Origin of the sequence: Marinicella gelatinilytica (assembly GCF_026410405.1) — a bacterium.
Taxonomy (GTDB): Bacteria; Pseudomonadota; Gammaproteobacteria; order Xanthomonadales; family Marinicellaceae; genus Marinicella; species Marinicella gelatinilytica.
Map to the genome: position 1 here is coordinate 115,343 of NZ_JAPMLN010000014.1, position 56,629 is coordinate 171,971.

At 42.5% G+C, this 56,629-nt stretch carries 51 protein-coding genes, 1 pseudogene and 1 riboswitch (1 of these 53 only partly in view); of the genes and pseudogenes, 36 read left to right on the top strand and 16 right to left on the bottom strand.

The features are described from left to right. Positions 1 to 68 carry the 3' portion of a hexameric tyrosine-coordinated heme protein gene (locus OS173_RS10055; protein ID WP_267184152.1) on the top strand. It extends 262 nt beyond the left edge of the window, so the window shows 68 of its 330 coding nt (coding positions 263-330); its start codon lies off the left edge, out of view; its stop codon occupies positions 66 to 68. A gap of 54 nt (positions 69 to 122) precedes the next feature. Here OS173_RS10055 and OS173_RS10060 read toward each other — a convergent pair whose 3' ends face one another. From OS173_RS10060 to OS173_RS10085, 6 genes are read right to left on the bottom strand one after another with little or no spacing between them, the layout of a single operon-like run. Beyond that, a complete protein-coding gene (locus OS173_RS10060) occupies positions 123 to 986 on the bottom strand; it encodes a DUF4097 family beta strand repeat-containing protein (protein ID WP_267184153.1) in 864 nt (287 codons plus the stop codon). A 46-nt stretch (positions 987 to 1,032) separates the two neighbouring features. Then, positions 1,033 to 1,647, bottom strand: a complete 615-nt coding sequence (gene bioD / locus OS173_RS10065) for a dethiobiotin synthase (protein WP_267184154.1) — start codon at positions 1,645 to 1,647, stop codon at positions 1,033 to 1,035. Beyond that, a complete protein-coding gene (gene rsmA / locus OS173_RS10070; RefSeq protein WP_267184155.1) occupies positions 1,634 to 2,392 on the bottom strand; it encodes a 16S rRNA (adenine(1518)-N(6)/adenine(1519)-N(6))-dimethyltransferase RsmA in 759 nt (252 codons plus the stop codon). The genes bioD and rsmA overlap by 14 nt, the downstream gene beginning before the upstream one ends. Beyond that, on the bottom strand, positions 2,382 to 3,305 hold the full coding sequence (gene pdxA, locus OS173_RS10075; protein WP_267184156.1) for a 4-hydroxythreonine-4-phosphate dehydrogenase PdxA: 924 nt from the start codon (positions 3,303 to 3,305) through the stop codon (positions 2,382 to 2,384). The genes rsmA and pdxA overlap by 11 nt, the downstream gene beginning before the upstream one ends. An 11-nt stretch (positions 3,306 to 3,316) precedes the next feature. Continuing rightward, positions 3,317 to 4,573 carry a peptidylprolyl isomerase gene (locus OS173_RS10080; RefSeq protein WP_267184157.1) on the bottom strand — a complete coding sequence of 419 codons (1,257 nt, stop codon included), beginning with the start codon at positions 4,571 to 4,573 and terminating at the stop codon, positions 3,317 to 3,319. Between the two features lie 2 nt (positions 4,574 to 4,575). Beyond that, the gene (locus tag OS173_RS10085) at positions 4,576 to 6,747 is read right to left on the bottom strand and encodes an LPS-assembly protein LptD (RefSeq protein WP_267184158.1); all 2,172 of its coding nucleotides are present in this window, start codon (positions 6,745 to 6,747) and stop codon (positions 4,576 to 4,578) included. A gap of 264 nt (positions 6,748 to 7,011) precedes the next feature. Here OS173_RS10085 and OS173_RS10090 point away from each other — a divergent pair, with 264 nt between their 5' ends. Both OS173_RS10090 and OS173_RS10095 read left to right on the top strand, forming a co-directional pair. Continuing rightward, the gene (locus tag OS173_RS10090; RefSeq protein ID WP_267184159.1) at positions 7,012 to 7,353 is read left to right on the top strand and encodes a YegP family protein; all 342 of its coding nucleotides are present in this window, start codon (positions 7,012 to 7,014) and stop codon (positions 7,351 to 7,353) included. Positions 7,354 to 7,428: 75 nt separating this feature from the next. Then, positions 7,429 to 8,169: a class I SAM-dependent methyltransferase gene (locus OS173_RS10095; RefSeq protein WP_267184160.1), complete on the top strand. Its 741-nt coding sequence runs from the start codon at positions 7,429 to 7,431 to the stop codon at positions 8,167 to 8,169. A gap of 46 nt (positions 8,170 to 8,215) precedes the next feature. On the opposite strand, the gene OS173_RS10100 is transcribed toward OS173_RS10095, so the two are convergent. From OS173_RS10100 to aspS, 3 genes are all read right to left on the bottom strand, one after another. Continuing rightward, positions 8,216 to 9,091, bottom strand: coding sequence for a mechanosensitive ion channel family protein (locus tag OS173_RS10100; protein WP_267184161.1), 876 nt, complete (start codon positions 9,089 to 9,091; stop codon positions 8,216 to 8,218). A gap of 91 nt (positions 9,092 to 9,182) precedes the next feature. Continuing rightward, entirely contained in the window at positions 9,183 to 9,794 is a 612-nt protein-coding gene (locus OS173_RS10105; protein WP_267184162.1) for an esterase/lipase family protein, read from the bottom strand. Continuing rightward, entirely contained in the window at positions 9,787 to 11,562 is a 1,776-nt protein-coding gene (gene aspS / locus OS173_RS10110; RefSeq protein ID WP_267184163.1) for an aspartate--tRNA ligase, read from the bottom strand. Before aspS ends, OS173_RS10105 begins: the two co-directional genes overlap by 8 nt. Positions 11,563 to 11,750: 188 nt before the next feature. On the opposite strand from aspS, the gene OS173_RS10115 reads away from it, so the two are divergent. The 4 genes from OS173_RS10115 to OS173_RS10130 all read left to right on the top strand — a co-directional run bounded on the left by OS173_RS10115 (position 11,751) and on the right by OS173_RS10130 (position 16,293). After that, positions 11,751 to 13,754, top strand: a complete 2,004-nt coding sequence (locus OS173_RS10115) for a serine/threonine-protein kinase (RefSeq protein ID WP_267184164.1) — start codon at positions 11,751 to 11,753, stop codon at positions 13,752 to 13,754. Between the two features lie 108 nt (positions 13,755 to 13,862). Next, positions 13,863 to 14,942, top strand: coding sequence for a tRNA-queuosine alpha-mannosyltransferase domain-containing protein (locus OS173_RS10120; RefSeq protein ID WP_267184165.1), 1,080 nt, complete (start codon positions 13,863 to 13,865; stop codon positions 14,940 to 14,942). Then, on the top strand, positions 14,933 to 15,289 hold the full coding sequence (locus OS173_RS10125) for a VanZ family protein (RefSeq protein ID WP_267184166.1): 357 nt from the start codon (positions 14,933 to 14,935) through the stop codon (positions 15,287 to 15,289). Before OS173_RS10120 ends, OS173_RS10125 begins: the two co-directional genes overlap by 10 nt. 65 nt (positions 15,290 to 15,354) lie before the next feature. Next, a complete protein-coding gene (locus tag OS173_RS10130) occupies positions 15,355 to 16,293 on the top strand; it encodes a glycosyltransferase (protein ID WP_267184167.1) in 939 nt (312 codons plus the stop codon). Between the two features lie 2 nt (positions 16,294 to 16,295). Here OS173_RS10130 and OS173_RS10135 read toward each other — a convergent pair whose 3' ends face one another. After that, positions 16,296 to 17,162, bottom strand: a complete 867-nt coding sequence (locus OS173_RS10135; protein ID WP_267184168.1) for a class I SAM-dependent methyltransferase — start codon at positions 17,160 to 17,162, stop codon at positions 16,296 to 16,298. 162 nt (positions 17,163 to 17,324) lie between these two features. On the opposite strand from OS173_RS10135, the gene OS173_RS10140 reads away from it, so the two are divergent. The 9 genes from OS173_RS10140 (at position 17,325) to OS173_RS10180 (ending at position 28,108) form a co-directional block, all read left to right on the top strand. Further along, the gene (locus OS173_RS10140; RefSeq protein WP_267184204.1) at positions 17,325 to 18,407 is read left to right on the top strand and encodes a class I SAM-dependent methyltransferase; all 1,083 of its coding nucleotides are present in this window, start codon (positions 17,325 to 17,327) and stop codon (positions 18,405 to 18,407) included. Positions 18,408 to 18,494: 87 nt separating this feature from the next. Beyond that, positions 18,495 to 20,618 carry an LTA synthase family protein gene (locus OS173_RS10145; RefSeq protein WP_267184169.1) on the top strand — a complete coding sequence of 708 codons (2,124 nt, stop codon included), beginning with the start codon at positions 18,495 to 18,497 and terminating at the stop codon, positions 20,616 to 20,618. Positions 20,619 to 20,620: 2 nt separating this feature from the next. Next, the gene (locus tag OS173_RS10150) at positions 20,621 to 22,783 is read left to right on the top strand and encodes an LTA synthase family protein (RefSeq protein WP_267184170.1); all 2,163 of its coding nucleotides are present in this window, start codon (positions 20,621 to 20,623) and stop codon (positions 22,781 to 22,783) included. Between the two features lie 117 nt (positions 22,784 to 22,900). Further along, positions 22,901 to 23,137 (top strand): RNA chaperone Hfq, encoded by a 237-nt coding sequence (hfq, locus tag OS173_RS10155; RefSeq protein WP_188365895.1) that lies wholly within the window; start codon positions 22,901 to 22,903, stop codon positions 23,135 to 23,137. 70 nt (positions 23,138 to 23,207) lie between these two features. Continuing rightward, positions 23,208 to 24,551, top strand: coding sequence for a ribosome rescue GTPase HflX (gene hflX / locus OS173_RS10160; protein WP_267184171.1), 1,344 nt, complete (start codon positions 23,208 to 23,210; stop codon positions 24,549 to 24,551). A 14-nt stretch (positions 24,552 to 24,565) separates the two neighbouring features. After that, entirely contained in the window at positions 24,566 to 25,759 is a 1,194-nt protein-coding gene (gene hflK / locus OS173_RS10165; RefSeq protein WP_267184172.1) for an FtsH protease activity modulator HflK, read from the top strand. 2 nt (positions 25,760 to 25,761) lie between these two features. Further along, positions 25,762 to 26,628, top strand: a complete 867-nt coding sequence (gene hflC, locus OS173_RS10170) for a protease modulator HflC (protein ID WP_267184173.1) — start codon at positions 25,762 to 25,764, stop codon at positions 26,626 to 26,628. Continuing rightward, complete coding sequence (locus tag OS173_RS10175) at positions 26,625 to 26,816, top strand: DUF2065 domain-containing protein (RefSeq protein ID WP_267184174.1); 192 nt, start codon at positions 26,625 to 26,627, stop codon at positions 26,814 to 26,816. Before hflC ends, OS173_RS10175 begins: the two co-directional genes overlap by 4 nt. Before the next feature lie 8 nt (positions 26,817 to 26,824). Continuing rightward, positions 26,825 to 28,108, top strand: coding sequence for an adenylosuccinate synthase (locus tag OS173_RS10180; protein ID WP_267184175.1), 1,284 nt, complete (start codon positions 26,825 to 26,827; stop codon positions 28,106 to 28,108). Between the two features lie 3 nt (positions 28,109 to 28,111). Here OS173_RS10180 and def read toward each other — a convergent pair whose 3' ends face one another. Beyond that, positions 28,112 to 28,627, bottom strand: a complete 516-nt coding sequence (gene def, locus OS173_RS10185) for a peptide deformylase (protein WP_267184176.1) — start codon at positions 28,625 to 28,627, stop codon at positions 28,112 to 28,114. A 179-nt stretch (positions 28,628 to 28,806) separates the two neighbouring features. Between def and OS173_RS10190 the strand changes: the two genes are divergently transcribed. The 10 genes from OS173_RS10190 (at position 28,807) to OS173_RS10235 (ending at position 40,046) form a co-directional block, all read left to right on the top strand. Next, a complete protein-coding gene (locus OS173_RS10190; protein WP_267184177.1) occupies positions 28,807 to 30,015 on the top strand; it encodes a LysM peptidoglycan-binding domain-containing protein in 1,209 nt (402 codons plus the stop codon). 2 nt (positions 30,016 to 30,017) lie between these two features. After that, a complete protein-coding gene (gene dprA, locus OS173_RS10195) occupies positions 30,018 to 31,148 on the top strand; it encodes a DNA-processing protein DprA (RefSeq protein WP_267184178.1) in 1,131 nt (376 codons plus the stop codon). A gap of 11 nt (positions 31,149 to 31,159) precedes the next feature. Further along, complete coding sequence (locus tag OS173_RS10200) at positions 31,160 to 31,636, top strand: DUF494 family protein (RefSeq protein WP_267184179.1); 477 nt, start codon at positions 31,160 to 31,162, stop codon at positions 31,634 to 31,636. A 6-nt stretch (positions 31,637 to 31,642) separates the two neighbouring features. Continuing rightward, positions 31,643 to 33,940 carry a DNA topoisomerase I gene (locus OS173_RS10205; protein ID WP_267184180.1) on the top strand — a complete coding sequence of 766 codons (2,298 nt, stop codon included), beginning with the start codon at positions 31,643 to 31,645 and terminating at the stop codon, positions 33,938 to 33,940. Continuing rightward, the gene (locus OS173_RS10210; protein ID WP_267184181.1) at positions 33,937 to 34,494 is read left to right on the top strand and encodes an L-threonylcarbamoyladenylate synthase; all 558 of its coding nucleotides are present in this window, start codon (positions 33,937 to 33,939) and stop codon (positions 34,492 to 34,494) included. Before OS173_RS10205 ends, OS173_RS10210 begins: the two co-directional genes overlap by 4 nt. A gap of 1 nt (position 34,495) precedes the next feature. Then, positions 34,496 to 35,836: a lipid IV(A) 3-deoxy-D-manno-octulosonic acid transferase gene (gene waaA, locus OS173_RS10215; RefSeq protein ID WP_267184182.1), complete on the top strand. Its 1,341-nt coding sequence runs from the start codon at positions 34,496 to 34,498 to the stop codon at positions 35,834 to 35,836. Beyond that, positions 35,833 to 36,318, top strand: coding sequence for a GNAT family N-acetyltransferase (locus OS173_RS10220; protein ID WP_267184183.1), 486 nt, complete (start codon positions 35,833 to 35,835; stop codon positions 36,316 to 36,318). Before waaA ends, OS173_RS10220 begins: the two co-directional genes overlap by 4 nt. Positions 36,319 to 36,403: 85 nt before the next feature. After that, positions 36,404 to 37,777: a leucyl aminopeptidase family protein gene (locus OS173_RS10225; RefSeq protein ID WP_267184184.1), complete on the top strand. Its 1,374-nt coding sequence runs from the start codon at positions 36,404 to 36,406 to the stop codon at positions 37,775 to 37,777. 19 nt (positions 37,778 to 37,796) lie between these two features. Beyond that, entirely contained in the window at positions 37,797 to 39,260 is a 1,464-nt protein-coding gene (locus tag OS173_RS10230; RefSeq protein ID WP_267184185.1) for a helicase HerA-like domain-containing protein, read from the top strand. Between the two features lie 3 nt (positions 39,261 to 39,263). Next, positions 39,264 to 40,046 carry a sulfite exporter TauE/SafE family protein gene (locus OS173_RS10235; RefSeq protein WP_267184186.1) on the top strand — a complete coding sequence of 261 codons (783 nt, stop codon included), beginning with the start codon at positions 39,264 to 39,266 and terminating at the stop codon, positions 40,044 to 40,046. A gap of 242 nt (positions 40,047 to 40,288) precedes the next feature. Here OS173_RS10235 and OS173_RS10240 read toward each other — a convergent pair whose 3' ends face one another. The 3 genes from OS173_RS10240 to OS173_RS10250 form a co-directional block, all read right to left on the bottom strand. Next, positions 40,289 to 41,458 carry a heme biosynthesis HemY N-terminal domain-containing protein gene (locus OS173_RS10240; RefSeq protein ID WP_267184187.1) on the bottom strand — a complete coding sequence of 390 codons (1,170 nt, stop codon included), beginning with the start codon at positions 41,456 to 41,458 and terminating at the stop codon, positions 40,289 to 40,291. Continuing rightward, positions 41,455 to 42,540, bottom strand: a complete 1,086-nt coding sequence (locus tag OS173_RS10245; RefSeq protein ID WP_267184188.1) for a coiled-coil domain-containing protein — start codon at positions 42,538 to 42,540, stop codon at positions 41,455 to 41,457. The genes OS173_RS10240 and OS173_RS10245 overlap by 4 nt, the downstream gene beginning before the upstream one ends. A 167-nt stretch (positions 42,541 to 42,707) precedes the next feature. Further along, complete coding sequence (locus OS173_RS10250) at positions 42,708 to 43,943, bottom strand: putative porin (protein WP_267184189.1); 1,236 nt, start codon at positions 43,941 to 43,943, stop codon at positions 42,708 to 42,710. A gap of 105 nt (positions 43,944 to 44,048) precedes the next feature. Here OS173_RS10250 and OS173_RS10255 point away from each other — a divergent pair, with 105 nt between their 5' ends. The 7 genes from OS173_RS10255 (at position 44,049) to OS173_RS10285 (ending at position 52,226) form a co-directional block, all read left to right on the top strand. Further along, positions 44,049 to 45,392, top strand: coding sequence for a phosphate regulon sensor protein PhoR (locus OS173_RS10255; RefSeq protein WP_267184190.1), 1,344 nt, complete (start codon positions 44,049 to 44,051; stop codon positions 45,390 to 45,392). Between the two features lie 70 nt (positions 45,393 to 45,462). After that, entirely contained in the window at positions 45,463 to 46,125 is a 663-nt protein-coding gene (locus tag OS173_RS10260) for an SDR family oxidoreductase (RefSeq protein WP_267184191.1), read from the top strand. Between the two features lie 16 nt (positions 46,126 to 46,141). Then, positions 46,142 to 46,480: a P-II family nitrogen regulator gene (locus OS173_RS10265; RefSeq protein WP_267184192.1), complete on the top strand. Its 339-nt coding sequence runs from the start codon at positions 46,142 to 46,144 to the stop codon at positions 46,478 to 46,480. Positions 46,481 to 46,610: 130 nt separating this feature from the next. Beyond that, complete coding sequence (locus tag OS173_RS10270; RefSeq protein ID WP_267184193.1) at positions 46,611 to 47,768, top strand: tetratricopeptide repeat protein; 1,158 nt, start codon at positions 46,611 to 46,613, stop codon at positions 47,766 to 47,768. A 66-nt stretch (positions 47,769 to 47,834) separates the two neighbouring features. Next, positions 47,835 to 48,371: an META domain-containing protein gene (locus OS173_RS10275; RefSeq protein WP_267184194.1), complete on the top strand. Its 537-nt coding sequence runs from the start codon at positions 47,835 to 47,837 to the stop codon at positions 48,369 to 48,371. A gap of 121 nt (positions 48,372 to 48,492) precedes the next feature. Next, a riboswitch (cobalamin riboswitch) is annotated at positions 48,493 to 48,729 on the top strand. Between the two features lie 54 nt (positions 48,730 to 48,783). Then, a complete protein-coding gene (locus OS173_RS10280) occupies positions 48,784 to 50,709 on the top strand; it encodes a TonB-dependent receptor plug domain-containing protein (protein ID WP_267184195.1) in 1,926 nt (641 codons plus the stop codon). A 119-nt stretch (positions 50,710 to 50,828) separates the two neighbouring features. Then, on the top strand, positions 50,829 to 52,226 hold the full coding sequence (locus tag OS173_RS10285) for a Na+/H+ antiporter NhaC family protein (protein ID WP_267184196.1): 1,398 nt from the start codon (positions 50,829 to 50,831) through the stop codon (positions 52,224 to 52,226). 107 nt (positions 52,227 to 52,333) lie between these two features. On the opposite strand, the gene slyD is transcribed toward OS173_RS10285, so the two are convergent. Further along, a complete protein-coding gene (gene slyD, locus OS173_RS10290) occupies positions 52,334 to 52,795 on the bottom strand; it encodes a peptidylprolyl isomerase (protein WP_267184197.1) in 462 nt (153 codons plus the stop codon). A 138-nt stretch (positions 52,796 to 52,933) separates the two neighbouring features. Next, positions 52,934 to 53,173 (bottom strand): DUF7218 family protein, encoded by a 240-nt coding sequence (locus tag OS173_RS10295; RefSeq protein ID WP_267184198.1) that lies wholly within the window; start codon positions 53,171 to 53,173, stop codon positions 52,934 to 52,936. 132 nt (positions 53,174 to 53,305) lie between these two features. On the opposite strand from OS173_RS10295, the gene OS173_RS10300 reads away from it, so the two are divergent. From OS173_RS10300 to OS173_RS10310, 3 genes and pseudogenes are all read left to right on the top strand, one after another. After that, positions 53,306 to 54,313 (top strand): isoaspartyl peptidase/L-asparaginase family protein, encoded by a 1,008-nt coding sequence (locus OS173_RS10300; protein ID WP_267184199.1) that lies wholly within the window; start codon positions 53,306 to 53,308, stop codon positions 54,311 to 54,313. Between the two features lie 128 nt (positions 54,314 to 54,441). Beyond that, positions 54,442 to 56,388 carry a cytochrome c/FTR1 family iron permease gene (locus tag OS173_RS10305; protein WP_267184200.1) on the top strand — a complete coding sequence of 649 codons (1,947 nt, stop codon included), beginning with the start codon at positions 54,442 to 54,444 and terminating at the stop codon, positions 56,386 to 56,388. A 91-nt stretch (positions 56,389 to 56,479) separates the two neighbouring features. Further along, positions 56,480 to 56,629, top strand: a pseudogene (locus OS173_RS10310) (IS5/IS1182 family transposase); the annotation flags it as partial.

Consider the following 56,629-nt stretch of genomic DNA (forward strand, 5'->3'; position numbering starts at 1 on the left):
CGGCAGAACTGGTGGCTTTTGAGTTTAAAACCATCGCTGAAGCCAATAACTATTGGCGTGATAAATAAGCAAATAAATATAAAAGGTGCCGAAAATTTGATTTTGCGACACCTTTTTAAAAACTATTGAAAATCTTTTGTGCGGTCTTCGCCATCAATAATTACTTTGCCGGAGCCGGCGCTTTTAATTTCCAATGAACCGCTTAAGGCATCTATATAAATATTGCCTGAGCCATCATGGATGACTGCAGAGTCGTTGATATCACTAAGCGTAATGTCACCTGAGCCATCATCGATATTGACATCACCTGTACTGTTTTTAACCGTGATATTGCCTGAGCCATCCTCAATATTTTTATGGCCGTTAACCTGGGTCAGTGTTATATCACCCGAACCATCATCAATGTCAACGCCACCCTGACTGTTCGTGATGTTGATTGCACCCGAGCTGTCTTCAATCTCAATTGTGGCTGTGGCTTGGCTGATTGTGATTGCCCCGGAACCATCTTCAATATCAATGTGACTACTTACCCGGCTGATTTCAATATCCCCCGAGCCATCTTCAATCTGTAAAAGGCCATTGAGGTCGACAACCCGAATATCACCACTGCCATCTTCAATATCAACATCCAGTTTGGTAGGGATTTGAATATCCAGATGAATCTGAATTTCGGGATTTTTACGCAGATCAGGTTTGCTGTGGCCGCGTAAAACGGCAAATTCACTTTCACGTTCGATAGCAAAAACTATGTCGCGTTCGAAAACCTCTTTAAAGCGTTCCATCGTGCGGTATTTTTTGGATGTGATGGTGGCATTGACTTGAATCTCGTTACCGCTGTGGGTGCTGATATCGATATCGCCGGCACCGCTAATGACTTCCAGTGCACTGATGCGATCAGTTGATAGGTTGAGATTTTGTTGAAAAGATAGCTTTTCAGCACAGACTGGGCCACTGCTTAAAGCCAAAAGAATTAAAAATTTATACATGATTGTATTCCCCAAAAATAATTATTGTAGCCTATTTCCGGGGAATTTAGACAGTGCCTGAAGTCATGCGCTGTTCTATGGCAGTGATGTTGCTATCAATATCGGTAAAATCAGGATTTATGACGTTAGCAATCCAGCCATGCCATAAATCACAATCTCGCTGGATTTGATGATAACTCAGTAAAGTGTGATTAATGCAGCCAAGTCCTATTCGGGACACCAAGACCACCGGCAAGGCCATGGCTGTTGCCAAATCCTTGAGCATCAGTGTATTGGATAAAGGCACGCACCAGCCGCCGACGCCTTCCACCAAAATCCGATCAACTTTTTGTTGTAACTGCTTAAATTGATCAAGACAGTCCATTAAGCTAAATGTTTGATTGCTATCTGCAATGTGTGGGGAAGCTGGTTTATCATATAAATAGGGGTTCACCTCAGTCACTGGTTGTCCGGTAACAGCCGCTAAATGCTGGGCATCTTCACTGACACGTTTGCCATCATAATAACTGGCACCGGTGGCCATAGGTTTAAATGCAGCCACTGAAAAACCTTGTTGTTTCCATGCGTTAAGAATTTGACAGGCAACATGTGTTTTACCGGCGTCGGTGTCGGTGGCGGTGATAAAACAAGATGGTAACGATGTGTAATCAGTGATGCGCATGGTACTGTTGTGCCAGTTGTTCGTATTGTGTCACCAGAAGGGTTTCGGGGCGCTGTTGCGGATCAATATGAAAAGACTGCAATTCATCATCGCTAAACCATTTTTTTAAATTGTTGCGAATGGTTTTACGGCGTTGTGCGAAAGCTTGTTTGACGATAAATTCTAAACTGGTAATATCGACTTCTGTGGGATTGATTTTTGGAATCAGTTCAATAATCTGAGAATCAACCTTGGGTACCGGTTTAAATGCCTCTGGAGGAACTGTGAGTGCCGCATAACAATCAAACCGGTGTTGTAACATCACCGATAAACGACCAAATGCTTTAACACCTGGTGGGGCACATATCCGTTGAACCAGCTCTTTTTGCAACATAAAAACACCCCGTTGAATGTGGTTTGATTGTTTTAACAGGTTAATCAGCAACGGTGATGATATGTTGTAGGGAAGGTTGCCGACAACGAGATAAGAACCCTGGTTTAATTTTAATTGCAACGCATCCTGGTGATAAATGGTCACATGTTTATGCTGTCGGAATCTTTGTTGTAAAGGTGCGATTAAATCTTGATCAAACTCAATGAGAGAAAGAGGCACACCTACTTCAGCCAAATGGTCTGTTAAAGCGCCGGTTCCCGGTCCAATTTCAATGATTTGTTGTGACTGTTCAGGCCTGATAAGTTGAATTATTTGTGCAATGATGGCTGCATCTTGCAGAAAATTTTGTCCTAATCGTTTTTTAGCACGCATAATTTTTTTGGTGATTAACACATTGACGTGCCAGCTCAATGGCGGCTTTTAAGCTGCCGGCATCAGCAAGTCCCTGTCCGGCAATATCCAATGCTGTGCCATGATCAACGCTGGTTCTGATAATGGGCAGTCCCAATGTGATATTCACTGATTCTCCAAATCCGGCATATTTAAGTGGTGCCAAACCTTGATCATGGTACATGGCGAGAATCGCGTCATACTGCTTCACACGGTTGGGTGTAAATAAAGTGTCTGCGGGTATCGGTCCTGATATGTGATAGCCCGATTGTCGTAATTCATCAAGTGCCGGAATAATGACGTCAATTTCTTCGTGACCCAAATGCCCACCTTCGCCCGCATGTGGATTTAAACTACAGACCGCAATATGGGGGTTGTCAATCGCAAATTTAAGTTTCAGGTCTTTGGCCATTATCTTGATAACAGTTTGGATTTTTTGGCCGGTAATGGCTTGCGCCACTTCTTTAAGCGGTAGATGAGTGGTGACCAAGGCCACTTTCATGACCTTGTTGAGTAACATCATCACCACTTCATCTGTGTCGGTTAATTCGGCTAAATATTCGGTATGACCGGAGAAAGGAATGCCGGCATCGTTGATGATGCCTTTATGAATAGGATTGGTTACCATGGCATCAAAACGTCCTTCTAAGCAGCCCAAAGCCGCAACCCTGATGGTATCTAAAACATATTGGGCGTTGGCTTTATTGAGCTGTCCAAATTGGCTGGGCTGAGCCAAGATTACCGGTACGATGCGCTGTTTGGGAAAGCTTGATAATTGACGAGCAATGAGATCAGGGTCGCCAATCAGAACACAATCATTTAAGTGGTTTTCTAACTGAGACAATAACTCCGTTCCGATGCCCGCCGGTTCGCCTAAGGTGATGGCCAGTGTCATAAAATATAGAATTAAATGCGGATATCAACGAACGCTTCACCGCGTATTTCACGAACCCAGGTATCTATGGTTTGTTGAACCTTACGTTGACGGATGGCTTGTTCAGCTTGCTGACGTTTGTATGCTTCTGTCACATCAGCTTGCTTTTTGTCCAATAGCTTGACCACGTGCCAACCGGCTTCAGTCTGAAATGGACTGGACATTTCATTTATATCAAGATTTTTAATGATACCACCCATGCGATCACCCAATTCTTCGGGCACACGCCAACCCATATCACCACCTAATGGTGCCGAGTCATAATCATCAGAGTGTTCTTCTGCGATGGCTGCAAACTCCGCGCCATCTTGTAGTTGTTGGTATAAATCGTTAATGATTTTCATGCCATCTTTGGGCGATGTGATTTCATCAGAGGCAACCATTAAATGTTGAACTTTGTACTGGTCAACCATTTTAGTGGTCTGGTCTCGTTGATCGATCAGTTTAACTAAATGAAAACCACTGGCTGAGCGCAATGGTCGTGTAATTTCACCCACTGACAAGGATTTAGCCTGTTCAGCAAATATCGGTGGTAATTGATTTATTGGTCGCCAGCCTAAATGACCGCCTTCCAATGCTTTTTGGCCGTCTGAATACTGGGTGGCAATTACCGCAAAGTCAGCTCCGGCAATCAATTGTTCTCTTAAGTCGTTGATAACGGCACGTTTAGCCTCAACAGTGGCTTCATCAGCACCTTCGGGAATTGCGATGAGTATATGTTGAATGTCGACTTCACCTTGGTCTAATTCATTATCCGCCAAGAATAAATCGATTTCATTATCACTAATCTTCACCGTTGAATTGGCATAAGCATAACGAACGCGTTCAGTAATCATGTCTTTCCGCATATCATCACGAAAATCAGCAAAGTTAAAACCATCTGCCTCAATGGTTTCTCTCATTTGCACCAGAGAAATACCATTCTGACGCGCAATATTGGTTAAAGCGGCATCAACCTCAGCATCGGAAATGCGGATGCCCACTTGTTCAGCTTTTTGTAGCTGAACTTTCTGGACAATTAGTTTTTCCAAAACCTGTTTATTTAAAATACTATCAGGTGGCGCCGGATTACCACTGGCTTCAATTTGTTTTTTTATGGAGTTAGCAGAGCGTTCTAATTCTGAGCGCATAATGACTGAATCGTCAACCACGGCGACAATTTCATCCAATAATTGTTCAGCCGTTGCCAGTGGAGATATAAATAGAAGCAAGTAAATAAATTTTTTCATAATTAAAATGTCTCTTGGTATCCTAATATGGATTGTTGTAGTAATTGCCGTGGGTCCCGGCCTAATGAACCCAATCCGTTTAATTGTATTTCAGCGTAGATGCCATTGTTACTCAAACCGGATTCATCCACCAAATAGTGTCTGGCCACTAATCTAAATGCCCAACAACAGCTTTTATGTTCATAACCAAATAAAGCTTCAATGGTTTTACTGCTGCGGGTTGAATAATTCCAGCGAGCGATTATACGATGTCGATTGTTAATGGGTAAGACAACCGATGCATCAAACTGTTCAATTTTAGATCTTCTATAGCGATAGGCAAAATTATAAAGGGTGTTGTTATCGGTTATATGTTGAATACGCAGCGCACCGCGCTCTAATTCAGTGTCGTCTTCATTGTAATGCAGACTTAAGCCTGCTGACCAGTATTGTGATAAAAATAGATTATAATCAAATATAATGGGTGACTGAGTAATGGTTTGCGGATTATCATTAATTTGAACTTGTTGATCTTCAAAATAATTAATTTGACCAATGGTCCAGTTCCAGCGTTCTTGGCCGTCATCACCAAAATTGCGTTGTGTGAAAGCCAATGCGGCCTGATTCATGTCTGATTGACGATCTGCACCGGAAAATCGATTGGTTTGAAACAATAAAGAACTACCAAAGCTCAGTTCGCGACTGTCAAATATAGGAATGTCAGATTGGTCCCGGTAAGGCGCATAAGTATAAAAAAGTCGTGGTTCGATGGTTTTATAGCCACCATCGTTGTCATTCTTTTGAAAAGTTAATCCTAAATCAGCGGATATAATTGGTAAATTACGATTAATATCCGGTCGATTGTCATCAAAATTATAGTGAGTGCTTCGGTATTGTAATTTAGGTTTAATATAACCCCAGGCAGAAGTCCATTGTTTTTCAATCCAAGGCGTAATATCGGTTCGCCAAGCGCCAATGGCATCTTCTTTATAAAAGTTAATCAATTCCGATTGAACGCCATAGCTGTATTGTTGCGCATAGTTGTTTTGAAACCAGTCAAAACTGACTTCAGGTAAGGTTCGGTATGGTTCTCTGGCTGGTGTAATTTGTTCACTTAAGACATCATACTCGTTGATACCGGCAAAAAACTGCCAGCTGGGTGCAGAGCCGCGTATGCCTATTTTACTTTTTAAATAAGGTGTTGACGTGATATAAGCGCTGGATGCAAAGTCTTCATAATAACGACTATCTGAAACCGATTGAATATGGCTGTCAAACCGCCAGCCGTCACTTATGCGAGTGGTGTGACGATAATCAACTAAACTGCGATCACGTAATCGTTTATCATCATTCGGTAAAAAGCTGCCTTCAAAGACGCCCTGACTTTGCGCTGTTAAGTAGCGGTATTGTGCGCCCAACATCACACCATGATCAGCAATAAAGCGTGGCGTTAATGTCATATCCATATTCGGTTTGATGTTAATATAATATGGCACAGATAAGTCCAGACCGGTGGTGTTGGAGTAGGAAACACCCGGCACTAAAAAGCCGCTTCTTCGGTCATCATTAATGGGTAATTTGGCGTAAGGCAAATACAACACCGGTACATTTTTAATGCGCAAGGTGAGATTTCTAAAAGTGCCAACACCTTCAGTGTGGTCTAAATCTGCAGATTCTGCCCGCACTTCCCAGTCACGTTGGGCCGGTGCGCAAGTGGAAAAGGTAACGGTTTGTAAGTGCGATTGATTGTCGGCTATTTTCATGTAGTCCGCTTGACCGTTCATGTCAGAATCGATTAAAAAATAATTAACCTCACGTAATTGTGTTTCTTCATGTTCGGTGTCCATAATAACTGACATAGCCGATATGCGTTGTGATTTGTTCTGTAATTGGACAATGCCCTGTGAATGGAATGTCAAATCACTTCGGTCATAAATTAAAGAGGGTGTTAATAAACTGACATCATTTTGTTTAATGCAGACATCGCCGTGGATTAATAAGCGATTGTCATCTAAGCGCTTGGTTTCTCGGGCTGCTAAACGCACTTTTTCATCAAAGATGGGTTGCTCAAAACACGCCTGATGTTCCGGGTTTAAGGCCATATCAATCACCGGACAGTCATTGATTTGGGCATGCCCAAAGCTTGGAATAAGTAATATGAGTAAGACAAAGAAAATGAGGTTTTTGTTTGGCAAATTAATTCCAGTTTAAAAATTGAGATTGTAGAGGTCTCGTTTAACTAAGGACAATGGTTTACGGTCCGGATAGACTATTTTTACTTTTAACTATTGAAATCTTTATTTCACATATTCGTCTATAGTTATAAATATACCTCTTTTTATTTACAATAGCAGCGGGCTATTTTAATATGGATGGTGGTAAATGTCCGCACCGGATGTTTAATTTTTTATGTAGACTTGTCCGTAACAAGTCGAAAATGTTTTATGAGGATGATAATTATGGCAGGAAAATTCTGTATTTCAAAAGGTAAAGATGGAAAAGATTACTTTGTGTTAAAAGCCGGTAATGGTGAAGTTATTTTTCAGTCGCAAGGTTACAAATCGGCGAGCGGTTGTGAAAACGGTATAGAGTCAGTGAGAAAGCATGCCGCTGATGAGAGTAATTTTGAATGTCGTGAAGCGAAGGATGGACGTAAATACTTTATTCTTAAAGCCAGCAACGGTCAGGAAATCGGGCGCTCACAGATGTATAAATCAGAAAGTGGCTGTATGAATGGTATTGCTTCAGTGGCAAAAAATGCCGGTGGTGCAAGTATTTCTGATGAACGTGATAGCGTTTAATTACTAACGTTAAAAGTTTAATTAAGGCATTTTGGTTCGCCAAAATGCCTTTTTTCATGGATTACAGGTAATAACATGACCCAATGGTTTGATAACGATGACATGTGGCGGATTTTCTATGATTGCATGTTTGATGCAGACAGCTTTCAATCAGCTGATCAGGATTGTGAAAATCTGCTGAAATTATGCGATTTTCCGGGCCATAATGTGTTGGACTTAGCCTGTGGTCCCGGCCGGCATGTGGCAGGCTTTGCGCGTCGGGGGTTAGCGGTGACCGGTGTCGATCTCAGTGGTTTTTTACTAAATCAAGCGGCGCAACACATTGACAAAGAAGGTTTGGACGCGACCTTGGTTCATGCTGATTTGTTGCGTTACGAGCCGCAAAAAACCTTCGATTTAATCACTAACTTGTTCTCATCTTTTGGTTATTATGAAAACCCGAAGGATAATCAACAGGTTCTCAATAACGCCTATCGCTGGCTTAAGCCCGGCGGTCAGTTTGTGCTTGATGTATTCTCTAAGGAGCAGGCGGCCATGCACATTGAACCTGTACATTGTACTGAATATGACAATGGTGATGTGCGTTTTGAACGACCCTTGCTGATAGATAATATGAACGTTTATGCCAATGAGTGGATTCTGGTGCGCGAGGGGCAGGCTTATCGCTGGCAATACCAACATTTTATTTATTCGGCCCAAGAGTTACAAGGCAGGCTTGAAAAAGCCGGCTTTGATGATATCCATATCTATGGATCCATGTGCGGTGATGATTATGATATGGAATCAACGCGGCTGGTTTTGGTTGCGCGTAAATAAAAAAGCCGATTTATGAAACCGGCTTTTTGTTGGTTTGCTAATACAGTTACTTTGTTTCATCTAATCGCTTATAAAGATGCACCTCAGTTTGCGGGTAAGGAAAGCTACAGCCGCCGGCTTCAATGTTATATTTTAATTGTTCCAATAAATCCGCCCGTACCGGCCAATAATCGGCACTGTTCACCCAAGGTCTGACGGTAAAGTTAACGCTGGATGCGCCCAATTCATTGAGCATCACTTTAGGCTCAGGATCTGTGAGGACTTTTTCGTGAGCAGCTACGGTATCAGTGATGATTTTTTTCGCGGTTTTTATGTCATCATCGTAACTAACGCCAATAACTAAATCGATGCGACGTGTCGGTTGGGCAGAATAATTGGTGATGACATCATTGGTCACCTGGCTGTTGGGAATAATCAGGTTTTTATTATCAGTGGTGCGCAAATAGGTACTGAATAATTTAATTTCCTTAACTGTTCCACTGACATCGCTGAGTTCCACAAAATCACCAATTTTAAAGGGCCTGAACATCACCAACATAATGCCGGCGGCAAAATTGGCTAAAGAATCCTTCAAAGCCAAACCGATGGCTAAACCGGCGGCACCCACTAAGGCGATTAAAGAGGTGGTCTGGAATCCCAATTGAGTCAGGGCCATAATAATAACGAAAGTCAGCAGCGAGTAATAAACTAATTTGCTGACAAAACTGGATAGAATTTGGTCATGTTGGGTGCGGGTGATGGCTTTGGAGCTAAACGTGGCCACCCATCGGGCGATTTTTTTGCCTATCCAATAAATAAGCAGGGCAAAAATGAGGGCTTTAACAACCGATAAAACCACTTGTGGGTTATTAACCAGGTCAATTAAATAGGTTTTCATCTCAACCAAAAAATCAGTATTTTTGGGTGTTTGTGACTCTTGCATCAATCATCTCCAACATTAAAAATGAATATTCTAACAAAACCAAGCGTTAAAATATGATGAAACTGAATGTTATGCTTTTTTGATGCGGCTTTTAGTCTTGTAGAAATGCCAAAGTCAGATCTTTGGCTTCTTTGTTATTTAATAAGCCCATGTGAGATGTGTGAACAATTCGATGCTCATCCAGCCAGTCTGCCTGGGTTTCACTCAAAGCCACGGTGCCGTCGTGCCGGCTTTTCCAGTTGGCAATAAAGCGCCCCAGACCATAGGGAGAGTCACCGGCAATCATCATGGTTTGGCGTTTTTTGATGGGTAGTTTGATGCCTTTTGATAATGGCTTAGCAGCGTGTTTAAGCAGCGCCTTATCCCAGCCCAATTCATGTAATCTTTGTGCCACTTGAGAGCCGTTAATGGGTGAGCCGATGAACAGTAATTTGCCCGGTTTGGTGATTTTAGATAGCGCCTCCATGGCTAAAATACCGCCCATGGAGTGCACCACTAAGTGAATGATGTCTTCTTCTCGGGAATTAATAAAGGCGGCCAATCTTCGAACATTAAATTTAAAAGGGTGAACGGTGGTCTTGTAACCGAAAAGGTAAACCTTAAACCCATGATCTTCTAAGAAATGTCGATAACCAATCCAAGTCCATGGTTTCATCCATAAACCATGGACCAGAACAACTGCTTGTGAGGTTGGTTTATTCATCAACCTCAGGCAATATGGTTTGGATATGAACATCTGCCAATTGACTGTTATCAATATCCGAAGGTGCTGTTGTTAATGGACAAGCACCACTGGCCGTTTTCGGAAAAGCAATTACTTCACGAATGGATTCCTCGCCACACATGAGAGCTGCCATCCGATCGATGCCGAAGGCGATACCGCCCATTGGCGGACAGCCGTAATCCAGCGCATCTAACAGAAATCCAAATTTTTCTTGGGCTTGATCATCGGTAATTGCCAGCAGTTCGAAAACAGCCGATTGCATGTCTGACCGGTGAATACGGATGGAACCGCCACCTAACTCAACACCATTGAGAACCATGTCATACGCTTTTGACAGGGCTTCACCGGGTGCTGCTTGGAGGCTTGCTAAATCACAGGCCGGTGCAGTGAATGGATGGTGTAAAGCGTCCCAACGTTTCTCATCATCATTCCATTCAAACATGGGGAAGTCCACCACCCATAATGGTTGCCAGTCTTTTGATATGCGATCAGTGTCTTCACCAATTTTTAAGCGCAAGGCACCCATATATTGGGAGACATCTTGATAATTGCCGGCACCAAAAAATAATAGGTCACCATTATCGGCAGCTGTTAATTCGATGATTTTGGTCAACGCTTGATCGTCTAAAAACTTAACAATAGGAGATTGTAAACCATCACGACCGGCAGCCTTGTCGTTGACTTTAATCCATGCCAATCCTCGGGCGCCGTAACGTCTGACAAACGGGTCATAATCGTCAATTTGTTTGCGCGTGAAGTTTTCACCACCCTGGGGTACTTTCAGAACCGCGACTCGACCATTGGCATCATTGGCCGGTGCCGAGAATACTTTAAATTCTGTGTCTTTAACAGCGTCGGCAATATCCACCAACTCCAAATCATTGCGTAAATCAGGTTTGTCTGAACCATAACGGCGCATGGCTTCATGGTAGGTCATACGCGGGAAAGGCTTGGGTAAATCAACATCAAGTACTTCTTTGAAGGTATTGCGAATTAAGTTTTCGGCTAAATTTAATACGTCTTCCTGTTCAACAAATGCCATTTCCACATCTAACTGGGTGAACTCCGGCTGTCTATCAGCACGCAAATCTTCGTCTCGAAAGCAACGGGCGATTTGGTAATATCTATCCATGCCGGACATCATCAATAATTGCTTAAACAACTGTGGTGATTGTGGCAAGGCGTAAAATTGCCCCGGGTGCATACGTGCCGGCACCAGAAAGTCACGCGCTCCTTCAGGTGTGGCTTTGGTTAGAATGGGTGTTTCAATATCGAGAAAATCTTGTCCGTGCAAATGTTGTCGCAAGGCATGGTTTAATCGAGAACGTAAACGTATATTGTGCTGCATTTTGGCACGACGTAAATCGAGGTAGCGATACTTTAAACGCACCTGTTCACCAGCGTGTTCATCCATCATGAAAGGTAATGCTTTGGCCGGATTGAGGACTTCATATTGATCCACCACCACTTCGATCTGACCGCTGGCCAGTCGTTCATTGGCTTGACCTTCGGGGCGTTTGCGGACGGTGCCGGTGACCCGTAAGCAATATTCATAACGGGCATCTTCAGCGATTTGAAAGGCTGCTTGATTATCAGGTTCTACCACCACCTGTAATAAGCCGGTGTGGTCGCGTAAATCGATAAAAATCACGCCACCGTGATCGCGGCGTTTATCGACCCAACCACACACCTCTACCGGTTGATTAAGAAATTGTTCCGTTACCTGATTACAATATTGACTGCGCATGTTGGACTGATTAAATAAAAACGACCAATTTTACCTTATCAAAGCCATGTAATCACTTCATTTACCTGTTTCAGGCATTAAAAAAGGGTGACCGACTTCACAAATCGAATATTTTTGGGTTAAGCTAACATTCAAGGCTATAATCTATAATGGTAAGCCTGATAAATAAACCTTTGCGGGGAATAAGCATGAAAAAGAAATTTGGTCATTATGAGGTCATCTCTGAGTTAGGCAGAGGCGGTATGGGTGTGGTTTATAAAGCTTTTGAGCCCACTTTGAATCGCTATGTGGCCATTAAGGCATTGGGCGAACATTTGCTGAATGATGATGATTTGATTGAACGCTTTACCCGCGAAGCCAAAAGTATGGCTGCCATTAATCACCCGAATGTTATTCAGGTCTATTACATTGGCAAAGAAGGCAAGCAGCCTTATTTCGCCATGGAATTTTTGGAAGGCATTTCATTGGATGAACTGCTGACCGGTCAACGAATTCTTCAAGTCGGTGATGCAAAAAATATTTTGCGCCAGGCCTGTGCCGGTTTAAGTGAAGCCCATAAACATGATTTGGTACATCGCGATATTAAGCCCGCTAATTTGATGGTTTGTGTGGATGGCTCCGTGAAGGTGGTCGATTTTGGTATTGCGCAGACCCGAGAGTATGGTGATAAGTTGACCAATACCGGTGAATTTGTGGGAACACCCGGGTATTTGTCGCCGGAAGTTTGTACCGGGCAAGAAGTGGATAAACGCTCGGACATTTTTGCCTTGGGCATTGTGTTTTACGAAATGCTGGCCGGCAAGGTGCCGTTTGAAAATGACAGCCCTTTGGGGTTAATGTTAGAAGTGGTGCAATCTGAAATTCCCGATATCCGTGGCATCAATAAAAAAGTGGACAAGAAAACCCACTATATTCTGGAAAAGATGATTGCTAAAAACCCTGAGGAACGTTTTCAGGATTGTGCTGAAATTATTCAACAATTAGGACCCGGCAGTGAATTATCTGATTTAAAAACCATCAAAGCCCACGCCATTGAAGCGATTGTCAAACCTAAAAAAGTGTCGCAGCAAGTCACCCAACAAGCTGCGAAAACTTTGGCCAATGCAACAGCCACAACCCCTAATAATCAGCGTTCAGAGAATAAAAAATCAGCGTGGTTTTGGAAAGTGGCTGCTGTTGTTTTGGTGTTAGCCGGCGGGGGTGTTTTAGCGGTACAACAAGGCTATTTGCCCAACCCACTGGAGAAACAAAACACCCCAATTAATGCACTGATGTCTGATAACCAAGAAACCATGTCGCTGGCAGATGTGCCGCTTAAATCAGAGTCTGAGCTGCAGGCCATGAGTGATGAAATGAACCAGCAACATGAGGCCGAGCCAGAGGTCGTTAAAAGCAGCACTGCATCCACCACTAACGGAGGTTTATTGACCTGGGGTGCACAATTATTATCCGATTCAGATGATAAAAAAACCAGTGCAAATAAAGACAGCACTCAGCATGTTGAAGATAATAACCAGATTGCGGCTGTTGAACCACAGCCAAACGATGCCAGTTTTGATATTCAATTAGTGGATTCTGACAGTCAATCAGCCTCTGTCGATCATCAAACGAAAGACACACAGCTGAAAACTAAAGAGCCGGCGGTCGATCAGCCGATTGAAAACACCGATAACTTAATCGCAAAAGTCGAGGTGCCGAACAAAACCATTGCACAACAAGCGCAACAAAAGAGTCGATCTAAGCCGGTTATAAAACGCGATAAAGGTGTGGCGGTGTTGGTATTCGGTGATCCCGCAGTGGCCAATCCCATCAAAAAAATCATCGAATCTGAACTTAAATCAGCTGGTATTAAAGTCATGAACGAACAATTTGTGCCCGGGTTAAGTGGCGCTATGGCGCAAGGCTTTGATATGGCCGATGTTCGTCAACGCTTAGACGGCTATGGCGGGCAACAATTGGTGGTTGCCAATGTTAATTTTGTGGGTGAGCAAATGTTGGAATACTATGGTCGCCAATCAGTGTTAGTAAATGCACAGTTGGATGTCGATAGTTATGATTTAGCCAGTGGCGATTCTTTAGGAAGCGGTTATGGCAGTGATTTAAAATATACCAGTCTAAATGCCACTCAGGTGGCACAAGAGGCGGTGATGGGTTTTGTGGATCGACTGAAGGATGATTTAAAACAACGTTAATCCGAATACTAAAAAAAATTCGAGTGCTAACTGTAACTTTAAAAACAATCTTTCAAATACAATGAAAATAAATCTATTTAATACCGGTAACGTAAAATATTCGGGTGTATGAAACCACAGGTTTTGTTGCTATCCGCCTATGATGCGGAATCACATCGCTATTGGTACCAAAACCTCAGTTATCAGCTGAGTGAATTTGATTGGCATATTTTGACTTTAAAAGACCGTTTTTTTAGCTGGCGTTTGGCGTCCAACGCCTTAAACTTCAAACATCACCATCATCAGCTATTAAGTCAGAACTATGACTTGCTAATTGCAACTTCTATGGCTGATTTAGCAACTATTCGTGGCTACTACCCGCATTTAGCTAATATTCCTAACATATTGTATTTCCATGAAAATCAATTTGCTTATCCGGATAACCCGCGTCAGCAAGGTTTATTGACCATGCAATTACGCAGTTTAATGGCTGCTGATGTGGCGGATACGGTGGTTTTTAACAGTGGCTATAACCTCCGCAGTTTTATGGTTGGTGCGGAAGCTTTTGTTAACACCATGCCCGATGGTATTCCTGATAATTTACTTAGTTCAATTGAGCGCAAATCATCAGTTTTACCGGTACCCATTTTAGATGACTGTGTGCCTTCAAAATCAACCGTGGCGCATAGTGAGTTGGGTGTTTTGACCGTGATATGGAATCACCGTTGGGAACATGACAAGGCCCCGGAAACCCTGTTAGCTTTAATGAAACTATGTCAAGATCAAGCCATTCGATTTCATGTTTTGGGGCGAGTTTTTAAAAAAATACCTAAGGCCATGCAAAGCATCATCAACGACCATGCTGATCAATGCCTTACTTTGGGCTACGTGGATAATCGACAGGATTACCTGAAAATACTACAAACCGGTGATGTTGTGTTATCCACAGCGTACCATGATTTCCAAGGTGTTTCCTTATTAGAGGCGGTGGCTTGTGGATGCTTGCCGGTGGCGCCAGATCGTTTGGTTTATCCGGATTTATATCCTGCGGATAACTTGTACACCTCGACCCCAGGTTCGCCAAAAGTAGAAGCCGAGGCCATTTTAGTGAAGTTACAAGATCCATCCTTACTAAAACATGTACAGCCGATATTTGGTTGGCGTGATATGGCAGAAGATTATCGACAATGGATTAACGCATGGCTGTAAAAAACAAAATTGCACACGGTATCGGTTGGTTGCTGGTGATACTTATTTGGTTGTTATCTCTGCTACCATTATCCGTGCCAACAACAGCGGTAGAAGGTGGCGATAAAATCGGGCACTTTGTGGCTTATGCAGTGATGACTTATTGGTTTTTGCACTTGTACCCAAAAACATGGCTGGTGATTTGGGCTTTTATTGTGATGGGAGTAATGATTGAAGTGCTACAAGGATTAACCACATTTCGTTTTTTTGAATGGGCTGATATATTGGCTAATGGTCTGGGGGTGGTGGTAGCGTGGTTTGTTTTTGGTGGTTTGAAAGTACACATCAAAATACTTTGTTCAAGATAATAATCAACCACTAATGACCTGAAGCAATAATTTGAATACAATACATTTTTGTCGCTGGGTTTTGTATGCCATCCGTAGATATTATTGTACCGGTTTATAACGAACAAGATGTTTTGTCAGTGTTTCAACAGCGCATCACTGAGGTGATGTCACAATTGGACATAGACTGGCGGGTTTTGTTTGTGGATGATGGTTCACGTGATGACAGTTTACAGCAGATGCAAGAACTACAGGCAATCGATGGCCGTTTTGGATATCTGTCTCTGTCCCGAAATTTTGGTAAAGAACATGCCCTGACTGCCGGTTTGGATCATGCCGATGGCGATGCGGTCATTGTTATTGATGTGGATTTACAAGACCCGCCGGAATTGATACCGGATCTGATTGCCGCCTGGCACGAGGGTTATGACGTGGTGTATGCCACGCGTAAGCAGCGACAAGGCGAAACCTGGGCCAAAAAAACCACCGCTAATTGGTTTTACCGCATATTAAACACCATGAGCGACACCAGAATTCCCAAAGATACCGGTGATTTTCGACTGATGTCCAAAAAAGCCTACCGTGCGGTGGGCCAGCTGCGCGAACGTAACCGCTTTATGAAAGGCTTATTCGCTTGGGTAGGCTACAAACAAAAGCAAATTTTCTTTGAACGTGAACCCCGTGCCGCCGGTGAGACTAAATGGAATTATAATAAACTCTGGCGCTTTGCCATCGACGGTATCACTTCCTTCAGTTATTTACCACTGCGCTTTGCCACCTGGATTGGCATGATGGTGGCGACCTTTGCGTTTATTTATGGTTTGGTAATTATTGTCAAAACCTTGATTTTGGGTGCCGATGTCCCCGGTTATCCGTCCTTAATGGTGGTCATTCTGTTCCTCGGCGGCATCCAGCTGACAGCTTTGGGCATTATCGGCGAATACCTCGGCCGTATGTTTAACGAAACCAAACAGCGCCCCTTATATCTTGTGGATGACTATCAACCACCTGGTTTTGATAAATAAGTTTATTTTTCAGCGCACAGTAATAGTTGCGGCCCACCCAAATAAGCATACTTCTTTGACCAATAGACGAGCCCATAAGCATCACTAAATCCCAAGGATTTAAGGGTATTTAATAAATCCCAGCCAAACGTGTAATAACTTAAGCTGCCTTCTTTTGACATCGGGTTGCCGTGGTATTCCGGCTCAACATGAAACACCGTTTCATTGTTGTCATTAATGGATGCCCGCACCAAAGTTTCATCTGCATTGACATCAAAAGGTACAGAGAACAGTAATTTACCTGTGGGTTTTAGAACACGAAGAATTTCTGTTAAGCCTTGCTTGAAATCAGGAATGTGCTCAAAACAATCAAAGGACAACGCATAATCAAATTGTTCATTGGCGTATTCTAAGTGGGTTAAGTCTTGATGATTGAGCCGACGAGGAAATAATTTGAGCTTAAAGCGAATAATATTTCGCCAAGTACTGGCAGACACGAACTCGCTGCCAACTGAATTAGGATAGTTTTTCATCAGCCATTTATATAGTGGACTGAGTTGTTCAGTGAGATAAACACGGTCTTTTTTATTGGGCTGACAGAACTGCTCAAAAACATGAATGGCGCCTCGAATTCTGTTATTGAACTGGGTTTTCTGACAAACCAAACGTTCTCGTAAATTAGGCTGACCTTGGTGCTGATACAGATTATCCACTAAAAACCGGCTGTCACTTTTTACCGGCCAACTAAAACCTTCTACATATAATTCATCTTGGTTTTTCAAAATGTCAACAAGTGCTTGCTCATATTTTTTGAGTTGCGTCAGTTGCTCAGCATGATCTGTAATCAGTTGGCGGTATTGTTCTTGTGAGTTGGTTTTGAATATTTGCATGAAGTTTTGTTGCACAATGGGGCTTAGATTATAGTGGTGTTATTGATTTTTTAACATGGTTAATAAAAGCCATAACAAGTGATGTCAGTGATAACAGTGTTTTAAATTACTGTTTTAAAGCTTAAAATGGAAGTTTAGTGTAATCAGTGTATTTGGATTTTGATGAATTTACAAACCGTAAAAAAGTATATGCCTTCGTGGTTGAAAAAGGTTTTAATCAGACCTTATCGTATATTACGTGCATTGCGGTATCGTTTTGATCCTAATCAATATGCATTACGAACCGGTAACGAAGCGGATGTTTTCAGTGAACTGGAAGAGGTTAATTCTTTACCGGAAATTTTTCATTATTGGTCGAATCGTTATTTACGACCACAATTAGAAGATTTTGGTTTTAGTCATCCTGATGAGTTTTTTAAGTATTACGCCTGCAAAGCACAGCAACAGAAAAAACATCAAAACCCGTTGCGTATTCTTAGCATCGGTGCCGGTAATTGTGATACTGAAATCAAGTTAGCAAAAAACCTTCTTGGTGACGGCATTCAATCATTGACGATTGTTTGTATGGATATTAATCAAGCCATGTTTAAACGCGGTTTGGAATCGGCAGAAAAAGAAGGTGTTGCTAATCATCTGACATTTTTGCAAGCTGATTTCAACAGTTGGGAAAGTGATGATTTTTACGATTTGATTATTGCCCATCAAAGTCTTCATCATGTGGTCGAATTGGAGCACTTATTTGCTGAAATAAAAAAATCCTTACCTGCTGAAGGCTTTTTTATTACCTCTGATATTATCGGTCGCAACGGACACCAGCGCTGGCCCGAAGCGGTTAAGGTTTTAAAGAAAATTTGGCAACAAATGCCGCCTCGTTATCGCTACAACCATCAGCTAAATAAGGAGCAAAAGAAGTATGTTAATCATGATTGTTCTTCAGACAGTTTTGAGGGTATCCGAGCGCAAGATATTCTGCCTTTGTTAATCAAAAACTTTCACTTCGAAACCTTTATACCTTTTGCTAACCTGATTTTGATTTTCATTGATCGGGGTTTAGGCCCTAACTTTGATGTTAATAATCCGGAAGACCTTGCTTTTATCGACCGTATTCATCAGCTGGATGAAGAACTGATGTTGGCAGGTACCATCCAGCCCACGCAACTGATGGCCGCCATGCAATTAAAACCGAATGAAAATATCCGGTTGCGACATCCAAAACTAACGCCTGAGTTTTGTTTGCGTCAATAAATGAAAATTGTGAGTTTATCTATTGGTTGTTGGTTTATTAAATACATCGTTGATAAACTGGTCATTAATCTTTTTCTATTCCGGTAAATGAATAAATTCTTAACCTTAATTCTTTTGTTATTACTGCCATTCGGTTTTGTCAGTCTGTACTTTTCAACGCAATGGTCTATTTTGTGGCCTGCCAGTTTTCTTGTTTTATTAATCGGACTAGGGTTTTGGCTTTGTGCTGAGGAAAAAAAGCAACTGTTAAATGTACTTCTAAGAGGGGTTTTATTAGTTATTTATTTTTTAACCCTTTTTGTATTTTTGTTTGAAATGGTGTTGATTGACTTTTCAGGTCGAGGTTTTACCGATGAGGTTTTTTTCCATATGGAGTGGGAATCGGTGAGGATTGGTCTGAATGATTACTTTTGGCTTCTGTTGGGTTTTTTTGTGCTTTTATTTTTTTATGTATATTTAATAAGAAAAATCTATAAAAAACTCCCAACATTAAATCAACGATTGATTATCACAGTTTTAACTATTGGGTTGACTCTGTTAATTTTACCTTTGACCGGCTATGCTCGGCTGTACAATTCTACCCTTGATTTTTTACGTATCGATGCATCGAACCTGGATGAACAACGTATTAAGCAGTATGTGGAATTAGGTGTCATGAAAAATGACCGGATTACATCAAGAATGAATTTACATGCAGAAACACAAGTTGGCTCAAAAAATCTAATTTTGATTTATTTAGAGTCCTTTAACGAGGGGCTCACTCACCATCCAAAATTTCCTGATTTAACACCAAACCTAAATCAACTAAGTGAGCAGTTTCAGTCATTTAAACATTTGAGCTCTTCTTATGTAACCATTGAAGGCATTATTTCCAGTCAATGTGGCACTCTATTGCCGATGACCGCAGGCAATAATACCTTTTTAAGAAGTGGTCAGCTTTTATCAAGAATGCCTTGTTTGGGAGACGTGTTAAAAAAAGCCGGATATAACCAATATTATTTAGGCGGTGCCGCCATGGAGTTTGCCGGTAAAGGGCAGTTTTTTGAAGATCATGGTTATGATCATGTCTGGGGTTGGGAGTATTGGCGGGAACAGGGCATGAAACAACGGGCGGGTGTTTGGGGCTTAAGCGATACCGAGTTGTTCGAACAAGCAATTAAAGTGATTGAGACGGCGGACAAAGCTAAGCCCTATAATTTAACATTGTTAACACTGGGCACACATCTACCGGGTTATCCTTATGCGGAATGTTTGCCCTATAAGGAATCCAACGATGATTTTATTCATGCCATACACTGTACTGACCAGTTGTTGGGGCAGTTTTTTGAAAAACTCAATGATAAAAACTTATTGGAAAATACCTTGGTGGTTATCGTGGCGGACCATGGCGTTTTTCCGACACCTGAAATGAAATCACTATTTGGCGATATGGTTGAGGATCGTGCATTGATTGGCTTAACAAATTTTACGGAATCACTTCCTGATGAAGTATTATCCAGCTATGATTTAGCGCCCACAATTCTTGATATGCTGGATGTCCGCCACAATGCCGGTTTTTTATATGGACAAAGCTTGTTCTCAGATGCCAAAGCCAATCAAAAATATGCCACGCGTTATTCGGATTGGGACATTGAAAAAAAGACCATGATTGCTAACAAAGCCGGTGAATGTACAGTGGCAGCCAAACAACTATCCTGGCCATTAAATTCTTGTGATAAAAAAAGCTTATTAGCACAAACAAACAAATTGCTTGAATTTTATTCTGACAAAGCGCCAGAAGAGGTGCTTGGCTGTGAAGTAGACATTGAACTCAAGTCTAAAAGTCAATCCTCAGATAATAGTAACCAGCTTTTGATTGATGATATAAATCATTTTAAACACTTTTACTATGAGGGCTATTCACTTAATTATTTCAATTTAGGCAGTGGTTTTTTTGTTTTTGAACTTAATGCAGATATGAAAATTATGGAGCACCGTTACTATAAAGACACCTTACTTGGTACACAGCAATTTTTAAAATGGCGGCATAGCAATCCCAATCACTTGTTGGTTGTGGTAAAAACAAGCAATAAAGAAATCTTAAAGAAATTAGCGATAAATCTTGATTATGAAGATATGGATATTCAGGTATTACAATACATTGGAAATTCATTAAAGAGTCATCATGCCTTAAATCTCGATGACTCAGCTTCTCTGACAACTTGTTTTTAGTGATGGTTTTAAGAATAGTTTATTTTGTGGGTTTAATTGCACTGTTGCTTGTTGTCAGTGCTGAAACAAATGTTCTCTATAACAAAGGTATCTTATTGGATAAACCGGATTTTTATCTAATAATAATGGCTTCTTTGTGTTTGTTGTTGTTATTGCTCACTTGGCCGGTGGTTTCACGCAATAGGCTCAGTCAAATCATATCGATGACGTTAAAAGTTGTTGTCATCCTCTCGGTGTTTTTGTTGATTTTTATTGAATTGGCGATTGTTGACTTTGCCGGGATGGCCTTTGGGCAAGAGGTCATGTATCACACCAGTTTAGATGCTGTTATCTTGGGTTTAAAAGAATATAAGTATACTCTTCTTACTGTATTGGTTGTTGTGGGTTTGTTGACATGGTTTATGATGACGGCAACACGACTGATGGGACATCGACTACAGTGGATAACCTTTGCGTTTAGTTTGTTGGGCTTTGTTTTGTGGGGACACTTTACGGTCGTAGGCAGACTCTATAAAGCTGGCATGGATTATTATTCGCAAAGCCAAGTTAAAAGCATGTCTGCTGAAGAGTTACAAAAATTCGATTTTTTAGGTATTCAGCCAATTACCACGGATAAAAATAACATTCAGGTATTGTCCAGCCATCACAAAAACCTGATTGTTGTTTATTTGGAATCTTTTAGTCGTGTCTTTACTGAGTCGAGCCGTTACCCAAACTTAACGCCTAATCTAAATCAATTTAAACAACGTTATCAGGAGCTCTATCCCTACATATCATCTGCATCGTTTACTATGGACGGTTTAATTACTTCTATGTGTGGATTCATTCCCGACATGCGCATGGGTAATAACACAATGGCTTCACAACAAGGTACTTATTCAGCTTTGCCATGTTATCCAGATGTATTGCATAAAGCCGGTTTTACCCAGGAGTTTTTTGGTGGTGCTAAAAAGCAATTTGCCGGTAAAGCCGCATTCTTATTGTCACATGGCTTTGATCGGGTAATTGGCTGGGAAGATTTTGTTGATTTACCGGAATATCAAAACGTTAAAAATCACAACTGGTGGGGATTAAATGATGATGATTTGTTCGAAAGAGCCTTCATCCGGGTCAGTGAACTGCATAAACAAGATCGACCGTTTCATACTCAAATTCTATCAATTGGAACCCATTTGAAAGGTTTTGTTTCGCCTTCTTGTGAGCCTTATTCAGAGACAAGTCATCGCTATATTAATGCCATTCATTGTACGGATCAGTTGCTTGGTCAATTTGTAAATCGTTTGGATGAGGCCGGTATTTTAGAAGATACCGTTGTTTATATAACCGGTGATCATGGTGTTTTTAGGTCTGATTTATCATTAGAGTTATTTGGTAAACAGGTTGAAGATAGGAATCTATACGGTGTCATAATTGACAAAAGTCCTCGGTCCTCAGTGCACGTTGAATCTTTGTATGATTTAGCGCCTTCTGTATTAAAGTTAGTTGGGGTTGAGCATAATGTTCAGTTTGTTTTAGGCCGTAATTATCCAATTAAAGACCGCATGGTGTTGGCGCGAAGCCATTTTTACAAAAACGGACAATTAATTGTACAAGATGACAATTGTGATACGCCTTCATCGATAAGCACGCAAGCCGTGAACGGATGCACTTTGAAGTCTGCATTGAATGCGATCAAAGGCCATACTCAATTGTTCAGCACAACAGATGGCATCGCTTTAACAGCCGAGTCTAAGTTAATCATTGGTTTTGAAAAAAGCTTAACGGGTATTGAGTCGATAAAATTAGACGGGTTAGATTTAAAAAGGCTGTTTAAACGTGACGGCTTTGCTGTACAGGATAAATATTATGGTTTGCCAGGGTTGTTTTATGTTGGTATTAATGAAGACATCAGAACGGCAGAAAATTTTGTGGTTATAAGAGCCGATAAAAATCCGAATCAGTTGTTGTGGAATCTGAAAGATGAATTTGAGCAAGGCTTTGTTTTGTTTGGCGCGAAAAACAGTGAAAATATGGGTATTTTAGAGCACTTAAAAAAAGAACATGGTCTTAGTTGTATGTTCGATCTTGTTTGTGTTTCGCAATTAACAGGTGCGGGCTTTAATAATGGTTATGAACAACCAACAGTTGAAATAAATATGAAGTCTTTGTTAAGCGGCGGCAAATAAAAATAATAAATTTTACCGTTGTTGATGACATGAACATTGAATAACAGGCTATCTAACATTATATTAAGAAGGCTATGTTAAAATGGCGACATAATTATAAAGAGTAAGGTAACCCATATGGCTAAATCACAAACATTACAAGATCCTTTTTTAAACGCATTGCGTAAAGACCGCATTCCGGTGTCGGTGTTTTTGATGAATGGTATTAAATTACAAGGTGTTGTGGAATCTTTTGATCAGTTTGTTATTGTTTTAAATAACACCACCAATCAGTTGGTTTACAAGCACGCGATTTCAACCATTGTTCCGTCAAAAAATATCAGTACTTATAAAATCCAACAAGGTGAAGATTAATTGTCACCCAATTCAAGTCAAGCGGGCACTCGCCCGCTTTTTTTAATGCCTGACGTCATGGTTATTTCGAATGTTTGAGAGATCTAAACGTGGCGATCGCGCCATTCTTTTATGCCCGGCACCGATGGAATATGAGCGTCGCTCGGATCATGAAGAGCACATGGCTGAATTTAAGGAGTTAGCCGTGAGTGCCGGCGCTGAAGTTCTGGAGGTGTTAGTCAGTACCCGACAGAATGTTGAGTCCAAATATTATGTGGGCAGCGGTAAAGCTGAGGAATTGGCGGATTTGGTTAAACAGCATGAAGCGGATTTGGTGTTGGTTGATGCGCCTCTGTCGCCGGTGCAAGAACGAAACCTGGAGCGGTTGGTGCAAGCGCGGGTGTTGGATCGACGCACATTGATTTTGGATATTTTCTCGCAGCGGGCACGTTCTTATGAAGGCCAACTGCAAGTAGAACTGGCACAGTTAAAACATATGTCAACCCGTCTGGTGCGTGGTTGGACTCACTTAGAGCGTCAAAAAGGCGGTATTGGTATGCGTGGTCCGGGTGAAACGCAATTAGAAACGGATCGGCGCTTATTGAATGCCCGGGTGAAATCACTAAACGCCAAGTTGGAAAAAGTCATGCGCCAGCGTGAACAAGGTCGGCGGCAGCGTAAAAAATCCGGAACTCAGATGATGGCGCTGGTGGGCTACACCAATGCCGGCAAGTCCACCCTATTTAATATTTTGACCGATTCTAAAGTTTATGCAAAAGACCAATTGTTCGCCACTTTGGATCCGACGGTACGGCAGTTCACGGGGATTCCAGGTAGTCAGGCGGTGATTAGTGATACGGTGGGCTTTGTACGGGATTTGCCACATGAGTTGGTGGCGGCATTCCGAGCCACTCTGCAAGAGGCCATGGATGCGGATGTCTTGATTCATGTGATTGATGATGCTAACCCCGAACACCGTGAACACATGAAAGAAGTGTATCAAGTGTTGCGTGAATTAGAGATTGAAAATGTGCCCATCATCGAGGTTTATAATAAAATCGATTTATCGGGCAAACAGCCTCAATGGGTTGAGGGTGGTGAAACGGTACCGGATAAGGTGTGGTTATCTTCAAAATCCGGCGCCGGCGTCGATTTGTTGCTAAAAGTCATTGAAGAACGCATTCACAGCACCCATGTTAGCTTACGGTTTACTTTACCCATGACCGAAGCACGCTTGCGCGCCCAGTTTTATGAATTGGATGCCGTCAATGAAGAACACATTGATGATGGTGGAAATTGGTGTCTTACGGTAGAATTACCGCTGGCGAAATGGCATCAAATGGCAAAAACCGGTGAAGGCGCTGATGCGGCTTTTGTGGCCGATTTGTTAAAACAACACGACCTTGAACAAGACGATACTAACCAAAACTGGTAATACTGGAGATAACTATGCCCTGGAATGAACCCGGCAAAAATAATTCCGGCGGTCAAGGACCGCGGAATAATCGACCCAATAACAATCAAAAGCCACCTGATTTTGAGCAAATCATTAAGGATGCGCTTAACTCGATAAAAAACATGTTTGGTTTTGGTGGCAACAATAAAAACAAAGGCACAGGAAGTACCGGTGGTGGTCAAGGCGGTTCTTTGGTTGTTGTGTTATTAATTGTGGTGGCTCTATTGGTTTGGGCATCTGCATATCGGATTGATGAATCTGAGCGTGGCGTGGTTTTGGTGTTTGGTGAATACTCCCACACAGTGCAACCCGGCTTGCGTTTCACTTGGCCACAACCGATTGCCAAGGTGTACCGTGAAAATGTTCGAAAGATTCGTCAAGAAGACAACAGCGGACAAATGTTAACCGAAGATAAAAACCTCATTGAAATTGATTATTCGGTGCAATACCGGGTGGATGAAGCACGGGTTAATGATTATTTATTTAATTTAGCCAATCCGGAAAATACCGTCAGCCAGGCGGCCGAAAGCGCCATGCGGCAAGTGGCCGGTACCAGCACCCTCGATCACATCATTAATGAAAGCCGAACTGATGTTAATTTTGAAGTTCAGTCTGAACTTCAGAAGATGCTTGATAATTACCAAGCGGGTATTGAAGTGCGCCAAGTGAATATCACCGAGGTCCATCCGCCGATTAATGTCAAAGAAGCTTTTGATGATGTGGTTAAAGCACGAGAAGATCAAAAAACCTTTATTAATAAGGCCAACGAGTATGCCAAAGGTGAGATACCTAAAGCGGAAGGTCAGGTGTTAAAGATTATTCAAGATGCTGAAGGCTACCGAGAATCCTTGATTGCAGAAGCGCAAGGTGAAGCGCAACGGTTTGATCGATTACGTATGGCTTATGAAGAATCTCCGGAAATCACCCGTAAACGCATGTACCTAGAAACCATGGAGCAGGTTTTGGGAGGTATGCCAAAAGTTATGATTACCGGTGATAACAGTAATCAATTGATGTATTTGCCGCTTGATAAATTGATTAATCAATCAGGCAACAGCGAGGTGTTGGATTTGGGCACCACTGTGGTCAGACCGGATACCGGCAGTCAGTCTTCCGGACAATCATCTAACAACACTGGCGGAACCAGCAGTCAGCGTTCCACCAATCGCACAGCGCGGGGTCGATAAGCATGAATAAAATTATTTCTCTCATAATTGGTGTTTTAATATTAGCGGTATTGTCGAGTTTTTTCTTATTCACTGTCAGTGAGCGAGAAACCGCCATTAAGTTTAAATTTGGTGAAGTCATTCAAGCCGGTTATGAGCCCGGTCTGCATTTTAAATGGCCGGTCATAAATAATATTCGCACCTTCGATAAACGCATTCAAACCTTAGATAACAAACCCGAACGCGTGTTTAACACGGATAACGAATACCTGATGGTTGATTATTTCGTAAAATGGCGAATTAATGACGTTAAGTTATTTTATACCTCTAATGAAGGCTCTATTGCGCGTGCCAACACCAACCTCGCGGGGGTGTTTAAAAACGCCTTATTGGAAGAGTTTTCTGTGCGCACCTTAGATCAGGTGATTTCAACTCAACGGGTTGAATTGATGGAAAATTTACAGACCATCACAGAAAGTAAAGCCGAAGATTTCGGTATGGAAATCATTGATGTGCGTATTAAGCAAATCAACTTAGATCAGTCTGTTAATGAGTCCGTTTATAACCGAATGCGCTCAGAACGATTGGCTGAGGCGGCCGAACATCGCTCAAACGGTACCAAACAAGCCATTAACATTCGTGCCACCACTGATAAAGCGGTGCGTATTATGGTTGCTGAAGCCGATAAGCAGGCAAATTTAATCAAAGGTGATGGTGAGGCAGAAGCCATCCGCGTTTATGCGCAAAGTTATGAGAAAGACCCTCAGTTTTATAGTTTCTATCGAAGTTTGGAGGCCTATAAAAAGAGCTTTCAGCAATCCGGTCAGAACATGATGATTTTGGATCCGGACAGTGAGTTCTTTAAATACTTTAAAAACGCACAACCTTGATTGAACATCCATTTATAGCGGCCATTGCTTTGGTGCTTATATTGGAAGGTATTATGCCTTTTGTTGCACCCGGTCAATGGAAACAAATGCTGGCACAAATCAGTCAAATGTCAGATAAAAATCTACGTATTATGGGCGCGGCAATGATGGTTATCGGCGTGTTAATATTTAAAATGATACAGGCGTGAATCTAAATATGAATCAAACAGTTGTGGTACTGGGCACTCAGTGGGGTGACGAGGGGAAAGGTAAAATTGTTGACCTTTTAACAGAGCAGGCAGATGCAGTGATTCGCTTTCAAGGTGGTCACAATGCCGGTCACACCCTGATTATTAACGATCATAAAACCGTGTTACATTTAATTCCTTCAGGTATTTTGCGTGAAGGCGTTCAATGTATTATTGGCAATGGTGTGGTGATTGAGCCGACCTCGTTAATAAAAGAAATCAAGCAGCTGGAAGAAACCGGCGTTAAGGTTCGTAACCGATTATTGATTTCCCAAGCCGCTCCCATCATTATGCCTTATCACATTCGTCTCGATCAATTACGTGAAGAAGGCAAAGGTGATAATGCCATCGGCACCACCGGCCGTGGTATCGGGCCGGCTTATGAAGATAAAGTCGCTCGCCGAGGTCTGCGCATGGGTGATTTGTGTGATAAAGACAGTTTGCGCGAAAAGTTACAAGAGGTGTTGACGTACCATAATTTTGTATTGCAACATTATCATCAAGATGAAGCCCTTGATTTTGATGGTATTTATGACACCATTTGTAAGCAAGCGGATATTTTACAGCCTATGATTACCGACGTAACCGCACATTTGCATCAGTTACATGACGCCGGTAAAAGATTGTTACTGGAGGGTGCACAAGGGTCTTTGTTAGATATTGATCACGGCACTTATCCCTTTGTGACTTCATCGAACACCACTGCCGGAAGCGCAGCCACGGGAAGCGGTCTGGGTTGTACCGATATTGATTATGTGTTGGGTATCACCAAAGCTTACACAACGCGGGTGGGTTCAGGGCCGTTTCCCACTGAATTATTTGATGAAGATGGTGCGAAACTAGCCAAAGAAGGTGTTGAGTTCGGTGCCACCACCGGTCGGCCAAGGCGTTGTGGCTGGTTGGATCTAGTGGCTTTAAAACGAGCCATTCAAGTTAATGGTGTAACCGGTTTGTGTATTACTAAATTGGACGTTTTAGATGGCTTTGAAAATATTAAATTGTGTACAGCTTATGACAAGCAATCAGGCTTTCCACAATCAGAAGCTCAGTGGCAAGCCATTCAGCCTGTTTATGAAACGTTAGCCGGATGGCAATCCGTCACCCGTGGCATTACCAACTACGATGACTTGCCAAAAGCAGCTAAACATTTTATTGATGTTATCGAGCAGTATACCGAAACACCGGTGGCCATAGTTTCGACCGGCCCCGAACGCAATGAAAATGTAATTAAAGTTCACCCGATGGGTGATTAACAATTAATTTGCATCAAGGGGTACAGTCTCAGCAACCTTGGCCAATTTTTTAAGTGCCATTTTTCGTTTTAAAACGGACAGATGGTCTAAAAAGACAATGCCTTTTAAGTGGTCGATTTCATGTTGGATACAAACTGCCAATAAACCGTCCGTGGTCAATTCTTGTTGTTGACCGTTTAAATCCATGAATTGCACGGTGATTTCTTCGGCGCGGGTGACGTCGGCATAAATGCCGGGTACTGATAAACAACCTTCTTCATGAACTTGTTCGCCATTCCGGGCGGTGATTTTGGGGTTAATAAAGACCCGTGGTTGATTTTTTTCTTCTGAGATGTCCATCACCACCAGTTGAATATGTTTATCAACCTGGGTGGCAGCCAAACCAATTCCGGGTGCCGCGTACATGGTATCCAGCATATCATCTGCCAACTTTTTGATGTCGTCAGTGACTTGTTCAATGGGTTTGGCAACCGTCTTTAAGCGTTTATCGGGTAAGGTTAATATATTGAGTAAAGCCATAACAAATGTTCAATGGGTGTTTTTGTGAGTGAAAAGAGGCCATTTTACACCAGCCAATAAGTCTAATTTAGGGCAAAGCAGCTATTTTTCAATCAAAATGATGGCTGAATCACAATTTTTGTTTAAATTTATCCCTAAAATGGCTAAACTAAAGTTTTAGCGAAATCAAAGAGTTGCTGATGATGTTTAAAAAACAACTTCTAATTATGGCCCTGTCTCTTGGAATTACGTTTTTGGCTTCCGCCCAAGATGTGGAATTGAATGCCGATCACCCCGAGCGATATGTGGTTCAAAAAGGCGATACGTTGTGGGATATTTCCGCCGTATTTTTAAAATCACCTTGGTTGTGGCCGGAAATCTGGTACGCCAACCCTCAGGTTGAAAACCCGCATTTGATATATCCCGGTGACGAATTAAATCTGGTGTATGTGGACGGCAAACCGCAAATCACTGTTAATCGCTCACATCCGACTGTTAAGTTGGGGCCTGAAGTGCGCACCATTGAACATGACCAAGCGGTAGAAACCATTCCGTTGTCAGATATTGAACCGTTCTTGCGGGAGTTGAGGATTCTTAATAAAGAAGACATCGATCTGGCGCCTTACGTGGTTGCGGCTGAAGAGGGACGGAATGTCTCTGCCACAGATAATTTAATTTATGTTCGCGGACTTAAAAATATTAAGCAAGGGGATCATCTGGCGATTGTTAGACCAACGGTTATTTACCGTGAAGTTCCGCTTGATTATCCGTGGGAATCTTCAGGACGTTTTCGCACAGAATCTGTGGATTGGAAAAAATCTTCCCCTTACACCACTGATGCTGTAATGTCACGTTTTTGGAAAAACTACATTGATCGAACTTATTGGAACAGCGTTAAGATTTTAGGTTATGAAGTGGCTGATACAGGTGTCGGTGAAGTCACTCGTGTTGGAACCGGCGACATTACCACCTTAGAAATTATCGATGTGAACACTGAAGTCAAAACCGGTGATTTGGTGTTGCCTATTGATGCCTTTAATTTCGACCCTTACTTTATGCCCAAAGCGGGTACCGTTGATGATGACAATATTCGTGTGGTGGCTTTAAACAATGCGTTATTTGGCAGTGGCCGACGCCAGGTGATTGCCATCAGTAAAGGCTATGGCCAAGGTATACAGGTGGGTGATGTGTATTCAGTTTACAGCCCGGAACTGGTTATTAGAGACGAAGTTATGCATCCAAAAAATGACTTAAAAACATTGTTTAAACCGTCTAAAGCCAAAGTCACATTGCCTATGGAATACACCGGACATATTATGGTGTTTAAGACGTTTGAAAACATTTCCTACGCAATCATTACCGAAGGCAACCGGCAAGTTAAGCTTTACGATTACGTCAAACTGCCGTAATTGTGGGCTCAGAAAATCTCCAGGCCTGGCTGCATGTTTACCGTGCACCGGGCCTTGGTTTTTCCGGTGTTAGTAGATTGCTTGATTATTATGGTGATATAACTGCTATTCCCGGAAGAACTAAATTCCCTTCCGACTTAAAAATCCCTGTGACCGCCCAGGCTTATTTAAAAGATTGCCGTGATGAGGATTTAACTGCGGATTTAAAATGGTTGGAAAAGCCTCAGAATCATATTTTGCCTATTGATGATGATTTGTACCCGCCACAACTTAAAGCCACCGCTGATCCTCCGCTTTTACTGTTTATTAAAGGTCATATAGAGACATTGTTGTTGCCACAATTGGCAGTGGTTGGCAGTCGTCGGGCCACGCGCGGCGGTTTGGATAATGCCCAGTCTTTTTGTTATGAATTGGCTAAGAAAAATTGGGTCATTACCAGTGGTTTAGCCGCGGGTGTTGATGCGGCTTCACATCAAGCCGCGTTAGATGCCGGTGGTCAAACGGTGGCGGTCATGGGCACCGGTATTAACACCATTTACCCAAAAGCCAATCAACAACTGGCAAAAGACATCATGAACAATGGTGCCATTGTCTCTGAATTTGATTTTAATACACCGCCTCAGGCGAATAATTTTCCACGCAGGAATCGAATTATAGCCGGTTTGTCCTTAGGCACCCTGGTGGTGGAATCCGGGAAAAAAAGTGGTACATTAATTACGGCACGACTTACCTATGATATCAATAGGCCGGTCATGGCGATACCCGGTTCCATTCATAATCCCATGGCTAAAGGTTGTCATTGGCTTATTAAACAAGGCGCCGCTTTGGTGGAGTCAGTGGATGATATTGTGCACGAATTAACACCCGGAATGTCGATGTTGAGCGAACAAATTCGTGAGAGAATGGCAAAAGATAATGATGCAGTGGTTGAAAAAAACAAGAAACATCACGATATAGCACTGTCAGAAAGCCAACAGCAATTACTCGCCTACATGGGTTATGATCCCATCTCGTTTGATGCTCTGGTGGCCGCCACTGAACAGCCGAGTGCAGATATTTCTGCAGACTTGCTGATACTTGAACTGAATGGTTTAATTGAAAAGCAAGCGGGAGCTAAATACCTTAAACGTTAGCCTAAAATGATATGAAACAACAGATGATGGATGTTCTGGTATATGTCTTTGAAAACTATATGACAGAGCGCTATAACTTAAAAGAATCAAGCCAGAGACAGCGCATTATTAACGGCTTGCAAAAAATCGGATTTAGCCCCGGCTTGATAGAAGAAGCTTTGCTGTGGTTACAACAAGTCAGTGGTAAGCCGGAAAATATGGTGCAACAATCTGCAACCGCTATGCGTCACTTCAGTCAAAAAGAACGTCAAATGCTAGGTAGTGAGGGCATTGAATTTATTGAATACCTGATGTCTCAAGACATATTGAATAATCAAACCCGCGAATTGTTGATTGACGGTTTACTGTATCTAAAGGCTGACAACATTGAGGTTGATGATTTACAATGGCTGGCTTTGATTATTTTGTTTTCACAGCCGGATCAGGAACAAGCCTTCGTCGATTTGGAGCGATTGTTATTTGAACCCACTGAACTACGTGAACATTAAAAGCCTATGGCCAAAAACTTACTGATAGTAGAATCACCCGCTAAATCTAAAACCATTGAAAAATATTTAGGTAAGGATTATAAAGTGTTAGCCTCTTATGGTCATGTCAGAGATTTATTGGCTAAATCCGGAGCGGTTGATACCGATAACAACTTTGAAATGACGTATGTTGAGCCGGAGGATAAGAAAAAATACATTGATGCCATCATCAAAGCCGCTAAAAAAGCGGACACCATCTATCTGGCAACGGATTTGGATAGAGAAGGTGAAGCCATTTCATGGCATGTGGTAGAAATTCTAAAAGACCGCAATTTATTAGAAGATAAAAAAATCAAGCGGGTGGTTTTCTCAGAAATCACCAAAAAAGCCATTCAGGAAGCCGTGGCAAATCCCAGAGAAATTTCCGATGAATTGGTTGATGCACAACAAGCAAGACGTGCTTTAGATTACTTAGTGGGATTTAATTTATCCCCGTTATTATGGAAAAAAGTTCGGCGAGGGTTGTCAGCGGGTCGGGTACAATCACCGGCATTGCGCATGATTGTACAACGTGAAGATGAAATCAATGCCTTTAAAAGCCGTGAATATTGGACCATTCAAGGTAATTTGAAAAAAGGTCAACAGGCATTTGAAGCCGGATTAAACCGCTATCAGGGTAAAAAACTGAAAAAATTTGATATTGGCAACGAGAAAAAAGCCAATGATATTTTGACTCAGTTACGACAACAAGCCGGCCAAGAATTAACGGTTACTGAGTTAACCCAGAAGGAACGTAAACGCAAACCGGCACCACCCTTTATCACTTCTACTTTGCAGCAAGAAGCGGCCAGAAAGTTAGGTTTTACTGCCCGTAAAACCATGCAGATTGCCCAGCAATTGTATGAAGGTATTGAAATGAATGGTGAATCTCAGGGGTTGATTACCTATATGCGTACCGATTCATTGAATTTATCTGCCGATGCCGTAACAGAAATTCGAGGGGTGATTGCGGATAAGTTTGGGACTAAACAAGTACCCAAAAATGCCAATGTCTATAAAAGTAAGTCAAAAAATGCCCAAGAAGCGCATGAAGCAATTCGTCCGGTTTCAGCGACACTCATACCCGCTGACATCAAATCATCCTTAAATAATGATCAATACAGACTCTATGATTTAGTCTGGAAACGAACCTTGGCTTCCCAGATGATAAATGCCACCATTGGCACTGTGGCGGCCGATTTTACTTTTGGCGACGATCATAACTTGCGTGCTAACGGCTCAACCATTTTAGTGAAAGGCTTCTTATCGGTTTATGAAGAAGGTCTGGATGACGTTAAAAAGGACAAAGAAAACCGATTACCAAAATTAGCCAAGGGCGATGTGGTTAAAGTCAAAGAAATATTGGGTAATCAACATTTTACCGAGCCACCGCCACGCTACTCAGAGGCCAGTTTAGTGAAGGCCTTAGAGGAGTATGGAATTGGTCGTCCGTCTACCTACGCCAGCATTATCTCCACCTTACTAAACCGCGATTATGTGGAGCTGGATAAAAAACGGTTTATTCCCACGGACGTGGGTAAGGTGGTGGCGCGCTTTTTGGAGGCTCATTTTGATACCTATGTGGATTATGACTTCACCGCTAAATTAGAAGATGCCTTGGATGCAGTGTCTCGCGGAGAGAAAGACTGGAAACCTTTATTGAAATCTTTCTGGGATCCTTTCATAAAACGCCTCGAGGACAAGGAAGAATCTGTAAGTCGTGAAGAAGCACAGTATAAACGTGAATTAGGAACCGATCCTAAAACCGGCAAACCTGTGTCAGTGCGGATAGGCAAGTATGGAACCTTTGTACAAATTGGCACCAAGGATGATGAAGAAAAACCACAATTTGCGGGTTTATTGCCCGGTCAAACACTGGATACCATCAGTTATGATGAAGCCATGGAGCTATTTAAGCTGCCACGTGATTTAGGTGAAACGCCGGAAGGCGAAAAGGTGTCGGCTAACATCGGTCGCTTTGGGCCTTATGTCCGTTATGCCAATAAATTTGTCAGTATTAAAGATGGTGATCCTTACAGCATTACTTTAGAAGAGGCTTTGGAATTAATTAAGGAAAAGAAAATTGCGGATGCCAACAAAGTCATCCAACAATTTGACGACGGTATCGAAGTGCTTAACGGTCGTTATGGTCCTTATGTCACCGACGGCAAGAAAAACGGTAAAATTCCAAAAGACACAGACCCTAAATCGCTCAGTCACGAAGATTGTATTGAAATATTAGATAAAGCGCCGGCCAAGAAAAAAAGGCGGCGTAAGAAAAAATGACAAAAGTCGGTACAGCCGTCGAAAAAGCTGTACAGACAGTTCGACAAGGCGGTTTAATTATTTATCCAACTGAAGCTGTCTATGGACTAGGCGGTGATTATCGGCAAGCCGAAGTGGTATCTAACATACTGGCTTTAAAACACAGACCGATCAGCCAAGGGCTCATTTTAGTGGCGGGTCATATTGGCCACATTCTCCCTTTGATTCAACCGCTTTCAGGTTCTGATTTGGCTGCAGCTTTGGCCACATGGCCGGGTCATCATACCTGGATTTTTCCCGCCAGTGATAAAGTGCCTGCTGGGGTTAGAGGACCTGACAACACCGTTGCTGTCAGACTCTCGGCGCACCCGGTGATTATTGACCTTTGCCAGCAATTGAATCATGCATTAATATCCACAAGTGCCAATAAACGTGGTCAAGCAACACCCACTGTTTTGCAACAGCTTGTGAGTCAATGGCCACATGAGGTGGACTATTTTTTAGACCTGCCCTTAGGACACGCTCAAAAACCATCAACCATTCGCATTGCCGGTGATGGCCATACGGTTCGATGATATGAAGAGTTTGGAAATCAGAAGTCGATTATATTCCTTGGTGACTACTTTGCTGACACCTTTGGTACTGTTTCGTCTGGCCATGCGCGGTGTTAAAACTCGGGCTTATTTACAACGCTGGCATGAACGTTTTGGCTGGTTTAAAACCCCTAAAAAAATAAAAAAATCAATCTGGGTACATGCCGTTTCCGTGGGTGAAGTGAATGCCGCCATTCCACTTATTAAGGCCTTGATGAAGCGTTACCATGACCACTGCTTTGTATTGACCACCATTACCCCGACCGGTTCAGATCGGGTACAACAAATTTTTGGCGATCAGGTTTTTCATGTTTATCTACCCTACGATTTGCCGGGTGCCGTGAAACGATTTTTAAAGAAAACCAAGCCGGATTTAGCGGTTATTATGGAAACTGAAATATGGCCCAATCTATTTCGTTTTTGTAAAAAGAAACACATTCCCATTGTGGTTGCCAATGCCCGCTTGTCGGAAGTTTCTTTAAAAGGTTATCGGTGGGTGGGGTCTTTGGCAGCAAAAGCATTTAATGACACAGCTTTTGTGGCAGCGCAAACAAAAACCGACGCCAAACGTATGATTCAGTTGGGTTGTCAACCAGAAAAAATTTATGTGGTGGGCAGTTTAAAATTCGATATCATTATCGATCAGTCGATTATTGATAAAGGCAAAGAAATCCGTGATCATTATCAAAACTCACGTATGGTTTGGATAGCTGCCAGTACCCATCATGATGATGAAGTACAAATTTTAGCGGCTTTTTCTGTGTTAAAACAACGCCATCCGGATCTAATGTTGGTGATTGTTCCGAGACATCCTGAGCGTTTTGAGACCACCACGCAATCATTTCGCAAACTAGGTTTCAACACGCAATTGCGCAGTGAAGCTGGTTTATGCGATATCCATGGTGATGTATTTGTGGTTGATACCATGGGAGAATTATTGGAGTTTTATGCGTCATCTGATATTGCATTTGTAGGCGGCAGTATTGCTAATATTGGTGGTCATAACGTGCTTGAAGCCGCAGTGTTTTCATTGCCAGTGCTGGTTGGACCTAACACCCATAATTTCGATGAAATCACCCAATTGTTAGAAGAGTGCGGCGGTTCTTATACCGTCCATGACAGCGCAGACATCGTTTTGTATATGGATGCTTTAATCAAAGACAAACATTTGCGATTAAAAATGGGACAAGCCGCAAAACAATTGGTCAAGGAAAATCGGGGTGCTGTGCAATTGACCATGGATCTCATAGAGTCTTTTATGAATGAAAAACCACTCTACGATGAAATCAAGTCCAAGCACTATCCTCGGATAGCTAAGCAATGACAAACGCAGAAAAAATAACCACGTTAGATGTCGATGGTGTGACATTTTTAGTGAAAGAATTTACCGCGTTAAGTGCCTTGGAGCTAAAACAAATATATCAGTTACGACAACAGGTTTTTATCATTGAACAAAATTGTCCTTATGCAGACATTGATGAGGCTGATTTGGATGCCTGGCATATTTGCCATCAGGACGCGCAAAATCTTGATGCCTATGCCCGAATACTGACTGATAAGGCGGGTGATTTTCACATTGGTCGAGTGGTGGTATCGGCTGATAAACGTAAACAAGGCCTGGGTCAGGCATTGATGAAAGCAGCGATTAAAGTGTGTCGCGATGCAGCAACCAACCGCAATATCATCATTTCAGCCCAATCCTACTTGGCAAGATTCTACCGGGCATTGGGATTTGTGGAGACTGGTGATTACTACTTAGAAGACAATATTCCCCATATGCAGATGGTATTACCGGCGAAACCATAGCTTCAGTCAGGCTGTTTACCCTGTTGTTCGATTTTCACGGTCAGTCAGCGTATAATAAAAAGTTCTTCATCTCATCGAATAAATTATGATTGATTGTTTTGTCACAGATTATCAAGGTGCCAGTGTGGCCGTTGAACCCATTAATAAATCTGCATTTGATTTATGGCTGAAATTACAAAGTGAATATTTGGAAAATGTCTGTGAAAACCAGGGTTTTGGTGAAAAAGCCGGTCAATTTTTCTTAGATTACAATAAAGCAGGTGAGTTGAGTAAAGTTTACCTGGTGGTTTCTGAGGACTTAAATCCTTATAGTATTTGCGAAAAAATAAACCAGCTACCCGCAGGTCATTATCATATAGAAACCGATGATAATGCCATGGCATCAGCCGTGATTCGTGGTTGGGGTTTTGGTCAGTATCGTTTTGAGCGATATTTAAAAGCTAAAGACAAAGCTGTTCTGGTGGTCGACAAAGAGCGTTTTGGTTATGACTTGGCTTTGGTGGAAGCCACCTACACAGTACGTGATTTGATTAACACGCCGGCAGATGACATGGGGCCAACGGAATTGGCTGAATGGTCAGAGGAATTTGCCAAACGGCATGATATGTCATTTGATCAGTTGGTGGGAGATGTTTTACTGACTGAAAATTTCCCGACCATACATATTGTGGGTCGTGCCAGTCATAAAGCGCCACGCTTAATTGAATTAAATTGGGGTGAGGATGATGATTTGCCGTTACTGACTTTGGTGGGTAAAGGTGTTTGTTTTGACACCGGCGGCAATAATATGAAGGCGGCAGAATTTATGCGCTGGATGAAAAAAGACATGGGTGGTGGGGCACATGTTTTAGGGTTGGCGCAATTGATTATTTCCCAACAACTACCGGTGCGTCTAAAAGTGTTGATACCGGCGGTAGAAAACGCCGTCTCCGGTAGTGCTTTCCGACAAGGTGATGTGGTCACCAGTCGCTCTGGTCAATCCATAGAAATTGGTCATACCGATGCCGAAGGGCGGGTTATACTGGCCGACAGTTTGACTTATGCTTGCGAGTTTAAGCCGGATTTGCTGATTGATTTTGCTACTTTAACAGGAGCAGCTCGGGTGGCATTGGGTCCGACCGTGACGCCGGTGTTTAGTAATCGAGATGAATTCACCGAAGCCATTAAGAAAAGTGGCATGACTACCTGCGATGAGATGTGGCCAATGCCATTACCGGTGCGCTATAAAAAATACATAAAATCAACCATAGCTGATATTAATAACAGTGCCAGCTTACCACAAGCCGGTTGTATTACCGCAGGATTGTTTTTGCAAAGTTTTGTTGATGAAGACATCGATTGGGTACATATTGATACCTATGGTTGGAATTTTGGTGATCGCACAGGTGGCACAGAAGGCGGTGAGGCCTTGGGTTTAGCGGCGGTGATGGATTGGCTGAAAACCAAGTACCAAGGATGATGAAGATAACATACCAACCATGAAAAAAGATAAAAAACTACACTTTGGCCACGGTAAAAATCCGGCGGTCATACTTGGTCATTTTGCTAACCGCCATGGCTTAATTACCGGGGCCACGGGAACCGGAAAGACCGTTACAGTACAAGTGCTGGCGGAAAATTTTTCAAAACTCGGCGTGCCGGTGTTTGTGACAGATATTAAAGGCGATGTGGCGGGATTATCACAAGCGGGAGAACCAAAACCATTTCTAGACAAACGTGCCAAAGAACTGAATATCGCGGATTATCAGTATCAAGCAAGTCCGACTATTTTTTGGGATATCTTTCGGCAGTCAGGACACCCGGTACGCACCACAATTCATGAAATTGGGCCCTTATATTTAAGTCGCTTATTGGATTTAAGTGATGTTCAGCAAGGTGTGTTAGCCGTGGCTTTTAAGTTTGCTGAAGATGAAAGTCTGGCCATTTTAGATTTAAAGGACCTCAACAGCCTGTTACAGCATGTTGGTGAACAACAAAAAGAGATATCATTAAAATATGGCCGGGTTACATCCGCATCTATCGGCGCCATTCAACGGCGTTTATTGAGTTTAGAATCTCAAGGTGGTGAGTTTTTGTTGGGTGAGCCGGCATTGAAACTCAGTGACTTAATGCGACAGGACTTATCTGGCACAGGTATTGTCAGTATCTTGGAATCACGTGATTTGATGATGAAGCCACAGTTATATGCCACTTTTTTATTGTGGCTAATGACTGAGCTATTTGAAACTTTGCCTGAAGTGGGTGACCAAGATTTACCTAAACTAATATTATTTTTTGATGAGGCACATTTGATTTTTTCAGATTGTCCCACAGAGGTTCTCAGACGCATTGAACAAGTGGCACGTTTAATTCGTTCTAAAGGTGTTGGGATTTATTTTTGTACCCAGTCCCCTGGTGATATTCCAGAAACCATATTAGGACAATTGGGCCATAAAATTCAACATGCTTTACGAGGCTATACACCCAAAGATATTAAAGTCATTAAAGCTGTGGCTGATTCTTTCCGCAGCAATCCTGAATTTGATACCGCTGAGGTTATCAGTCAATTGGGTGTGGGTGAGGCTTTGGTGTCTACTTTGGATGAAAAAGGTGCACCGCGAGTTGTGGAGCGGGTTAAAATTGCGCCACCGCGATGTCGCATGGGTCCAATTACTGATCAAGAACGCCAAGCCATCATGTCGCGTTCACCGGTTGGATCCTATTATGAACAGTCATTGGATCGTGATTCTGCGCATGAGAAATTACAGAAGCGAGCCATAGAACAGGCCAAACAAAAAGCCGAAGAGCAAGCTCGCTTAGAAGCTGCCGAACAAGCATCTAAAAAATACCGGGGTCGAAGTCGAGATTCCTACGTTACCAAAGTTGGCAATGATTTTACACGGAAATTAACCACCAAAGTGGTCAACAGTTTATGGAAAACTTTATTCGGTAAGCGCCGTTAATCGATGTTATCCGCATTGTTATTGCTACTTGTTTTAGGACTGGTGGTTGGGTTTTTTGCGGGATTATTCGGTATTGGTGGCGGTGCCATTATGGTGCCTGCTTTGACCGCATTTTTTTTGTGGCAAGGTTATCCTGAGTCTCAAGTGGTTCACATGGCTTTGGCCACATCCCTATCGGTGATTCTGTTTAATAGTTTGATTGCCATCACCACTCATCGCAAGCATAAAGCGGTTTTAACTTCACTACTCTGGCATTTGGCACCGGCTGTGGTTATTGGCAGTGCTTTGGCTTCATGGTTAGCCCTTCAGATTAAAGGCCAGACTGTGGCTTTGATTTTTCTGGTATTGATGCTGATGATCGCGGCACAAATGGTGCTGGATGTTAAACCCAAAAGAACTGGACAAAACAAACAATTAACAGCAGTCTTACTATGGCCGTCGGGCTTAATCATTGGCTTGTTATCGGCATTGATTGCCATCGGTGGTGGTTCACTGACAGTGCCATTTTTAACCTGGCATCGAGTAGGGATTCAAAAAGCCATTGGCACCGCCTCTGCTCTGGGTTTTTTTATTGCCTTGAGCGGTACCATCACATATTTGTTGTTAACAATAGATGCAACCGATACCTATGTTTATTGGCCGGCCACTTTTGTGATTGTGGCGGTGGGATTGTTTAGTACCCGATTAGGAGCGAATATGACACATCGACTGCCGGCAGAACGTTTGCGTATCGGTTTTGCGGTACTCATTACATTGCTGGCGATAAGAATGTATATGAGTTTATGAGCAGTCAGACCATATTTCGGTTATCCACAAAAGCTGTGGATAACGTTGTTGATAACGTGGTTTTATAGAACAAAATAGGCGGCAAAATAATGCAAGTCATTAGTTTGGTTAATTATTGACCAATACTAAAAAAACCATAAATATCAATAACATGCGAAATGATTTGAAAGATAATGTGTAGCAAACTGGCTTAAGCGCTTGTATAATGCGAGACGCTTGCTAAATTGTGTATAAAAATTGATTTAAGTTGTTTCTATGTGAACCAAATAAGCCTTGTTATTATTGGCTTGCGTATAATGCTCCAGTGCCAGTTCAGGTTCGTTAAGTTGTTGGTAGGTTTCGGCCAATAAACGGTTTACCTGAGAATCGGATTGTAAAATGAGGGCTTTTTGCAAGGCATCTTTGGCATCAGACCATTGCTTTTTGGCCATATGAAGCTGGCCTAAACACATTAAAACGGCTCGGTTTTTTGGGTGTTGGATATGCCACTTTTCAACAACTTTCAAGCGATGATTGAGGTTATGAGGTAGTTGCGACCAGTAAGCCACCAATTGCTCATCAAAATGGTATTTCTGGGCCCGTTCAATTTCATCTGTAACCGCTTGATAAGCGCCCAGCCGTAAACCTGCCTCACAATATTCATACAGGTAAAATTTTTGTTGTTTGCGGCTTAATTCGCCCCATAATGCGAGTAACTGTTGTTCGTCAACCGCATGTATTAAACCGTCCCGGGTGGCTTGATCGCGCATGGTTTCTGTTTGTACTTTGTCGACCAATGCCAATTTATGGGCTTTGGGCAATAAGTTTTTAATCCGCTGATAGTCTTTTTGTTGTTCACTCACTTGCAACATCATACGAACTGCCCGTGGATTATTCGGGTAACTGCTTAAAATGGTTTCGAGTAACTCCCGCGCCTGCTGTAAGTGCCCCGCTTTAAGCCAAATTTCACAACGGGTTAAATCAATGGTCAGGGGGTTGTTAACCGTTTTTTCAGCGGCATCCAAATGCGTCATCGCGCCATCTAAGTTTTGTTGTGCCAAAGCGGCACGCGCGGCTGCCATGTAACTAAGCTGCGGTGTTTTGCTTTTACTTGCCGATTGCAGCAGTAATTTTTCAGCTTTTTGCCATTGACCTTCACTAAAAGCCAGTAAACCTTGGTCAAACTTTTTTTGTTGTCGGTAATCAGCCACTTTGTTGGCGAGTTTTTTGGGTGCTTTTAGAACGCCCCATATAAACCATATCGTAACCAGTAGCGCCAATACCAGTAAAGCGGCAGTAATGACGGTCATTTGTACTTGATAGCCGAGAATTTCAAGCTGTAACAATCCGGGATTCTTTAACACCAGAGGCGTTAGCCAGGCAGCGACTAACAACAGTGCGAGAACAATGATCATCAGGATGATTTTTTTCATTCCGAGATACCTTCAAGTTGTAAGATGAGTGCATCTATACCCAAGTTTTCCGGCACTTGGGTGACGATGGTTTGTTGCCTAAGTTGACGTAAATTGTGTTGTAGACTGTCGGTGTTTAAAACGGTTTGAGATAAGGTTTGTTCAGCGGCTTTTAAAGCATCATGCCAAAGACTCGGTTGTTGCAATACCAAAGCAAGTTCAGCTTGCTGAATAGAATGGTTGGCATTGGCTTTGAGTTGCTGCAAATCAACACTGTTTAAATCCTGTTGTTCGGGTTTGATTTTTTTCACGGTTATAAAGCGTTCGTACCAGGCCGGCTGTTCACTTTCTTGTGTTTCAACGGTCAGGCTTAACCTTGCGATTTCATTTTTAATCGCGGATAACTGATTTTTCAAAACCGACAAATCAGGTGTATCTACATTACTGAGGGTGGTGACCAATTGTTGCAGTCTGGTTTGAATGGCTAAAGGTAAGTATTCATTATTGCGCCACTGTTTTAGCACACCCACGGCTTCAGGAATTTGCTTTTGGGTGATTAATAACTGTACTGTTTTAAGTGCGCTGATGGTTTGAGCGCGAGTCAGCAGCTTTAAATGCTCATCGGTTTGAGGCTCATAAGCTTGTTCACGGTATTGTGATTGCAGGCCTTTGAGTTGTTGCTGTAGGGTGTTGATTTGTTGTTCTAAACCGGAGGCATCAAACTCATGATCAGGTAGGTTGCGTAAATCTTGCTGCAAGCGGCTAAGGTTTTGTTGATTTTGCTGAAGGTTATTGGCTTGTTGAGTTAGTTTTTGCTCAACATCTGAAACCCGCTTAACCAGCTGCTGAAAATCTTGTTGACTCACCAAGTGAGTCAATTGCTTAAGGTTCTTGTCTTTACTCCCTTGTGTGGTTTGGTAAAAAATCCAGCCACTGCTCAATAACGCCAGTAGTGCCAATAACAAACTAAATACCGCCAGACCGCGGCCGGTTTTGCTTTTTTCCGGTGGTGCATTATCACTGACTTCAACAGTCTCAGTTGCTGAATCAGCGGTGGCCGGCGCCTGAGGGTCTTCAATGAGGGTATTGTCTTTATTATCCATTGTTATTGGTTGGTAGAAGCATGATTAAATTCTAACACTTAACCGGATTATTTCATACATTCGGTACAGAAAACTTCTATAGAGGCCTTTGAATTAATCGTGAATCGAGTTAAAACCAAAGGCTCTACTGTGGTCTTTTTTCTACGGCCCAGATTGATTCAAAGGTCTCATTTAAACCAATAATTGAGATCCATGGTTAGTCGATCATAATCTCTGGGAGTGCCCAGATGCATTTCATTAACCGCATCAATCCAGGCAAATTTGAGCGAGGTTTGTCGGCTTAAACCATAGACAAATTCATAAACATGGCCGCGTGAATCGGTAAAACCGCCGGCAAAACTGGAATCATTAAAGAGGGCGTAAACCGCATCGGCTTCAAGGTACTGGTAGCTGTAACCTATCTGCCAATCACCGGGTTTTTTGGCTGAGCCATACGAAAAACCGGCCATCAGGGCTTCATTTTCATCATCAGCGGCGGTGTTATTGAGATAAGTGGTAAAAAAGGACAAGGGCCGTGGGAAATGATTTAAGTCGTACTGGGCATACAGTTCTGCAATGTTAAAGTCATTGATTAATTGGTTGTTGTTATTAAATCGATTGCCCAGCTGTTTATTTTGGTAAATCGGCGTTGCACCTTGGAGATTATCGTAATCGTAATAACCCACACCGAGTTGTAAAGCACTGTCACTAAAAGCGTGCTGGATACCCAATTGAGCCGCATACAACATGATATTATCGTCATCACTTCGTTCATCCAAATAAAAGCCGCCCAGGGTGGATCGAAAAGCAGATCCGGAATACTGCCAGGCCAGGCCTTCGGGATTTAAATCACTGTCAAACAGGATGCCATGACCGCCAACCCGCTTGTAAGGATTTTTCATTTTTCCCAGAAAAAGCCGTTGTTGCTCATTAAACTGGTGTGAAGCATAAGCACGATCCAGGCCAAATTCTTTACGAGTAAAGGCATCACCCAGGGTAAAGTTGGTTGATGTCGGGTTGTCGCCGCCGGTGGCGAAACGCATGTGTAGGGTTGTTGAATCGTTGAGGTCGGCCTCAGCAGCCAAACGTAATCGAATGCGGGTGCGTTGCCTGTCAGGTTTTTGACGGTTGTCGGAATATTCATGGCGACCTCGCATATCACCGGAAAAACGCAGCTTTGGTTGCGCCAGATCAGCGACCTGTGAAGTGTCATTGGAGTTATCTGCGGAATTATTTTCGGAGGTGCCAGCGTTGCTGGTGTTCTTTTCTGCTTGTAAACGTTGTTCTAAACGATTAACTTGGGCGGTTAATGCGTTGAGTTGTGCTTTTAAGCGTTGTAATTCAGTGGTGGTATCGGTTTCGGCTAAAGCTGAATCGCCAACCAAGAAAAATATTATGAGGATCGGATATAGGTACTTAATCATGGTTAATCCGTGTTTTGATGAAAGAAGGTTAAAATTTACCAGATTTATCATTGGTTTGTCATAATTATCGACTACCATTTACACATCAAATTTTAATAACCATTTATGAAGCCTTCATTAAAACGCTCAGGACTGAACCAAGAAAAATGGATTTTCTTGGTTGTCTCATTACTTTGTCTGGTTTTGTTGGTTGCGGGGTTTTGGCTGGGTTTTTGGGTTTGGCTGACTGCAACGTTTATATTGTCGGTTTATATAATCTGGTGGGTAGTCAGGTTGGTTCGATTTTATCGATGGTTTAAACAAGATGATTTGCGACTATCACCACCCAAAGTTTTCGGTTTGTTGATTTCACCGTTACAACGGTTAGTGAAAGAAAGGCAGCAAGCAGAACGCATCCAAAATAACAATAAAGAATTGATTCAACAGTTTAGAACCATGGTTGAAGCATTGCCATACGCCACAGTGCTACTCAATAAAGCATTGACTATCAAATACTTGAATGAACGCGCGGAACAGATGTTCGGCTTGTCGCAATCAGATGTGGGTAAGTCATTGCAACAAGTGTTTGGTCAATCAAAGGTGATGAGTTTGTTTGATCATCATATTTTTACACCTGAAAAGGCCGCTAAAGATGGGTTAAAAATGCCACAGCCGACGGCGCCTGATCGACTGATTAAAACCCGTCTGATAGATGTCAACCGGTATCGCTATTTGCTACTGGCACATGATGTCAGTGCCATGGAGGCGCTGCAAAAATCCCGTAAAAACTTTATGGCCAATGCCTCTCATGAATTAAGAACACCCCTGACAGTTATTACTGGTTATCTGGAATTTTTACAAAATAACAGCAGTGATTCGCCGCAGGTATCGCGAGCCATTCAGCAAGCTTATGAACAAAGTCAACGAATGGCACAAATTATCGCGGATATGCTGAGTTTGTCACGTATTGAGCATGATTCAGTCATGGCAACTGATGAAGAGATGATTGATATGCCATTGTTACTTAATCGTTTATTTAATGATGTAAAACACAGTGCCGATGCAAGACAGCATATATTTAACGCACAAATTGATTCCCAATTACTGTTAAAGGGCAGTCGCTCTGAAATTACCGGTATTTGTTTAAACTTGTTGCATAATGCGGTATTACATACAGATCCAGGAACTCAGATTCAATTGCGTTGGTTTTTGCAATCGGGTCAGGCCTGTTTAATGGTTAAAGACAATGGTTCGGGTATTGCTGCCAAACATTTACCACATGTGACTGAACGTTTTTACCGAGTGGCAAAGTCCGCCAAGCAAAAACAAGTCAGTACCGGATTGGGGTTGGCGATTGTTAAGCACATTGGTATTAAACATGGTGCGGAGCTGATTATTGATAGTCAGCGCAATCAGGGCAGTTGTTTTACGATGAAGTTTCCGGTTAACCGCACAAAACACAAAGGTTAAACTTTGAATGCTTGTTTGCCTGTGATGCTTGGGCTTTGTTAGAATCATTGCTTTAGAAATGGAGTGAAGAATGTACAATACTTTAATTACCGGTACCAACCGTGGTATTGGTTTAGAAATGTGCCGACAATTAAAAGCCAAAGGCCATCATGTCATGGCTGTGTGCCGCACGCCAAGTCAAGAATTATTGGCCTTAGATGTTGAAGTGATTGAAGACATTGATGTCACCGATGACAATGATTTGCAACGCCTATTGAAATACATCGAAGGACGTGAAATTGACTATTTGATTAATAATGCCGGTATTTTGGAACGCAATGAATTGGGTCATATTGATTTTAATTCAGTGCAGCAGCAGTTTGTGGTTAACGCCATGGGACCGTTACGGGTCACAGAAAAACTGTTATCGGTGTTGGCTGATGACGCTAAAATTGGTATCGTCACCAGTCGCATGGGGTCCATAGGTGACAATGATTCCGGTAGTAGTTACGGTTATCGCATGAGTAAAGCCGCTGCCAATATGGCCGCCAAAAGCCTGGCGGTGGATTTAAAAGATAAAGGCATTGCTGTGGCTGCTTTACATCCGGGTTATGTGAAAACCGATATGACCGGCCATCAGGGTTATGTAGAAGCTGATCAAGCTGCTGCCGGTTTAATCGAACGAATGATGCAACTTAATTTAGATAATACCGGCCATTTTTGGCATGCCGAAGGAGAAATCCTACCATGGTAATAACCGGAGTCAATTTATGAAAATGATTACTGCCATTATTAAACCCTTTAAATTGGATGACGTGCGTGATGCCCTTGAAGATGTTGGTATTCGGGGCATTACGGTCACAGAGGTTAAAGGCTTTGGTCGTCAAAAAGGTCACACAGAATTGTATCGCGGCGCTGAATATGTGATTGATTTTCTACCTAAACTAAAGATTGAAATCGCCGCACCGGCCAATCAAGTTGACACCATTGTTGATACCTTGTTGCAAACCGCCGGTAACAATAAGGTCGGTGACGGTAAAATATTTATTCAAGAGTTAGAGCAAGTCATTCGTATTCGCACCGGCGAAACCGGAGAAGATGCCATCTAAGGAGTCTCACGTTTAATTTAACTGGATTTAAAATTCGCTCAAAGGCCTCTTTAACATAGCCCGAAAAAAATTTATTTTGTTGTTTTCAGCGTTGCGTTATAATAATGGTATGGCTTCGCTAACAAACAAAATGAAAATGAGCTTTTTTGTGGCTTTGGTTTGTTTGTTGATCACAGCTTGTTCTCCGGTTAAAACTTACCAAGTCACCAGCCACCATAAAACAGCAGATTTATTTAATGATGCCATCATGATGCCTGAGGTTGAAACGGCTCCTCTTGACTTGGTTTTTTATTTAAATGGCATTCAAAAAGATGCGTTTAAAAAAGAGCTCAGAAAACCTTCCAACCGAACTAAACTCGACATTGAAATTATTTACCAATATTTGCAAGAGCGGTTACAGCACTTTAATTTTTATTCAGAAACATTGACCGCTGAACAAGCAATAACACAAAATGCCGGAAACTGTTTAACGTTGGCGATATTGACCAACGCCTTAGCAAATACCACCAATGTGGGTGTCTATTATGAACTGGCCAGAACGCCGCCGGTTTTTCAACGAGAAAATGGGTATTTGTTAAGCTCACAACATATACAGACCGTTATTTTTGAGAAAAAAGTGGGCGGAATATTTTATTCCAGTAAGCCGCTTGAATTGAAAATAGATTATTATTCCACAGCCGGTTCAAGAACCCTTCGACGGGTCAGTGTTGAAGAATTCCAATCCATGTATTATAGCAATGTGGCCGCTGAATCATTAATCAAAGGAGATTCTAATGTTGCGTATTGGAACCTCAAAAAAGCCCTACGCATCGATCCGGATAACCCCATCGCACTGAACATGTTGGCGGTTTTGTATCGTAATATGGGATATGATCAATATGCAGAGCGGGTATTTGTGCATGGTTTATCTTTGGCCAAAAATCAATTAGAGCTATTGAGTAATTACCATCATTATTTAATTGAAAAAGGACGTCAGCAAGAAGCTGCTCAAGTGGCGGTAGTTATTGATGATTATCATGATCCTGACCCATTTAAATGGATTGATATGGCCGATCAGGCATTATTCGATGGCCGTTATCAACAAGCCGTTAAATATTATAAAAAAGCGCATAATCAAGCACCGTATTTAGATGAGCCTTCGGCGGGCTTAGCCAAAGCTTATTTTTTCTTGGGTGATCAAAGTAAAGCAGTCACAGCCATAGAACAAGCACTTGATAATTCTCACAGCAAATCCAAAACCACCCTGTACCAAGCCAAATACGACTACTTGAAATCACAGCTCAAATAACAGGTGTTAAACCAGCTTCATGCCGACCGTGCTAAGATGGTGTTTTATAACATAGGTTAATTGGCAATGAATACAATACAAAATAATATTAAGTTATGGACACTGATGGTGGCATTGATGGCCATGGTGGGTTGTTCATCTGATAAAGGAGATGACTCAGAAGTAAACCCAAATGATAACGCGCCAGCAGTGAGTGAAAACGATTCCATGGCTCAAGATAAATCGGAAGATGAAGTCAAGTCAGAAAAAGAGACAGATGACATCATTGGACAAAAATGGCTATTGGTGACCTTAGAAGGACAACCGGTTGAGCCCGCTGAAAATAAGGAGCAAGCCATTTATTTTCAACTTCAAGAAAAAGGCAATCGGGTTATGGGCTTTGCCGGTTGCAACACTTTTAACGGCACCTATACCTTAGAAGAAGGCATGAGAATACGCTTTTCACAGATGTTGTCCACACTTAAGGCCTGTCCTGATGTGGATGTTGACGAGCAGGCATTTTTAGCTGTTTTTGAGTTAACAGATAATTACACCATGAACAACGGGGAACTTATTTTAAACGTTGGCAGAAGAGCGCCTTTGGCGGTTTTTCAACAACCATAATCTCAACAATGTTGACAATCTAAACCGACAAATCATGTCTATGATTTGTCGGTTTTTTTTGGTTTTGAGCAGACTCTTTAGCTTGCATACTTTATTGACAGTATTCATGCTTTTCATTATGATGGCGCCAAGCCAAACAGGTGTGCCATCAACCATATTTTGATGCGCAAAACGGGAAGTTGGTGCGAATATTATTCTATCCCAACACTGCCCCCGCAACGGTAAAAAAAGGATACGCAATGTTTCTGCATTGCCATCATTTGCTATAAACGCCACTGTGATTATTCATGGGAAGGCATAGCAAACAGTCATTAGACACTTTTTGAGTCCGGAGACCGGCCTGTTTGAAACCCAGAGATATGACTGTCTCATTAATGAAATCCCATGTTCGGGTGGAACAGGAGTGCATACAATGCCTTATTCCCTATTATCCGGTGTACTATTGGTATGCCTGTCTTTTTTGGTGTCTGCAGAAACAGATACTTCTCAAAAAACCTTATCGCCATTGGTGGTCACTGCCGGCTTAACGCCGATAGACGCCAGCGATTATGGTGGTACGCTGACAGTGATTGATGGCGATGAAATTAGTGCCTCCGGTGCTGTTTATCTGAGCGAATTACTGCGATCTGTGCCTGGATTTGCGGTTAATCAATCCGGCGGTATCGGCACCCAAACCCAAGTGAGAATACGGGGCGCTGAAGCCAATCACGTACTGGTGTTAAGAGATGGCGTACGCTTGAATGATGCCACCGGTAATGATGAATTCTTATTTAATTATGCCTTGTTGGACAATATTGAGCGCATCGAAATTATCCGTGGACCACAAAGTGCGGTGTGGGGAACGGATGCTTTAGGTGCAGTGATTAACATTATTTCACGACAAGCGGATAATAAGAACTTACAAGCTGACCTTGAGTACGGTAGTTTTAACAGTTTAAAAACAGCGGTTTCAGGGGCTTATGCCAGCTCAAACTGGCGACTCAATGGCGCCATCACCGGTGTTGACAGCGGTGGTAGTAATATTTCTTTAACTGGTGACGAGAATGATGGTTATGAGAATTTATCGGCACGTTTAAGTTTAGATAATGACTGGACAGATTCATTGACCAGCACCGTGCGCTTTTCTCACAGCGATGCCATGAATGAGTATGACGGCACTGATTTTATGGATACCGGCTTGCCAATGGATGCTGATTTATGGACGGAACGCACATTGACGACGGCCATGGCACAATTTCGGATTAAACCCAAAGCAAGTTCTTGGCACAGCCGCTTTGATTATCATTACAGCGACACCCAGGGGGATAATTTTTCACTGTTTGGCCAAGACAGCAGCACTGCAGCAGAAACCCATGAATTTAAAGTGTTAAATTCCTGGGGGTTAGGCCAAGCTGATAATCAGCGCATTAATGTCATGCTAGATCATCGGCAGGTTGATTTTTCTCAAGTAGGTACAGCCTCTAATTTCGGCGATCCCAATCAGTCGCAGTCTTACCATGTCTCCGGTGTTGCTGCTGAATTTCAAGGTGTTGTCGGAGAGCGCTTTACTTGGCAAGCCTCGGCACGCCATGATGATTTTAATCGCTTCGATGATGTCGATAATTACCAATTAGCCGGTCGTTATCAGCTCAACGAACAGCAGCGGATTAGGGCAACCTTGGGTAGCGGCAGTAAAGCACCCTCTTTTATTGAGCGTTTCGGTTACTTTCCTGCTCAATTTATTGGTAATCCTGATTTAAAACCGGAAGAATCCACATCCTATGAGCTGGCTTATGAGATTGATTATGACGGCCATCAATTGGCTTTTATTTATTTTAATCAAGATTTAACCAATGAAATTGATGGTTTTGTCTATGATGTTAATGCCGATGCCTTTACTGCGCGTAATAAAGACAATGACAGCCAGCGTAGTGGCGTGGAAGTCAGCTGGTTGGGACAATGGACAGCACAACTATCCAGCCGCTTAAACTACACCTATACGGACGCTTCTGAAAAAGATGCCTTCGATGTATCACAACATGAAGTTCGTCGGCCTAAGCACGTGACGTCGCTGACCTTAAATTATGATTTTGCTGACCAACGTGGGCGGTTTTACAGTACCGTTCGTCACCAAAGTAGTCAGCTTGATAATTTTTATTCCCCCAGTACTTACTTGACAGAAAAGGTTCGTCTTGACGGTTATACCACAGTTAGTTTCAATGCCAGCTGGGCATTCACCGAGAAAACCCGTGGCTATATCCGTGCCGATAACCTGTTTGATGAAGACTATCAGGAGGTTTATGGCTATGCCCGACCGGGTGCCGGTTTTTATATCGGAGTCAATCACCAGTTTTTTTAATCGATTAGTTAAATCCTCAAAGATCAATTTAAAACCACCGCTGAATAAAACAGCGGTGGTTTTTTTATTGGCCTCCAACGCTGATTGAAGTAAACTGAATTGCCATAAAAGAGGATTCTATGCAACCAAAGTCAGTCAGTTTTACCCATGCCTTAACCGTTTTTCTGGGTGTGTTTTTGATTATTGCCGCCGGCATGTTTTATTTAGATAATCTCCTGCATGTGGCGCTGTTTACTGCTTTACTGTGGGTGGGTTTGCATGCCCGTATCATGGGTTTTCGCTATATCAGCCAACGTGAATTTATGAATGGCGCCATTTCACGCGCTTTACCGGCGATTTATATTTTCTTGCTTATCGGGTTATTGATTGCTGCGCTCATGAAGAGTGGTACCGTGGCTATGCTGATTTATTATGGTTTGGATTGGCTAAAGCCGTCATTAATCTTACCTGTAGGCTTTATCTTGTGTGCCCTAATGTCGGTGGTTACCGGAACTTCATGGGGTACCGTTGGTACTTTAGGTGTGGTGCTCATGGGCATGGCTGAAGCGGTTGGCTTACCGATGTATTGGGTCGCCGGTGCGGTGGTTTCAGGTGCCACTTTTGGGGATAAAATGTCGCCGGTCTCAGATACCACCAACCTGGCTGCCATGAGCACCGAAACAGATTTATACAATCACATTAAGTCCATGGCTATGACCACCGGACCGACTTTTGTCGTGGTCTTGATTATTTTTTATGTGGCGGGTATGCAATTGCCTGTTCATGACAGTAGTTTGCAGCAGGTGGCCGGTCTGCAACAGGCTTTGTCCCAGCATTTTAATCTGAATCCCTGGTTCACCATGTGGCCAATTGTGGTGTTGGTGGTTTTTAGTTATCGACGCTTTGAACCCGAATTGACCATGGTTGCAGCCATCATTACCGGCACCATTATCGCGCTGTTTGTACAACAGGAAAGTGTCTTCAATATGGCACAGGCTTTGTGGTCAAACCAACCTGCCGACACCGGATTAAACTCCTTGAATCAACTGTTGGGTCGTGGCGGGTTGTACAGTATGGCCTGGACTTTGTTGTTGGCTTTATTGGCCATTGCCATGGGTGGCATTTTGCAAAGTGCCGGTTTTATCCAGGCCTTATTCAATGGTTTAATTAAACAGGTTAAAACCACAGGAGCCTTGGTCAGCACCACATTATTCAGCGGTTTAATTTTAGTCGCTTCCTTAGGAGAGGCTTATATCGCGATTATTCTCAACAGTCAGTTATTTAAAAAAATCTATCAAAAACGCGGCTTAGATTCGTCAGTTCTGTCCCGAACTGTAGAAGAGGGTGTGACATTAATGGCAGGTCTGATTCCCTGGACCACCGCCGGTGCTTTTTATGCCGCGACTTTAGGAATTTCAGTGATGGATTATGCACCTTATGCCTTGTTAAATCTATTGAATCCGGTAACTGCCATAGTTTTTGCTTATTTGGGTTGGTCTATTTTAACCACAACTCAGCTTGACAATAATGCTGACTAAATATGTCGTGATGATGCTGATGTTATGAGGTTTGGTGGTATAAAATACATGGTCACAAAAAAAGCCGACATTCAGGTCGGCTTTTAAATTCTTTATGGTGTTTAAATTTAGTGCGCGTGACCGTGATCCAGCTCTTCTTTACTGGCTTCGCGGACTTCTTCAACACTGACATTAAAGTGTAAGCGCTGGCCGGCTAATTCATGGTTGCCGTCAACAGTCACTTCATCACCTTCAATGGCGGTGATTTTAACCGGGATCTGACCTTGTTGGGTTTCGGCTTGGAATTGCATGCCGACATTGAGCTCATCAACACCCTGAAAAGCATCACGTGGTACTTTTTGGATCATTTGTTCATGGCGAACGCCGTACGCTTCTTCCGGTTCAACGGTGACATCAAATTCATCGCCTTGTTTCTTTCCTTCCATGGCTTTTTCAAGACCCGGAATAATATTATGGGCACCCTGAATAAATTTCAGCGGCTCGCGACCTTCTGAAGAGTCCAAAACCTGGCCTTGATCGTCGGTTAATTTATAATGCATACCGACCACACAGTCTTTTTTGATTTCCATAGTTACTTAATTTTTTGTGAAAGGGCAAAGGTTAACACAGCTACGCTTAGATTTTTATTAAAGTCGTCGATTTTTTCCTGATTTTCTGTGGTTTCCCAGATGATTATCCACGTATTTCTCACTTCATAAAATGTTAAGTCAATGATTTCTTAAGGCTTTAATTAAGTCCTGTTTATTCATTTTTGAGCGACCTTCAATGCCGATGTTTTTGGCTTGTTGGTAGAGTTCATCTTTGGTCCATTGTTCATAGGGCTTGGCTTTGCCGCCTTTTTCGCCGGCATCTTCGGTGTTGGCAATGCGTGCTGCTTTTTCCTTGCTGTAGCCTTTATCTCGAAGCGCTTGGTATTGTTCTTCGTTTTTAATTCTTGGGTTTGGCATGGTCTTACTATTTGTTAAATGAACAGTAAAAATAACACAATGAACTTTAAAATTTCGATAAATTCAAAGACAGAGCGTGTTTATTTGCTAAGATTGATGGTATGAATTTATTTAAAATTAAACGAGGTGTCCATGCGGTTATTATGTGTTGTGTTTTCTATGTTCGCGAGTGTTGTTGTGATGGCGGATAAGCCAATTGCGATTGTTATTCATGGTGGTGCCGGTACCATTGAGCGTTCACAATTAAGTGGTGAGCAAGAAACGTCTATACGGGCTGATTTGTCGCAAGCTTTAGAAGTTGGTTATGCTGCTTTAGATGATGGGCAAGATGCCATGGATGCTGTGGTAGCGGCCATTATGGTGTTAGAAAATTCCACTCATTTTAATGCCGGTAAGGGGGCGGTCTATACCCGGGAGAAAAGCCATGAATTGGATGCCTCGATTATGCGTGGTTCCGATTTACAGGCGGGCGCGGTTGCCGGTATCAAATACACCAAAAACCCGATATTAGCTGCCAAAGCCGTGATGCTGAATTCACCGCATGTGATGTTGGCCGGCAGGGGTGCAGATGCTTTTTCAAAAACTCAGAATTTAGAGCAAGTTGATAACAGTTATTTTGATACAGAAGCACGTCTGGAAGCCTGGAGAAAAGTAGATGAAATAACTCAACAAAAAGGCCGACAGGAGGCAGCAATCAGTGATGTGTTAGACCATGAGTTTAAATTCGGCACCGTGGGTGCGGTGGCCATCGATCAAAACGGTCATATTGTCGCAGGAACCTCAACCGGTGGCATGACTTATAAAGCTTGGGGACGTATCGGTGATTCACCGGTGATTGGTGCTGGAACCTATGCTGATGACCGCAGTTGTGGAATTTCAGCCACCGGTCATGGCGAATATTTTATTCGTTATGCTGTGGCGCATGATATTTGCGCCCGTGTTTTATACCAAGATAAAAGCCTGCAGCAAGCCGCTGATGAAGTCATTAATGAAACTTTGAAAGCAGTTGGTGGAGATGGTGGCATTATCGGTATGGACGCACAAGGAAAACCGGTGATGATTTTTAATACTGCCGGAATGTATCGTGGATTTAAAACCAAAGAGGAAACGTACGTGGCCATCTATGGTGATGAAAAATAGGCTGTAAGCCAGTATTTATAACATTTAGAGATTGTTTTTGTGGTGGATTGTTATTAAAATGCGACTGATCTGTGGTAATGAGAATATGAACCATTACCATTTGCCTTAAAAATATAACAATATACCCTATGAAAAATAAAATAATCTCGGCTTTCGTTGGCTTGCTACTGGCGTCATTGTGTTATGCCCCTATGTCTCAAGCTAGTACCAAAGCCGCAGAACAAACAGCCTTGGTACAGTTGGTAGAATACATTGGCGCTGATTACATTAATGCAGTCGATGAAGGCCAAATCGTCAGCGAAGCTGAATATACTGAGATGCAGGAATTTTCTCAATTGTTGACAGAGGGGATTGCTGCTTTACCCGATGCCAAAGGTAAAAGCAATTTATTAAATCAGGCTAAATCTTTACAAAATGCGGTAGAAAACCAAGTGGATGAATCGGCCATTAAATCATTGGCACAGTCCATTCGAGGTAGCCTGGTGACTGTTTATGGTATTCCGGTGTTACCCAAAGCCGCTCCCAACATGGCACATGCTGCAAAACTCTACCAAACAACCTGTGCCAGCTGCCATGGAATAACCGGTCGTGGTGACGGACCTGCTGCCGTAGGCATGGAACCCGCGCCCACTGATTTTAGTGAGGTGGCTCGCTATGATGGTCGTTCCATGTTGGGACTTTATACCACCATTACCCAGGGTGTTGATGGTACCGGCATGATGGCTTATGAAGGTGCGTTGTCAGAGACTGAGCGCTGGGCTTTGGCTTTTTATGTGGGTCAAAAAGCAGTCACTGAACCAGTGGCTGACCAAGGTCAAAAGGCTTTGCACAATATTCCCGGCATGAAAAAGCAGTTAAGTCTAAATAATGTGGTTTCGATGGCGCCTGAAGATGTTTATAAAGCTTATGGCGAGCAGGCACACGCTGCTTTGGGTTATTTACGATTACACCCTGAGGCTTTATTTAATCAAAACCAATTTCTCAGTATCAGCCAAGATAATCTAACTTTAGCCGGAACGGCTTATGCACAAGGTGATCTGGCAGCCGCTAAACAAGCGGCATTGGCCGCTTATTTAGATGGCTTTGAGATGGTGGAGAAACAAGTTGCGGCTGTTGATAAACCATTAATGCTCAAAGCTGAAAAACGTTTTATGGCGGTTCGGGAAGCCATTGATCGGAATATGGAGCCGTCGGTTCTGGACGAGCGCATAGAAGCCGCACAATCGATAATTTCAGATGTTGGTGAGGTCTTGGATACCGGTGGTTTAAGTGCCATGGCGACTTTTTCTGCCAGTTTTTTTATTTTGTTTCGAGAAGGATTAGAAGCCATTTTGGTGTTGGCAGCTTTGTTGACATTTACCCGTAAAGCCAAAGCTGAAAAAGCCAGTCGCTACATTCATTATGGCTGGATTGGTGCCTTATTGGCGGGTGTTTTAACCTGGTATGTGGCCACCCATTTAATCGCCATCAGTGGTGCCTCGCGAGAATTAACGGAAGGCATTGCAGGAGTTTTAGCCGCTCTGATATTGTTTTATGTGGGCTTTTGGATGCACAGCAATGCCAACAGTCAAAAATGGATGAATTACATAAAATCAAAAGTCGATACGGCTTTGGGTCAGGGCACGTTATGGATGCTGGCTTTTGTGGCTTTTATTTCTGTATACCGAGAAATATTTGAAACCATCTTGTTTTACCAAGCTTTATGGACTCAGGTAGATATCGGTACCGACAATTACTTGTTTTATGGTATTGCAGTGGCCATTGCCTGTCTTGCCGCGGTAACGGTTCTGTTTTTCCGAATTGGCATGCGCTTGCCTTTAGGTTTGTTTTTTAAAGCCACAGCTTTGGTGTTGTTATTTTTGGCATTTGTTATTATGGGCAAAGGCGTGGCGGCCTTACAAGAAGCCGGTGCTTTGGGTGTTTATTATGTTAATATTCCAACCTTTGATTGGTTTGGAATTTATCCAACCTTACAAGGTGTTGGCGCACAATTGCTGATAGCCGGTTTGGGTGCGTTCCTGTGGTTTAAACCTAATGTTGAACAAACCAACGCGGGCGCACAAAAACACGTGTAACATTTTTAAAGGAAAAAAAAGCGGCTGATTAAGCCGCTCAGACTGCTGACAAAGTCCCCACTTTTGCGTGGGGATTTTTTATAATAGCAATATGCTAAAAGATCATCCCCCCATCCAAACAAGCTATGAGTTTGTCAGCCTTGAGGATTTAGTGCCTCAAGACCACTTAGTCAGAAAGATAGATCAATCCGTTGATTTTAGTTTTATCCATGATTTAGTTGCTGATTTGTATTGCTCCAAC

Excerpts from the sequence above, each read along its gene's own strand:
- OS173_RS10300 (WP_267184199.1), top strand. The coding sequence starts at position 53,306 with ATGCGGTTATTATGTGTTGTGTTTTCTATGTTCGCGAGTGTTGTTGTG.
- waaA (WP_267184182.1), top strand. The coding sequence starts at position 34,496 with ATGAAGAGTTTGGAAATCAGAAGTCGATTATATTCCTTGGTGACTACT.
- OS173_RS10190 (WP_267184177.1), top strand. The coding sequence starts at position 28,807 with ATGATGTTTAAAAAACAACTTCTAATTATGGCCCTGTCTCTTGGAATT.
- OS173_RS10305 (WP_267184200.1), top strand. The coding sequence starts at position 54,442 with ATGAAAAATAAAATAATCTCGGCTTTCGTTGGCTTGCTACTGGCGTCA.
- OS173_RS10275 (WP_267184194.1), top strand. The coding sequence starts at position 47,835 with ATGAATACAATACAAAATAATATTAAGTTATGGACACTGATGGTGGCA.
- OS173_RS10080 (WP_267184157.1), bottom strand. The coding sequence starts at position 4,573 with ATGAAAAAATTTATTTACTTGCTTCTATTTATATCTCCACTGGCAACG.
- OS173_RS10115 (WP_267184164.1), top strand. The coding sequence starts at position 11,751 with ATGAAAAAGAAATTTGGTCATTATGAGGTCATCTCTGAGTTAGGCAGA.
- OS173_RS10135 (WP_267184168.1), bottom strand. The coding sequence starts at position 17,162 with ATGCAAATATTCAAAACCAACTCACAAGAACAATACCGCCAACTGATT.
- OS173_RS10100 (WP_267184161.1), bottom strand. The coding sequence starts at position 9,091 with ATGCAAGAGTCACAAACACCCAAAAATACTGATTTTTTGGTTGAGATG.
- OS173_RS10280 (WP_267184195.1), top strand. The coding sequence starts at position 48,784 with ATGCCTTATTCCCTATTATCCGGTGTACTATTGGTATGCCTGTCTTTT.
- OS173_RS10205 (WP_267184180.1), top strand. The coding sequence starts at position 31,643 with ATGGCCAAAAACTTACTGATAGTAGAATCACCCGCTAAATCTAAAACC.
- OS173_RS10125 (WP_267184166.1), top strand. The coding sequence starts at position 14,933 with ATGGCTGTAAAAAACAAAATTGCACACGGTATCGGTTGGTTGCTGGTG.
- pdxA (WP_267184156.1), bottom strand. The coding sequence starts at position 3,305 with ATGACACTGGCCATCACCTTAGGCGAACCGGCGGGCATCGGAACGGAG.
- OS173_RS10295 (WP_267184198.1), bottom strand. The coding sequence starts at position 53,173 with ATGCCAAACCCAAGAATTAAAAACGAAGAACAATACCAAGCGCTTCGA.
- slyD (WP_267184197.1), bottom strand. The coding sequence starts at position 52,795 with ATGGAAATCAAAAAAGACTGTGTGGTCGGTATGCATTATAAATTAACC.
- def (WP_267184176.1), bottom strand. The coding sequence starts at position 28,627 with ATGGCTTTACTCAATATATTAACCTTACCCGATAAACGCTTAAAGACG.
- OS173_RS10095 (WP_267184160.1), top strand. The coding sequence starts at position 7,429 with ATGACCCAATGGTTTGATAACGATGACATGTGGCGGATTTTCTATGAT.
- rsmA (WP_267184155.1), bottom strand. The coding sequence starts at position 2,392 with ATGCGTGCTAAAAAACGATTAGGACAAAATTTTCTGCAAGATGCAGCC.
- OS173_RS10270 (WP_267184193.1), top strand. The coding sequence starts at position 46,611 with ATGAAAATGAGCTTTTTTGTGGCTTTGGTTTGTTTGTTGATCACAGCT.
- hflK (WP_267184172.1), top strand. The coding sequence starts at position 24,566 with ATGCCCTGGAATGAACCCGGCAAAAATAATTCCGGCGGTCAAGGACCG.
- OS173_RS10210 (WP_267184181.1), top strand. The coding sequence starts at position 33,937 with ATGACAAAAGTCGGTACAGCCGTCGAAAAAGCTGTACAGACAGTTCGA.
- OS173_RS10285 (WP_267184196.1), top strand. The coding sequence starts at position 50,829 with ATGCAACCAAAGTCAGTCAGTTTTACCCATGCCTTAACCGTTTTTCTG.
- OS173_RS10250 (WP_267184189.1), bottom strand. The coding sequence starts at position 43,943 with ATGATTAAGTACCTATATCCGATCCTCATAATATTTTTCTTGGTTGGC.
- OS173_RS10235 (WP_267184186.1), top strand. The coding sequence starts at position 39,264 with ATGTTATCCGCATTGTTATTGCTACTTGTTTTAGGACTGGTGGTTGGG.
- OS173_RS10105 (WP_267184162.1), bottom strand. The coding sequence starts at position 9,794 with ATGAATAAACCAACCTCACAAGCAGTTGTTCTGGTCCATGGTTTATGG.
- OS173_RS10120 (WP_267184165.1), top strand. The coding sequence starts at position 13,863 with ATGAAACCACAGGTTTTGTTGCTATCCGCCTATGATGCGGAATCACAT.
- OS173_RS10150 (WP_267184170.1), top strand. The coding sequence starts at position 20,621 with ATGGTTTTAAGAATAGTTTATTTTGTGGGTTTAATTGCACTGTTGCTT.
- OS173_RS10220 (WP_267184183.1), top strand. The coding sequence starts at position 35,833 with ATGACAAACGCAGAAAAAATAACCACGTTAGATGTCGATGGTGTGACA.
- OS173_RS10060 (WP_267184153.1), bottom strand. The coding sequence starts at position 986 with ATGTATAAATTTTTAATTCTTTTGGCTTTAAGCAGTGGCCCAGTCTGT.
- hfq (WP_188365895.1), top strand. The coding sequence starts at position 22,901 with ATGGCTAAATCACAAACATTACAAGATCCTTTTTTAAACGCATTGCGT.
- OS173_RS10225 (WP_267184184.1), top strand. The coding sequence starts at position 36,404 with ATGATTGATTGTTTTGTCACAGATTATCAAGGTGCCAGTGTGGCCGTT.
- OS173_RS10230 (WP_267184185.1), top strand. The coding sequence starts at position 37,797 with ATGAAAAAAGATAAAAAACTACACTTTGGCCACGGTAAAAATCCGGCG.
- OS173_RS10260 (WP_267184191.1), top strand. The coding sequence starts at position 45,463 with ATGTACAATACTTTAATTACCGGTACCAACCGTGGTATTGGTTTAGAA.
- OS173_RS10180 (WP_267184175.1), top strand. The coding sequence starts at position 26,825 with ATGAATCAAACAGTTGTGGTACTGGGCACTCAGTGGGGTGACGAGGGG.
- OS173_RS10145 (WP_267184169.1), top strand. The coding sequence starts at position 18,495 with ATGAATAAATTCTTAACCTTAATTCTTTTGTTATTACTGCCATTCGGT.
- aspS (WP_267184163.1), bottom strand. The coding sequence starts at position 11,562 with ATGCGCAGTCAATATTGTAATCAGGTAACGGAACAATTTCTTAATCAA.
- hflX (WP_267184171.1), top strand. The coding sequence starts at position 23,208 with ATGTTTGAGAGATCTAAACGTGGCGATCGCGCCATTCTTTTATGCCCG.
- OS173_RS10090 (WP_267184159.1), top strand. The coding sequence starts at position 7,012 with ATGGCAGGAAAATTCTGTATTTCAAAAGGTAAAGATGGAAAAGATTAC.
- hflC (WP_267184173.1), top strand. The coding sequence starts at position 25,762 with ATGAATAAAATTATTTCTCTCATAATTGGTGTTTTAATATTAGCGGTA.
- OS173_RS10245 (WP_267184188.1), bottom strand. The coding sequence starts at position 42,540 with ATGGATAATAAAGACAATACCCTCATTGAAGACCCTCAGGCGCCGGCC.
- OS173_RS10255 (WP_267184190.1), top strand. The coding sequence starts at position 44,049 with ATGAAGCCTTCATTAAAACGCTCAGGACTGAACCAAGAAAAATGGATT.
- OS173_RS10200 (WP_267184179.1), top strand. The coding sequence starts at position 31,160 with ATGAAACAACAGATGATGGATGTTCTGGTATATGTCTTTGAAAACTAT.
- OS173_RS10130 (WP_267184167.1), top strand. The coding sequence starts at position 15,355 with ATGCCATCCGTAGATATTATTGTACCGGTTTATAACGAACAAGATGTT.
- bioD (WP_267184154.1), bottom strand. The coding sequence starts at position 1,647 with ATGCGCATCACTGATTACACATCGTTACCATCTTGTTTTATCACCGCC.
- OS173_RS10140 (WP_267184204.1), top strand. The coding sequence starts at position 17,325 with ATGAATTTACAAACCGTAAAAAAGTATATGCCTTCGTGGTTGAAAAAG.
- OS173_RS10240 (WP_267184187.1), bottom strand. The coding sequence starts at position 41,458 with ATGAAAAAAATCATCCTGATGATCATTGTTCTCGCACTGTTGTTAGTC.
- OS173_RS10265 (WP_267184192.1), top strand. The coding sequence starts at position 46,142 with ATGAAAATGATTACTGCCATTATTAAACCCTTTAAATTGGATGACGTG.